59 protein-coding genes (1 of these 59 only partly in view) are annotated in these 56,205 nt (G+C 60.7%); 15 read left to right on the forward strand and 44 right to left on the reverse strand.

What is annotated here, in order from left to right; translation table 11 throughout:
* The 8 genes from MRBLMC3_RS07940 to MRBLMC3_RS07975 form a co-directional block, all read right to left on the reverse strand.
* Positions 1–5,550 (reverse strand): calcium-binding protein (locus MRBLMC3_RS07940; RefSeq protein WP_363827395.1); only part of this gene is annotated, 5,550 nt, incomplete at its 3' end.
* On the reverse strand, positions 5,550–6,413 hold the full coding sequence (locus tag MRBLMC3_RS07945; protein WP_363827398.1) for a tetratricopeptide repeat protein: 864 nt from the start codon (positions 6,411–6,413) through the stop codon (positions 5,550–5,552). The genes MRBLMC3_RS07945 and MRBLMC3_RS07940, both read right to left, overlap by 1 nt.
* Positions 6,410–6,934 (reverse strand): toxin-activating lysine-acyltransferase, encoded by a 525-nt coding sequence (locus MRBLMC3_RS07950; protein ID WP_363827400.1) that lies wholly within the window; start codon positions 6,932–6,934, stop codon positions 6,410–6,412. Before MRBLMC3_RS07950 ends, MRBLMC3_RS07945 begins: the two co-directional genes overlap by 4 nt.
* Positions 6,935–7,156: 222 nt before the next feature.
* Entirely contained in the window at positions 7,157–8,431 is a 1,275-nt protein-coding gene (locus tag MRBLMC3_RS07955) for an HlyD family type I secretion periplasmic adaptor subunit (RefSeq protein ID WP_363827402.1), read from the reverse strand.
* Between the two features lie 113 nt (positions 8,432–8,544).
* Positions 8,545–10,698, reverse strand: a complete 2,154-nt coding sequence (locus tag MRBLMC3_RS07960) for a type I secretion system permease/ATPase (RefSeq protein ID WP_363827405.1) — start codon at positions 10,696–10,698, stop codon at positions 8,545–8,547.
* Positions 10,698–12,278, reverse strand: coding sequence for a TolC family outer membrane protein (locus tag MRBLMC3_RS07965; protein WP_363827408.1), 1,581 nt, complete (start codon positions 12,276–12,278; stop codon positions 10,698–10,700). The genes MRBLMC3_RS07960 and MRBLMC3_RS07965 overlap by 1 nt, the downstream gene beginning before the upstream one ends.
* Before the next feature lie 3 nt (positions 12,279–12,281).
* Positions 12,282–12,839 carry a hypothetical protein gene (locus MRBLMC3_RS07970; protein ID WP_363827411.1) on the reverse strand — a complete coding sequence of 186 codons (558 nt, stop codon included), beginning with the start codon at positions 12,837–12,839 and terminating at the stop codon, positions 12,282–12,284.
* Positions 12,840–13,061: 222 nt separating this feature from the next.
* Complete coding sequence (locus MRBLMC3_RS07975; protein WP_363827414.1) at positions 13,062–14,036, reverse strand: tyrosine-type recombinase/integrase; 975 nt, start codon at positions 14,034–14,036, stop codon at positions 13,062–13,064.
* Positions 14,037–14,356: 320 nt separating this feature from the next.
* On the opposite strand from MRBLMC3_RS07975, the gene MRBLMC3_RS07980 reads away from it, so the two are divergent.
* The 3 genes from MRBLMC3_RS07980 (at position 14,357) to MRBLMC3_RS07990 (ending at position 16,249) form a co-directional block, all read left to right on the forward strand.
* Positions 14,357–14,785 (forward strand): hypothetical protein, encoded by a 429-nt coding sequence (locus MRBLMC3_RS07980; protein WP_363827417.1) that lies wholly within the window; start codon positions 14,357–14,359, stop codon positions 14,783–14,785.
* 1,216 nt (positions 14,786–16,001) lie between these two features.
* A complete protein-coding gene (locus MRBLMC3_RS07985) occupies positions 16,002–16,067 on the forward strand; it encodes an excalibur calcium-binding domain-containing protein (RefSeq protein WP_363827559.1) in 66 nt (21 codons plus the stop codon).
* Positions 16,064–16,249, forward strand: coding sequence for a hypothetical protein (locus MRBLMC3_RS07990; protein ID WP_363827420.1), 186 nt, complete (start codon positions 16,064–16,066; stop codon positions 16,247–16,249). Before MRBLMC3_RS07985 ends, MRBLMC3_RS07990 begins: the two co-directional genes overlap by 4 nt.
* A gap of 106 nt (positions 16,250–16,355) precedes the next feature.
* Here MRBLMC3_RS07990 and MRBLMC3_RS07995 read toward each other — a convergent pair whose 3' ends face one another.
* The 21 genes from MRBLMC3_RS07995 to MRBLMC3_RS08095 form a co-directional block, all read right to left on the reverse strand.
* Positions 16,356–16,796 carry a MarR family transcriptional regulator gene (locus tag MRBLMC3_RS07995; RefSeq protein WP_363827423.1) on the reverse strand — a complete coding sequence of 147 codons (441 nt, stop codon included), beginning with the start codon at positions 16,794–16,796 and terminating at the stop codon, positions 16,356–16,358.
* Between the two features lie 39 nt (positions 16,797–16,835).
* Complete coding sequence (locus MRBLMC3_RS08000; protein WP_363827425.1) at positions 16,836–17,765, reverse strand: phytanoyl-CoA dioxygenase family protein; 930 nt, start codon at positions 17,763–17,765, stop codon at positions 16,836–16,838.
* 21 nt (positions 17,766–17,786) lie between these two features.
* Positions 17,787–18,407, reverse strand: coding sequence for an acyl-homoserine-lactone synthase (locus MRBLMC3_RS08005; protein ID WP_363827428.1), 621 nt, complete (start codon positions 18,405–18,407; stop codon positions 17,787–17,789).
* 72 nt (positions 18,408–18,479) lie between these two features.
* Positions 18,480–19,181, reverse strand: coding sequence for a helix-turn-helix transcriptional regulator (locus MRBLMC3_RS08010; RefSeq protein ID WP_363827431.1), 702 nt, complete (start codon positions 19,179–19,181; stop codon positions 18,480–18,482).
* 215 nt (positions 19,182–19,396) lie between these two features.
* Entirely contained in the window at positions 19,397–20,056 is a 660-nt protein-coding gene (locus MRBLMC3_RS08015; RefSeq protein WP_363827434.1) for a S24 family peptidase, read from the reverse strand.
* A 190-nt stretch (positions 20,057–20,246) separates the two neighbouring features.
* Positions 20,247–20,750 carry a hypothetical protein gene (locus tag MRBLMC3_RS08020; RefSeq protein ID WP_363827437.1) on the reverse strand — a complete coding sequence of 168 codons (504 nt, stop codon included), beginning with the start codon at positions 20,748–20,750 and terminating at the stop codon, positions 20,247–20,249.
* Positions 20,751–20,800: 50 nt separating this feature from the next.
* Complete coding sequence (locus MRBLMC3_RS08025) at positions 20,801–21,193, reverse strand: hypothetical protein (RefSeq protein ID WP_363827439.1); 393 nt, start codon at positions 21,191–21,193, stop codon at positions 20,801–20,803.
* A gap of 28 nt (positions 21,194–21,221) precedes the next feature.
* The gene (locus MRBLMC3_RS08030) at positions 21,222–21,866 is read right to left on the reverse strand and encodes a hypothetical protein (protein WP_363827442.1); all 645 of its coding nucleotides are present in this window, start codon (positions 21,864–21,866) and stop codon (positions 21,222–21,224) included.
* A gap of 351 nt (positions 21,867–22,217) precedes the next feature.
* Complete coding sequence (locus tag MRBLMC3_RS08035) at positions 22,218–22,445, reverse strand: DUF2274 domain-containing protein (RefSeq protein ID WP_363827445.1); 228 nt, start codon at positions 22,443–22,445, stop codon at positions 22,218–22,220.
* A 9-nt stretch (positions 22,446–22,454) separates the two neighbouring features.
* A complete protein-coding gene (locus MRBLMC3_RS08040) occupies positions 22,455–23,723 on the reverse strand; it encodes a TrbI/VirB10 family protein (protein ID WP_363827448.1) in 1,269 nt (422 codons plus the stop codon).
* Positions 23,720–24,562 carry a P-type conjugative transfer protein TrbG gene (gene trbG / locus MRBLMC3_RS08045; RefSeq protein ID WP_363827451.1) on the reverse strand — a complete coding sequence of 281 codons (843 nt, stop codon included), beginning with the start codon at positions 24,560–24,562 and terminating at the stop codon, positions 23,720–23,722. Before trbG ends, MRBLMC3_RS08040 begins: the two co-directional genes overlap by 4 nt.
* Positions 24,559–25,338 carry a conjugal transfer protein TrbF gene (gene trbF / locus MRBLMC3_RS08050; RefSeq protein WP_363827453.1) on the reverse strand — a complete coding sequence of 260 codons (780 nt, stop codon included), beginning with the start codon at positions 25,336–25,338 and terminating at the stop codon, positions 24,559–24,561. The genes trbG and trbF overlap by 4 nt, the downstream gene beginning before the upstream one ends.
* Positions 25,339–25,340: 2 nt before the next feature.
* On the reverse strand, positions 25,341–26,639 hold the full coding sequence (gene trbL, locus MRBLMC3_RS08055; RefSeq protein WP_363827455.1) for a P-type conjugative transfer protein TrbL: 1,299 nt from the start codon (positions 26,637–26,639) through the stop codon (positions 25,341–25,343).
* A 125-nt stretch (positions 26,640–26,764) separates the two neighbouring features.
* On the reverse strand, positions 26,765–27,514 hold the full coding sequence (gene trbJ, locus MRBLMC3_RS08060; RefSeq protein WP_363827458.1) for a P-type conjugative transfer protein TrbJ: 750 nt from the start codon (positions 27,512–27,514) through the stop codon (positions 26,765–26,767).
* A 1-nt stretch (position 27,515) separates the two neighbouring features.
* Positions 27,516–29,966: a conjugal transfer protein TrbE gene (gene trbE / locus MRBLMC3_RS08065; protein WP_363827460.1), complete on the reverse strand. Its 2,451-nt coding sequence runs from the start codon at positions 29,964–29,966 to the stop codon at positions 27,516–27,518.
* Positions 29,960–30,220, reverse strand: coding sequence for a VirB3 family type IV secretion system protein (locus MRBLMC3_RS08070; protein ID WP_363827462.1), 261 nt, complete (start codon positions 30,218–30,220; stop codon positions 29,960–29,962). Before MRBLMC3_RS08070 ends, trbE begins: the two co-directional genes overlap by 7 nt.
* Positions 30,217–30,549 carry a TrbC/VirB2 family protein gene (locus tag MRBLMC3_RS08075; protein WP_363827465.1) on the reverse strand — a complete coding sequence of 111 codons (333 nt, stop codon included), beginning with the start codon at positions 30,547–30,549 and terminating at the stop codon, positions 30,217–30,219. The genes MRBLMC3_RS08070 and MRBLMC3_RS08075 overlap by 4 nt, the downstream gene beginning before the upstream one ends.
* The gene (trbB, locus tag MRBLMC3_RS08080; RefSeq protein ID WP_363827467.1) at positions 30,546–31,535 is read right to left on the reverse strand and encodes a P-type conjugative transfer ATPase TrbB; all 990 of its coding nucleotides are present in this window, start codon (positions 31,533–31,535) and stop codon (positions 30,546–30,548) included. Before trbB ends, MRBLMC3_RS08075 begins: the two co-directional genes overlap by 4 nt.
* Positions 31,532–31,948, reverse strand: coding sequence for a CopG family transcriptional regulator (locus MRBLMC3_RS08085; protein WP_363827470.1), 417 nt, complete (start codon positions 31,946–31,948; stop codon positions 31,532–31,534). The genes trbB and MRBLMC3_RS08085 overlap by 4 nt, the downstream gene beginning before the upstream one ends.
* Entirely contained in the window at positions 31,945–33,966 is a 2,022-nt protein-coding gene (locus MRBLMC3_RS08090; protein ID WP_363827472.1) for a conjugal transfer protein TraG, read from the reverse strand. The genes MRBLMC3_RS08085 and MRBLMC3_RS08090 overlap by 4 nt, the downstream gene beginning before the upstream one ends.
* Before the next feature lie 143 nt (positions 33,967–34,109).
* The gene (locus MRBLMC3_RS08095; RefSeq protein WP_363827474.1) at positions 34,110–35,177 is read right to left on the reverse strand and encodes a HEPN domain-containing protein; all 1,068 of its coding nucleotides are present in this window, start codon (positions 35,175–35,177) and stop codon (positions 34,110–34,112) included.
* A gap of 49 nt (positions 35,178–35,226) precedes the next feature.
* Between MRBLMC3_RS08095 and MRBLMC3_RS08100 the strand changes: the two genes are divergently transcribed.
* Complete coding sequence (locus MRBLMC3_RS08100; RefSeq protein ID WP_363827476.1) at positions 35,227–35,496, forward strand: CopG family ribbon-helix-helix protein; 270 nt, start codon at positions 35,227–35,229, stop codon at positions 35,494–35,496.
* On the forward strand, positions 35,493–35,786 hold the full coding sequence (locus tag MRBLMC3_RS08105; RefSeq protein WP_363827562.1) for a type II toxin-antitoxin system RelE/ParE family toxin: 294 nt from the start codon (positions 35,493–35,495) through the stop codon (positions 35,784–35,786). The genes MRBLMC3_RS08100 and MRBLMC3_RS08105 overlap by 4 nt, the downstream gene beginning before the upstream one ends.
* Positions 35,787–35,831: 45 nt before the next feature.
* Here MRBLMC3_RS08105 and rlxS read toward each other — a convergent pair whose 3' ends face one another.
* From rlxS to MRBLMC3_RS08140, 7 genes are all read right to left on the reverse strand, one after another.
* Positions 35,832–37,835 carry a relaxase/mobilization nuclease RlxS gene (gene rlxS, locus MRBLMC3_RS08110; protein WP_363827479.1) on the reverse strand — a complete coding sequence of 668 codons (2,004 nt, stop codon included), beginning with the start codon at positions 37,833–37,835 and terminating at the stop codon, positions 35,832–35,834.
* Positions 37,836–38,213: 378 nt separating this feature from the next.
* Entirely contained in the window at positions 38,214–38,363 is a 150-nt protein-coding gene (locus MRBLMC3_RS08115; protein ID WP_363827481.1) for a hypothetical protein, read from the reverse strand.
* A gap of 266 nt (positions 38,364–38,629) precedes the next feature.
* The gene (locus tag MRBLMC3_RS08120; protein ID WP_363827483.1) at positions 38,630–39,331 is read right to left on the reverse strand and encodes a DNA methyltransferase; all 702 of its coding nucleotides are present in this window, start codon (positions 39,329–39,331) and stop codon (positions 38,630–38,632) included.
* 352 nt (positions 39,332–39,683) lie between these two features.
* The gene (locus tag MRBLMC3_RS08125) at positions 39,684–40,337 is read right to left on the reverse strand and encodes a lytic transglycosylase domain-containing protein (protein WP_363827486.1); all 654 of its coding nucleotides are present in this window, start codon (positions 40,335–40,337) and stop codon (positions 39,684–39,686) included.
* Positions 40,325–40,897, reverse strand: coding sequence for a S26 family signal peptidase (locus tag MRBLMC3_RS08130; protein WP_363827488.1), 573 nt, complete (start codon positions 40,895–40,897; stop codon positions 40,325–40,327). The genes MRBLMC3_RS08125 and MRBLMC3_RS08130 overlap by 13 nt, the downstream gene beginning before the upstream one ends.
* Positions 40,894–41,151 (reverse strand): helix-turn-helix domain-containing protein, encoded by a 258-nt coding sequence (locus tag MRBLMC3_RS08135; RefSeq protein WP_363827490.1) that lies wholly within the window; start codon positions 41,149–41,151, stop codon positions 40,894–40,896. The genes MRBLMC3_RS08130 and MRBLMC3_RS08135 overlap by 4 nt, the downstream gene beginning before the upstream one ends.
* Before the next feature lie 176 nt (positions 41,152–41,327).
* Positions 41,328–41,651, reverse strand: coding sequence for a DUF736 domain-containing protein (locus tag MRBLMC3_RS08140; RefSeq protein WP_363827492.1), 324 nt, complete (start codon positions 41,649–41,651; stop codon positions 41,328–41,330).
* A 490-nt stretch (positions 41,652–42,141) separates the two neighbouring features.
* On the opposite strand from MRBLMC3_RS08140, the gene MRBLMC3_RS08145 reads away from it, so the two are divergent.
* The 3 genes from MRBLMC3_RS08145 to MRBLMC3_RS08155 all read left to right on the forward strand — a co-directional run bounded on the left by MRBLMC3_RS08145 (position 42,142) and on the right by MRBLMC3_RS08155 (position 43,301).
* Positions 42,142–42,420 carry a type II toxin-antitoxin system ParD family antitoxin gene (locus MRBLMC3_RS08145; protein ID WP_363827495.1) on the forward strand — a complete coding sequence of 93 codons (279 nt, stop codon included), beginning with the start codon at positions 42,142–42,144 and terminating at the stop codon, positions 42,418–42,420.
* Positions 42,421–42,422: 2 nt separating this feature from the next.
* Positions 42,423–42,731: a type II toxin-antitoxin system RelE/ParE family toxin gene (locus MRBLMC3_RS08150; protein ID WP_363827497.1), complete on the forward strand. Its 309-nt coding sequence runs from the start codon at positions 42,423–42,425 to the stop codon at positions 42,729–42,731.
* A 363-nt stretch (positions 42,732–43,094) separates the two neighbouring features.
* Positions 43,095–43,301, forward strand: a complete 207-nt coding sequence (locus MRBLMC3_RS08155; protein ID WP_363827499.1) for a YqaE/Pmp3 family membrane protein — start codon at positions 43,095–43,097, stop codon at positions 43,299–43,301.
* A gap of 103 nt (positions 43,302–43,404) precedes the next feature.
* Here the strand turns inward: MRBLMC3_RS08155 and MRBLMC3_RS08160 are convergent, their stop codons facing one another.
* From MRBLMC3_RS08160 to MRBLMC3_RS08180, 5 genes are all read right to left on the reverse strand, one after another.
* Positions 43,405–43,878: a MucR family transcriptional regulator gene (locus tag MRBLMC3_RS08160; RefSeq protein ID WP_363827502.1), complete on the reverse strand. Its 474-nt coding sequence runs from the start codon at positions 43,876–43,878 to the stop codon at positions 43,405–43,407.
* A gap of 148 nt (positions 43,879–44,026) precedes the next feature.
* On the reverse strand, positions 44,027–44,236 hold the full coding sequence (locus MRBLMC3_RS08165) for a hypothetical protein (RefSeq protein ID WP_363827504.1): 210 nt from the start codon (positions 44,234–44,236) through the stop codon (positions 44,027–44,029).
* Between the two features lie 174 nt (positions 44,237–44,410).
* A complete protein-coding gene (locus tag MRBLMC3_RS08170; RefSeq protein ID WP_363827506.1) occupies positions 44,411–46,303 on the reverse strand; it encodes a ParB/RepB/Spo0J family partition protein in 1,893 nt (630 codons plus the stop codon).
* Between the two features lie 117 nt (positions 46,304–46,420).
* Positions 46,421–46,822: a DUF2958 domain-containing protein gene (locus tag MRBLMC3_RS08175; protein ID WP_363827508.1), complete on the reverse strand. Its 402-nt coding sequence runs from the start codon at positions 46,820–46,822 to the stop codon at positions 46,421–46,423.
* Entirely contained in the window at positions 46,819–47,916 is a 1,098-nt protein-coding gene (locus tag MRBLMC3_RS08180; RefSeq protein WP_363827510.1) for an ArdC family protein, read from the reverse strand. Before MRBLMC3_RS08180 ends, MRBLMC3_RS08175 begins: the two co-directional genes overlap by 4 nt.
* 382 nt (positions 47,917–48,298) lie before the next feature.
* Here MRBLMC3_RS08180 and MRBLMC3_RS08185 point away from each other — a divergent pair, with 382 nt between their 5' ends.
* Positions 48,299–49,459 carry an IS110 family transposase gene (locus tag MRBLMC3_RS08185; RefSeq protein ID WP_363827565.1) on the forward strand — a complete coding sequence of 387 codons (1,161 nt, stop codon included), beginning with the start codon at positions 48,299–48,301 and terminating at the stop codon, positions 49,457–49,459.
* A gap of 531 nt (positions 49,460–49,990) precedes the next feature.
* Here the strand turns inward: MRBLMC3_RS08185 and MRBLMC3_RS08190 are convergent.
* Complete coding sequence (locus MRBLMC3_RS08190) at positions 49,991–50,719, reverse strand: dienelactone hydrolase family protein (protein WP_363827512.1); 729 nt, start codon at positions 50,717–50,719, stop codon at positions 49,991–49,993.
* A gap of 58 nt (positions 50,720–50,777) precedes the next feature.
* On the opposite strand from MRBLMC3_RS08190, the gene MRBLMC3_RS08195 reads away from it, so the two are divergent.
* The gene (locus tag MRBLMC3_RS08195; RefSeq protein ID WP_363827515.1) at positions 50,778–51,488 is read left to right on the forward strand and encodes a GNAT family N-acetyltransferase; all 711 of its coding nucleotides are present in this window, start codon (positions 50,778–50,780) and stop codon (positions 51,486–51,488) included.
* 28 nt (positions 51,489–51,516) lie between these two features.
* Positions 51,517–52,053 (forward strand): GNAT family N-acetyltransferase, encoded by a 537-nt coding sequence (locus MRBLMC3_RS08200; protein ID WP_363827517.1) that lies wholly within the window; start codon positions 51,517–51,519, stop codon positions 52,051–52,053.
* Positions 52,054–52,782: 729 nt separating this feature from the next.
* Here the strand turns inward: MRBLMC3_RS08200 and MRBLMC3_RS08205 are convergent.
* Both MRBLMC3_RS08205 and MRBLMC3_RS08210 read right to left on the reverse strand, forming a co-directional pair.
* Positions 52,783–53,421 (reverse strand): DUF2285 domain-containing protein, encoded by a 639-nt coding sequence (locus MRBLMC3_RS08205; protein ID WP_363827519.1) that lies wholly within the window; start codon positions 53,419–53,421, stop codon positions 52,783–52,785.
* Entirely contained in the window at positions 53,369–53,671 is a 303-nt protein-coding gene (locus tag MRBLMC3_RS08210; RefSeq protein WP_363827522.1) for a transcriptional regulator domain-containing protein, read from the reverse strand. The genes MRBLMC3_RS08205 and MRBLMC3_RS08210 overlap by 53 nt, the downstream gene beginning before the upstream one ends.
* Positions 53,672–53,829: 158 nt before the next feature.
* Here MRBLMC3_RS08210 and MRBLMC3_RS08215 point away from each other — a divergent pair, with 158 nt between their 5' ends.
* The 4 genes in view from MRBLMC3_RS08215 to MRBLMC3_RS08230 are tightly spaced (at most 58 nt apart) and all read left to right on the forward strand, a layout consistent with a single transcriptional unit that may run on beyond the window.
* Positions 53,830–54,600, forward strand: coding sequence for a helix-turn-helix transcriptional regulator (locus MRBLMC3_RS08215; protein WP_363827524.1), 771 nt, complete (start codon positions 53,830–53,832; stop codon positions 54,598–54,600).
* Positions 54,601–54,658: 58 nt separating this feature from the next.
* On the forward strand, positions 54,659–55,258 hold the full coding sequence (locus MRBLMC3_RS08220) for an acyl-homoserine-lactone synthase (RefSeq protein ID WP_363827527.1): 600 nt from the start codon (positions 54,659–54,661) through the stop codon (positions 55,256–55,258).
* Between the two features lie 13 nt (positions 55,259–55,271).
* A complete protein-coding gene (locus MRBLMC3_RS08225; protein WP_363827529.1) occupies positions 55,272–56,120 on the forward strand; it encodes a phytanoyl-CoA dioxygenase family protein in 849 nt (282 codons plus the stop codon).
* 5 nt (positions 56,121–56,125) lie between these two features.
* Positions 56,126–56,205: the 5' end (the start) of a GntR family transcriptional regulator gene (locus tag MRBLMC3_RS08230; protein ID WP_363827531.1), read on the forward strand. 526 nt of this gene lie beyond the right edge of the window; the window shows 80 of its 606 coding nt (coding positions 1–80); the start codon lies at positions 56,126–56,128; its stop codon lies beyond the right edge, outside the window.

A 56,205-nucleotide genomic window follows, 5' to 3' on the forward strand; every position in this document is an offset into this window, starting at 1 on the left:
GCCATCGCCAATGTTGTAGATGTAGGTGTTGCCGCCGTCGCCACCGTAAAGGTCGTCATCGCCAGTCCCGCCCGTGATCGTATCGGCGCCACTTCCCGCATAGACCACGTCATTGCCCGCGCCCGCGTCAATCGCGAGACCATAATAGCCATCGCGCACGATGTCGTTGGCCGCCGAAACGGCCTGCGCAACCACCTGCGCGTCGAGCGCCGCACGATCCCAGATCGTACCGTCAGCAAACTGGATCTGCTCGATGCCCGTGGCCCGGCCATCCGATTGTCCCTGCAGCAGGATCGAGCCAGAGTGATCGGTGAAGCTGATCCGCACATTGCTGCCATTGCTGGCCTCCCGCGTCAGCACCAGATCGCCAGGCGTGATCCCGGCACCAAAGCTCAGCGTGTCGACGCCATCTTCCCAAAAGCCCTGGGTAATGCGGTCGTCGCCATCGCCAATGTTGTAGATGTAGGTGTTGCCGCCATCGCCGCCATACAGGTCGTCGTCACCAGTCCCGCCGGTGATGATGTCCGCGCCGCTGCCAGCATAGACCACATCATTGCCCGCGCCTGCGTCAATCGCGAGACCATAATAGCCATCGCGCACGATGTCGTTGCTCGCAGAAACAGCCTGCGCCACAACCTGTGCATCGAGCGCCGCCCGATCCCAGATCGTGCCATCGGCAAACTGGATCTGCTCGATGCCCGTGGCTCGGCCATCCGATTGCCCCTGCAGCAGGATCGAGCCGGGGTGACCGGTGAAGCTGATCCGTACATTGCTGCCGTTGCTGGCATCCCGCGTCAGCATCAGATCCCCGGGCGAGATGCCCGCGCCGAAGCTCAGCCTATCGACGCCGTCTTCCCAATAGCCCTGGGTGATGCGGTCATTGCCGTCGCCAATATTGTAGACATAGGTGTTGCCACCGTCGCCGCCATAAAGATCGTCATCGCCCTGGCCGCCGATGATCGTATCGGCACCGCCGCCCGCATAGACGATATCGTCACCCGCTCCGGCCGAAATCACCGTGCCCGACTGGCCATCGTAAATCACCTCGGCACCGGCGGTGCCTTCCCGGTCTACGATCTTCTGGCTGAGCACCGTCCTGTCCCAGGTCGTACCGTCGGCAAACTGGATATGCTCGATCCCGGTTCCACCTCCCGAATCCTGATCATTGAGCAGAATGGAGCCCGGTTGTCCTTTGAACCGGATCCAGACGTCCCGGCTATCCTGGGAATCCCGTGTGACGATCAGGTCCTCCGGCCGGATACCCACCCCTAGAACCAGCGTGTCGTTACCGCTCCAATAGCTTTCGTTGATGCGGACGTTACCGTCGCCCGCATTATAGCTGAAACTGTCCGGGCCGTCGCCGCCGCCCAACGTCTGATCCCAGACGACGGTTGCGGCATCCTTGACCGTGCCGTTGAAGCTCGGACCTGTACCCAGGCGATAAAGATCGCGAAGCGTCAGGCTCGTCCCGTCCGCAAAGCGCAGTTCCTCGATCGACCGGGAACCGTCGCTCACGTCCTGATGCTTCAGGGTCAGCTTGTCGCCGTTGGAACCGATGGTGAGGATGATGTCGTGGGGATTGGCAGGGTCATAGCTGATGGAAATGTCCGCCAGCGTGATGCCTGCGCCGAACTGAACGGCATCGATATCGACCGCCGAACCAACGTCATCGATTGCGACGTCGCCATCGCCGGGGTTGAATATATAGGTATCCGAACCATCGCCGCCGGAAAGGATATCGTGACCACCGCCACCGCTGAGCGTGTCGTCATATACCGTGCCTGCGAGGGTCTCGTCCGCCGATGTCCCTTGCACATTGCTGCCAGCGTTCTTCGCATAGATGGCGTGCGCCGCAAGATCGCTCTTGCTCCAGCTGCCGCCGGTAAAGCTGACTTCCTCGATCCCTTCAGCGACATTCGTGACCGCGCCATGCAGATCGATGCGATCGCCTGAAGCCGCGCCGTCCACGAGCAAGGAAAGGTCGATACCGGCCGAATGCGCCACAACGGTCACATCGGAGGGTGCGATTCCCTCGCCAAAATCGAGAACGTCATGTTCTGTGGTGGATGTACCGGAATCGCTCAGCTGGTCACGGCCATCGCCTGCACGGAAGATAATGGTGTCATTGCCTGCACCGCCGTCGATGACATCGTTGCCCTCGCCGCCTTCGAGATAGTCATCCCCACCGCGAGCCGTGAGCACGTCATCACCTGACCCTCCCTCCAGCCAATCGGAGCCACTGTTCATAGGATTAGCGGAAACCCCGTCTGCCCCGAGCAGATGGTCATTGCCCGAACCCCCAACGAGAACATTACCGCTCCCGCCTCCTGCATCGAGCACATCGTCCCCTGCCCCACCGAACAGCCAATCGTCCAAGGCTCCGCCAACAAGAATGTCGTTACCATCGTCCCCGAACAGATCGTCACCTGAATCTCCCGCCACGATGAGATCATCACCAGATCCACCATGGAAAACGTTCGAGATGTGATAGGAAGAATCCTGAGCGGCACCGTCCCGCACCCCTCCAGATGAAGCCGTGATTACCTCATCGCCAGCCGATCCCGTAATGACCGTCTTGGACCCGCTATCCACTGTATCCTGCAACACAGCGCCGTTGAACGTCATGACGCGCTCGCCGTTGCCCTCGCGGGATAAAGCTTCAAACTGGAAACCTACCGTTCGTGCGTCGATCTCGCCTTGATTGAGGAGGTAAGAGAAGCCTCCATCCCAATCATGCGTACTACGCTTGAGAAGGCCGATATCGCTCGCTTGTGACAGGGTGAGCAACCATTCTGCGCTGAATACCGAATCAGGCTGCGCCGCGATGAGGGCATTGATGGAAGCAGAGTTATTGAGATAAGTTCTCAATCGTTGCGCAACCGACAAGTTGCCAACCAAGGTATCAAGACCAAAATCAACTTTTGTGGCATCTCCGTCAACGGTACTTGTCTGAATGCCCAGCGCAATCGTGTTATAGAATGCGCGTTTTTCATAAATGTCGCCGCCAAGGAATTGCATCTCCCTGGCCGCGCGCATGACCCCATATTCGACTAGGTCTGACGCGGAAGCGAATTTGAGGCGATTATCGCTCTCGGTGCCGTCTTCCCAGTAGATAAAGGATTTGGCGCGCATGCCATAGGAACCGGCCTCGACCGCCCCGCCGTTGATAAGCTCGCCGCCAATGGCATCGACGATGCCGTTAAGAGAAGTCGCGGCACTGTTGCCAAGCTGCCGGGCCACAGCCTTCTTACCTCCGTCCTTCTTCCAGACGTTTTGTACGGCGAATTGCCCCGTGGAGGCATTATAGCCGACGATTGCACCAGATTCCGGCTTGCCGGTGAAAAGACCGCCAATCAGACCGCCAATCAGATCGCCGAAGAAGGCACCTATAGCCGACCCAATGAAGGGGATTGGGATCGCGCTTCCAACCGCAGCGCCTATGGCGCTGCCGATCTGAGCACCGATCTGCTCACCGACCTCATCCCAATTTGCAATCTCCTCGGCCAGCTTGTTGCCAACGAAACTTCCCGCAGTGTTGGCCAAGCTAGCTGCATTCAGACCCTCAAATGCATAGTTTCCGTCAATGGCATTTTTGAGGATTGTATCGACGACCTGCCCGGCCTCGGTATTGAGAAGTTCTCCAGGCAAACCATTGATGCCGATCGCATCGACGAGCTGGGCGGTGAGATAAGAACTCACCGCTCCAGCCCCTGCCGATTTCAGATTGTTGAGAAACTCCTGACCCAAGCCATCGAAAGCATGGGATAGGTTGTCGGCTGTTGCCGTCCCGCCATCAAATGCGAGTGTGTTGAGAACGTCGCCGAAATTGTCGGCAATCGTTTTCAGTGCAGCAGACGTCACCGTCTGCGTCAGAACGTTGTCGCCGGCGATATAGCGGCCAAACGTATTCGCAAGAATTTCGGCGGCATCGACAAAGTCGATATTGATTGGGGAATCGGTCAGTCGGATGGTCGTTGGGCCATGGGAATCCCGCGTGATCGTTAGATCACCATCTCTTGTCTGTGTAATGCCTGTATAGTTATGAGAGCCGTCCGCAAAATTAATGTCCCATTCCTGAGAAATATCGCGGCCATATGCATCTTGTCCGGCGCTTATTCCAAACCTTCCTACCTTACTGCGTGGATCAAAGGATATAAGGACGCTGGAATGTCCCGATATTACAAGATTTCCCTGTTCATCAAAATGTGCAGAAAGGATCGCGTCATCAATTTCAGACGTTATGCCACCGCCCGTAACATTTGTATCCATACCTATAAGAGAAGATATGTCATCATATGCCAGAAGAGGTGCTGCATTTGTAGACTTCGCGATCATGGCAGCAATCTGTGTCGCTGCACTACCAAGATCGTCACCAGAAAGATGGATTGATACTCCATCTTTAACAATAGTGATACCAATTACATTACCATCGGCATCTACAGTCGCGGTAACTGAATCGGTGCTTACACCATCTGAGGCCGTTTCTCCCCAGATTACCGAGGTGGTGGCTCCTGTGGGATCTAAAGGATCGTGTACAACGACCCGCGGAGTGCCCCTCGCAGAAGTGTTAATCGTGGCTTGCTTTCCGCTGGAAGTATCACGGATAATGCATTGAGTTGCCTGATTGCTTTGGAAGTCACCGATATATGCGGCGAGCGCAGCGCTAAAGGAAACGTTCGAGTTCGAGATACCGATTGCTTGGGCATCTACGGTCAGCACCGCATTGCTGGGCTGGGCACACATGAAGGCAAGAGCTGCAACGCCGTATTGTACCGCGTGGTTGTTAATGGCGTCGGGTTCTCGGCTGCGCATAAGTCCAGCGCCAGCAGCCACACTCGCATCACTCAGGCTGATGAGACCATTCGATTGCACCGGAATATTGGGGTTCAGCGCACCAGTCGCACTATCAATGAAATAACTGGCATAACCGGTAGAAGAAGCTAGTTTTTGTAAATCTGATGCCGTAACGGGTTGTCCGGAGCCAGCAAAGGAAGTTATTAAGTCATTATAAGCACTAAAGCTTGCTCTAGCTTCCTCATTAAATTCCGCAGCGAGAATAGCGCTGACTTGGGCAGTAACATCAACAGGTCGAGACTGGGGCCGAGACGCTATATAAGTAGCTGCTGCATTTAATTGGTTAACATAATTTTGAGATGATGCTTGCGCGTTAATCGCATGAGCAATTTCATGCGCCGCGATAAACGTGCCAGTAAGATCGCGTTGTCCAGTCGGAAGGGTTCCGTTGCCATTCAATGCTGTAGCATCGAAAGTGACTGACCCTGTCCCTGAAACCGGAGTTCCCACATATTTCCGGCTGCGTGGATCCCAGACAACTCCTTTGGAGGAATAATATGAGTTAGTAGATGTAGAATTGTAGATGATAGATTTCAACGTGCCTTGGCTTTGCGCGTCATTAAACCGATCAACCAAGGAGGGAATGCTACTTATAGCGCTATAAAACGAATTATAATTCGACAGCGTACCACCAGAGGCGATATAGGCGTTCTTGAAAGACAAGAACATTGATTCAACTTGTGTGTTGAATGGCATTATTTTTTCTCCTGCCCATCAAGATTTGATAAAATAGCTTGCGTGATGCAGCCTTGTTTAATGTAAGGCCCCAAACTCAGAGTCGCCCCTTTTGGATCGTTGAACACCTGCGAAATGGGAGGTAGAGACATATTTTTTCTCCCGATCACAATCGATGAAGAGACTTCATGTCTTTTCCATCCATATTGCAGAAGATATGTCTCCGCCCGTTCCATACTCACACAGCGACCTACAGGTATGTCAGCTTGGAAAGACACTTCCTGAACGGAACAATTTTCTTTCCCAGTATCACAATGTTCTAATTGAAGTTTCAAATAGCCATCCAAGCCTCCGATTTTAAGATGGATTGGCTTTTCATATGCCTTTAATTCCATGGCGCGATCTATATCGATCTCAGCGACTTCAAGTAAATTTTTAACAGACGGAGTGAATTGATTAATTCTATGAGAAACGTGTACATTTTCTGTATCAGATATGCCGAATTTCTCTTTCGTCCGTCCGTCCTGTAACAATGATTTCAACCGCTCTTGAGCTAACGCGAATCCTGGAATGACCGTAGGTGGCCCTATCTCTATTGCTCGCCCGTGCTCCTCATTACCGACAGGTCCCGAATAGACATATTTAGGAATTACGTCGAAACTCGATGCTCTCTTGTACCATTGAATTGCTTTGGTCAGATTGGGCTTGATACCGTCGCCTGTTTCGTATCGCCGGCCCAATTCGTATTGGGCACGCTTGTCTCTGCGCTTCGCGGCTTTCTTTAAAGCGTCAATTGGCTGCAATCTCAAATCAGTGCCTTGGGTCACAGACTGAGTCACCGGGGCTTGGCCCAGCGAGAGCAAAAGAGCGGCAAAGAGGATCATTTCAACAATCCCAGTTCGTTAAGGCGGAGCTTTGTGTTTTCAATCAAACGATCGCGCGCATCGGCATCTACCTTGATTAGATTCTTATGGTCACTAGCTGGGTCAGTGTGAATCATCGTGAAACTGCGTCCAGCGAAGGGACCTGCGATAAGGTCAGCGACCATCAATTCAGCCTGGCGGTTTTCATTTGTCGAAAATGGCGCCACCAGTTCAATCAGCCACAACCGGTCGCCGCAATTGCAATTGTCCAACCTCAACTCATTGCTGGATTCGGACATTCCTTCGATCAGTTTCTTCTCTCGCTCTTCATCCAGATAAGCCCAAAGAGCTACGCCGAGCGGACGTTCTCCGTCACGGAAGACCGTGAATTGGCGGTTCAATATCAGGGGCATTACGAGCCATCTGAGATCAGCTATCCGGAGGTCACGATGCTGTACGGATTCACTCAACAGCCAAGTGATCTCGCCAAAGACATGGCTCACAGTCATCGGCGGTATCTTCGGCGCATCGGTGACAGTCACTGTTTATCTCCATCGAGATGCAGTTGAGCAGGAATGATCGTTGGTGGATCAGCCCCACTCAGACTTTCATATGTACTGCAAAAAACAATCGAGTATTTTTAAAATTATGGGCCAAATATAAAATTGAATCTTAAAACAAAATTAGGCTCGTTTACTGTTCACGCGAATATACGGATTCGATGCTACAAGGTGTTGACATCGCATTGTCGATTGCCGCAGTCATCATCGCTCCCTTGCTGCTTCAAGCCGAGCCTTATCAATCGGACTCATAAGGTAGCTGATAATGGACCGCCGCCCCGTGCGAATGTCCGCCGTTGCCGTCATACCAGGACCAAGAGGAACCACCCGATCGCCACGGTCGATAGTCGAACGAAGCAGGGCGACGCGCGCCAGGTAAACCGGCCCCATTTTCTTGTCGTCCACGGCATCGGTGCTGATGCTTTCAATCCGCCCCGCTATGGTGCCGTAACGCGTGAAGGGAAAGGCTTCGAGCTTCACCGCCACTTCCTGCCCACGGTGGACGAACCCCGCATCCTTGTTGAGCACCTTCGCTTCTACGGTCAGGGCGCCATAGGGCACTATAACCATCAAAGGGCGCACCGCTTCAACCACCCCGCCAATGGTATGCACGGCTAGTTGCTGCACTGTCCCATCCACCGGCGCAACAAGGCGCTGGAGGTGGCTCCTCCGCTGGGCCTTGGTGAGTTCTTCCTGACGCAGCATCGCTTCGCTCTGCGCCTTGGCGAGATCGGCCAAGGCAGTCTGTCGCGCCTGTTCACGCGTCTGGACCAGTTGCTGCCCGAACTTTCGCGCGTCCGAAAGCCCGCGGGCCTGTTGGGAGACCGCGATGTTACGCTGTCCGACCTCCGAATGCCGTTGCCGCTCCATCTCAAGGAGCTTGAGGCCGGGCGCATAGCCCTTGGCCTCCAGCCCATGCATAGCTTCCAACTCGCGATCGAGCACCGGCACCGTCCTGTCTAGGGTGCGAACCTGATCGGCGGCCGCTTGCGCATCCGACAGGGAAGAAGCGCGGGCGGCCGCCATACCGGCGACAGCGGCGTCATTTTCGGCGACTTGCGCTGCGATCAGTCGGCGCTGTGTATCAGCAACATTTGCGGGCGTGCCGGGGGGAGGCACGAAATGAACCCCCTTCCCGCTCAGAGCATCTGCGATTGCCTGGTTGCGGGCCACGTCGAGCCGGGCCGCGAGCAAAGCCTTTTCCGCCTGCGTCTGTTCGGCCGTCGAAACGGTCGGATCGAGATCGATCAGCGGCTGCCCCTTTTTCACGACATCGCCGTCACGCACATAGATTCGGCGCACCATACCGGTATTGGCCGCCTGGACGAGCTTTACGTCATCCGTTGGCATGATACGCCCCTGAGCAGAAGCAACGACATCGACCTTGCCCAGGACCAGCCAGGCGATGGTTGCAACAAAGCCAATCAGTAACACCCAGGCCGTCGCACGGCCCGTGGGCGATACAGGACGTTCGATCACCTCAAGGGCGGCCGGCAGGAAACGGGGATCGGCGCTACGCTTGTGCTCCTTCGCGCGCGCTTTGTCCTGCACAAGCGCTTCCCGCGCGACCTGCCAATGGCGGGATATGGCGTTCATGCGGCCACCCCTTGGGTAACACCCATCTGGCGACGGTGGAGATCGGCATAGCGGCCATCAAGGTGCAGCAACTCCTCATGACTGCCCGTCTCGACGATTCGCCCTTTTTCCAGCGCAATGATCCGGTCGCACTGCCGGATCGCTGACAAGCGATGCGCGATGATCAACACGGTCCTGCCCTGGGCCATCGCCTTGAGGTTGGTCTGGATGATTTCCTCGCTTTCGGCATCGAGCGCCGAGGTCGCTTCATCGAAAATCAAAATACGTGGCTGGGTCACAAGGGCTCGCGCAATCGCGAGACGTTGGCGCTGACCGCCGGACAGATTGGCGCCGCGTTCCTCGATGATCGTGTCATAGCCCTGCGGCATGCGAACGATGAATTCGTGGGCGCCTGCCAGCGTCGCCGCACCTGTCACCGCTTCCAGCGGCATGGCAGGGTTGGCCAGCGCGATATTGTCGCGAACCGAACGGTTGAACAGTTGATTTTCCTGCAACACCACGCCGATCTGCCGGCGCAACCAAGCCGGATCGATCTGCCCGACATCAATCCCATCGACAAGCACACGGCCGCTGGCGGGCGTATAGAGACGTTGAAGCAATTTGGTCAGCGTCGACTTGCCCGAACCCGACGAGCCGACAATACCGAGCGTCGATCCCGCCGGAATATCGAGATCGATATCCTCGACTGTCCATGGACCATCGAGACCGTAGCGAAATTTCACGGCCTCGAAATTGACCGAACCGGTGATCGAAGGGAGAGCCGTTCGGCTCCCCGAGCCCGGTTCGGTTGGCTGGTTGAGGACATCCCCCAGCCGTTCGATGGCGATCTTGACCTGCTGAAAATCCTGCCAGAGTTGCGCCATGCGGATGACCGGGCCCGACACACGCTGGGCGAACATGTTGAAAGCAATGAGGCCACCAACCGTCATCTTATGCGCAATCACTGCCTGCGCGCCAAAATAGAGGATCGCGGCCATGTTGAGCTTGGAGATATATTGGATCGCCTGGCTACCGGTGTTGCCAAGATCGATGACCTGCTGGCTCGCCTCGCTATAGCCTGCCAACTGACGCTCCCAGCGATCCTGCCATTGCGGCTCGACGGCCGATGCCTTGATCGTCTGAATGCCACCGATGCTCTCGACCAACAGCGCGTTATTGGCTGCGCCCCGTTCGAATTTCTCGTTGATCCGCGTGCGCAACGGCCGGGTGATCAGCGCCGCGACAACCACATAGGCCGGGATCGTCAGCACCGAAATCAGGAAGAGCTTGGGCGAATAAATCCACATCGCAACAAGGAAGACGATGGTGAAGGCGGGATCGACCAGCACCGAGAGCGACGCGTTGGTGAGGAATTCGCGGATCGTCTCCAATTGGCGGACACGCATCGCGGTGTCGCCGACGCGCCGTGCCTCGAAATAGCCGAGCGGCAATCGCAGCAAATGCCTGAACAGCTTCGCCCCAAGCTCGACATCGAGCTTCTGGCTGGTTTCGGAATAAAGCTTGGTACGCAGCCAACCAAAGACCGTTTCCCAGGTCGATACGCCGACGAAACCGATCGCCAGCACGGTCAGTGTCGACATGGTGTCATGGACCAACACCTTATCGACGACGTTCTGGAAGAAGAGTGGGGCGGCCAGCCCCAGCAGATTGAGCGCCAAGGTGATCAGCAGCACCTCGCCGATCAGGCGACGATAGCGGATAATCTGCGGAATGAACCAGCTGATGTCGAAGGACCGGTTGGTAAGACCCACATTCTCGCGCGTGGTGACAAGCACCAGTTCACCGGTCCAAATGGCCTCCAGTTCATCGCGCTTCAGCGTTCCGACTGCTCCGTCGGGGCGCTGGATCAACACCTCATCACCTGCAACACGGCCGATCATGAACCAGCCCAGTTTGCCATTGGCGAGCAGAGGCAAGGGCAAACGTTCCAAATCCTTCCAGCGCGCGTCGCGCGCGCGAGCGCGCACCCCATCCAGACCTTGCGCTATCCGAACCAGGTCACGCGATGTCACGGCCCCGTGATGACCCAGCCCATGACGAAGCTGAGCCGGATCAACCGCAATGCGATGCATGGCCAGCAGAGACGCAAAGGCGAACAGACCGCTTTCGACAGCAGGCTCGAGCGCGGAAATGGGATCGGCCTCGCTCATCAATGCAGCTTTCGATGGAAGCGCGAAACGGAGCGGCCGACGGTTCCGGCTATTGGAACATTAGGACGGGACCGGGAAAGGTTGCGCTGCACTGGCCCGGATTGCGCTGGCGCCAAGGCGGGCGCCTCACCGCTGCTTCCGGGGCGCTGCAATGTCTTTTGCCGGGCTTTCGGCGCACCTGCTTTGTCCAGGATGGCAAGGAGCGAATCCCAGGGAACGGCATTTTTGTGCTCGGTGTCTCGCAGATGCTTTGCTGGATCGTGCAGTTGGACGCCCGTCATGATGGCGCGGACTTCCAGAAGGCCGATCTGGCGCAGGAGAGCGGCCTGGGAAACATAACGGTCCCGCTGCGAACCCAGCAGTGCCACTTCGGCATCGCGGAGCGATTGCTGCGCATAGAGTATGTCGAAGGTGGAGCGCAAACCGACCCGATATTCATTGATCATGCCGTCTAGCTGGATCTCGGCGAAATGGCGCTGGTCGGTCTGCAATTGGGTCTGCTGCTCGGCTGTCGCCATCTGGTTCCACGCAATGGAAACGCTGCGGATGACCTCGCGCCGGACGGCCTCAATCTTGAAGCGATCGCTCCCATTCCGGTCCTCGGCTTGCCTCACACGGGATGCTACAAGCCCTCCTGAAATCAGGGGCACCGTCAGCACGACACTCCCGCTATAGCTCTGATCCTGATCGCGGAGACGATAAGGATCAGCCTCGCCATTAAGTGCCGCGCTTCCGCGCAATCCGAGCGTCGGCCGTCCTTCCGCCTTGGCGCCCACAATGTCGGCACGCGAGGCCTGTTCGGTGAATAGGGCCCGGGCCAATTCCGGACTTTGCCGTTCCGCCAGCGAGAACGCATCCTCCGCGCGGAGAGGCAATTGCGGAAGCGATGCTTCCTCCACCAGGTCGCCGGGATCATGGCCGACCAACGCCGCATAATCGGCTCTCGCCGCCTCCAGCGCCTGATCGGTAGCGACAACCTGTTGCCGTGCGATCGACAGTTGGGCCTGAGCCTGGGCAAAGTCGGTCAAGGTAAGTTCGCCGGCAGTGCGGCGAGCCTCGATCTCCTTCGCGATCTTTTCCAGTTCTTCAACGCTGGCCTGCCAGACCTCCAACGCAGCGCGATAACGTCGAACATCGACATAGGCTGTGATGACCGCGAGAAGCAGGTCTCCCTCCACGCCCCGCAGAACCGCCTGGCTCGAACGGATCGCAGCGATCGCACCGTCTCGCGCCGCCGTTGCCCTTCCTCCTGTATAGATGGGTTGGGCAACAATGAATTCTGCCCGGGCCGTATCCCGGTTAAACACCTCCGGCGCTAACGGGTTGGTGCTTCGCGTTGCCCGCCCCTCAATCGTGCGGGCATAGGTTGCCGTCACATCGACCTCCGCGGTTGGGCGAAGTTGCGATCGGGCCTGTACCAGACTCTCATCCGCTGCGCGCAGATCATAGCGGCTGCTCGCGAGGGTGGGATTGGTGCGATAGGCCAGCGCAATAGCCTCTGCGAGCGTCTCCCCACGGGCTGGCGCCGTTGCACCAACGGCAAGCATCCACACGCCGATTGCGGCATAGCTGCGGTACACCGATCAGCTCCGGAAACTGGCATCGGAAACACAACCTAGCCGACGGGCAGCATCGAACATCGCCTCGAAACCCCGGAGGCGGAACAGTCTGACCTTCGCCTTATCATGCAGGCGAATTGCGACGCGATCGGCATGTTGAAGCTCGCCAGCAGGAATCCAGACCCAGCCGCCGGTCGGATTATTCATGGCCGGTCCATCGATCTCGACACCTGCCGCCGTCAGAACGGTAATCCGGTCCTGCCAGCGCACCGGCTGACCATCGTCGATCCTGTACCAAGCCTCAAGCGTGTCGCGCCGGTGACCGAAGCGAAATCCTATCGCGCCCGGCTGGAAAGTGAGGCGGTGATCGACCGCCCCAAGGGCGCATCTAACCTCTTGCGTGAACGCATCCCGATTGACGCTGAGCGTCCACCCCGCGCTTTGGAAACGCTCTTCATGCGCAGCAACAGCAGAGGCGCAGCAATATGCCAGCATCGCGCATACCGCGATCCCAATTCTTCCCATGGATTTTAGCCCCGACAGACGGCTGTGATTAGAAACATCTTGCAACATTTCAGTCAAGTAGCCGAGTCATCCGATTTGGTATGAATTTACCGAAATATGTTACGGAACTCTTGCAGCGGCCAAATCTCTTCCTTGCCGGCGATTTAACCATTGGATCGCGGACGCCGATTCGTTTTCGGGATTTCATCCGTAATGCTGCGCGATCTCTCCATAGTGGCGGGGCGGTCCGATTGGGCTTAGCGTAGTATTTCGCTCCCTTCCGCAAACACTCCCATTGCGTCAGCGCAGTTTTGAGATGAGCCGGCCTACCGCACCAGCTTCGGCAGCCAGGTTGCGGTTATAGGCGAGAGGCATGCGCGGGCTTTTCCAGCGCAGCGCGTCCATGATGCCGGCGAGATCCTCGCCGCTGGCGAACAAGTCCTGGTTGAGCCCCACCCGCGTCGAATGCGCACTGACCCCCTTGAGCAACCGCGCCAGATCGTCGACCGTCAGATCGCCCAACGCGCCGCGATCAAAAGCCCGCTGAATGATCGCCCGCCAGATCGGTCCGATCGAGCCGGGATGCAGTGCCCCCTCCCCTACATCATACTCCACCCGAGCCGGCACGGCCCGTTTCGGCAGCGTCTTGCGTAGGTCCCATGTCTCGCGGCTCGATATGCTGTCGATCGGTCGCCCTTTCACCGCAGGCCGCGCCTCGTAGCGCCGCACCTGCACCCGCCGGAACAGCGGCCCCGCCTCTATGCCGGCCGCTTCGGTCCAGGCCGCGATCGCCCGCATCGACCGCGGTGACAGGAAGGCGGTAGTCCCCTCCCCTTCCTGGTCACCCTTGCTGCGCGGAATGGACAGCAGCCGTGCTTCGGGATCGAGTGCTTCGAGGATATGCTCGACCTCGATCGACACCAGTTCGGAAGCCCGCAGACCGGTGTCATAGGCAACCGACAGCAGCGCGCGGTCGCTCAGGCCCGTCAGATCGTCGCCGCAAGCTTCCAGCAGTGCCCTCACGTTGATCCCGCGCGGCTTGTCACGCTCGACATCCTTGACCGGCCCCTTGAACCGCAGCGGGCGCGCCTGGGCCTGCGCGGTGCCCTTCGCCCGGCGGATCGCGCGCAGCCGCAGCTTGACCAGCTCAGCCTGCGTCGGATCCTTGAGGTCGAGCAGTTGATGAATCTTGGCGATCGACGCCTTGTAACGACCCAGCGATGCCGGCAGAGCCCCCTGCCCTGCCCGGGCGTCCAGATAGTCGGCGACGATCACATTCCTTCATTTGCAGCGGTTAGAACGCATGTTGAATCGCAAATTGGTCGCCCTCTCACCGCTGCGGAAGCACGGCAATTAAGGAGCGAAACTAGCACCATTATAATCGACACAGATATCCATCAGCAAATTTCCCGAACATATGGCGGGCGAAATTCCAGTACCCAGATAGGCGCTGATGCTTCCGATCTAGGAAGGGCAGCGCGCCTTGACGAAGCGGCCTATCAGCAGGCGTTGCGGGATCGAGGCTATTCACAACGACAGATAAATGATGCATTCGCAAAATTGCACGAGGCCAATCGTGCGAAAGGATATTATCCATGAACCGCTTGGAAGACCTCCTGGGATTGAGCTACGATAAACTCGCTTCTTCGAAGGAGTTTATTGGTACGCCTATTCCCGAGCTTGAGAAGATCGAAGACCAAAGCTACTTGAGCATTTATGATCGGGGGGTGTCTTTCGTTCTTCCTGACAACAAAACAATAGGGGCCGTGCAGCTTCACTCTCACGGCCATGAAGGATTTTCCGGTTACGCGAATGCGCTGCCAGCGGGTTTGTCGTTTAGCATGAATCGGGAGGAGGTTCGAAAATTGCTTGGCGAGCCGGATCGGAGCGGTGAGGAAGGTGAGGTGCTGTTCCTTGGGAAGAAGCCTGCTTGGGATAGCTTTTTCGAAGGAAGCTTTCGGATTCACGTCGAGTACAATTTCGGGCAAAGCGCTCTACAACTTATAACGATCACTGCGATGTAGTTGCCGCAGAACTCGATATTTCTGTAACGCAACGAGTTCATTGAGGATTTATCGCCGCAGAGACAGCAGCGCCGCGAGTGCTTGGGCCCACTGGTGATGTTTATAGCGTCTGACCTGCCCCCCGAAAGTTCCCTCATTCTGATGTAGAGTCTGTCACTGTAAGGAGCAGACGCATGAGGAAGAGCCGTTTCTCGTCCATCAACAGCAGCAGAGTGGCTGGCTCCTTCTGCAGCGCTAGATCCTATAAGCTCCATATTGAGGTGCTGCGGGGCGCATCGGGCCGTTTCCTTGGCCCGGGCGATCTGGGCGGCACAATCAACCTTTCGCAAGCACCCGCTGAAACATTGTCAGCTGAAATTCGAGGTCGCGGTCGGCATGGGAAAATTATCGCACACAGGTCGATCTCACCGGCAAGATCATCGATGACGGCGCCATTTGCGGATGTGTCGAAGGTGAACCATGCGGCCGCGCGGAACGCGTCTTGGCCGACGAGACATCTGTGCGCTTCCCGAAATTGATCCCGTCACCGGTCAGAGAAGCTGAAGAAATTGCCGTCGCTAACCCGGGCGGACGAACACGGTGGCACCTATTGCTCAGAGCCTAACTACGCACACAACCGCTGCTGCAGTTCAACCATCCCGAATCCGGGCGGCGATCCCTGAAGGAGTATGGCCGGACGATTTCATCGGCGGCGAAGAGCAATGGGGATGGCGTATCGTGCGAAAGCATCTGTTGAGCGCGCCGGCGGCAGGGGCGAACGCGATCGCCTGCCTGCGTCCGGATCAGTTTGCAGATATCGCCGCTTATGGCTGGGATGCCGCGCCTGGAGCACGTCAACAGCATAGTGTGGGGGAGTAGCGGATTTTCCCGAGATCAAACCCATCTAGCCATTCATTGCCGCAAATTTAGCCGCCACGACAATGCGAAGCCTCCTGAAGATGTGGCCGGGGGCATCGACACCGCCCAAATACTCACGGCATAAGCTCAATCCGAATCGGGGGAAGGCGATGAATAGGCGATTATTTTCCTGTCGCTCCTGGCGGCAATGAGTGTCGGCAGCGAAAGTGAAGCTGAAGCGCGGCGGCGAGGATCGAGACGGACAGGTACCCGGCGCCATGTCTCTTCGGGATCCAACCGTTCCTATCGATCTTATGGTAGTGGCGGCGAATATTATGCCAATTGCTCCCACGCACGTGCCGCAGGCGCCGCGCCAATCATGGCAGACGAGGCGGGCTATTCACGCCGCCTGGACCGGGATGGCGACGGGGTAGCGTGCGAATGAAACGGCACAATCGGCCCACATGGCGTCTTGTCGTCCTGGTTACGCTGGCAGCGGCAATCATTGCGACAATCAGTGGCGACCATGGTTATGGCTGGCTTTTCGTGGCCGGGCATTTCATGGTCGCCTGGGTCTTTATCGGCGCCTTCGCGATGCTGGGGAAGGCACTGTTCGGGCGGCGATAACCCGTCTTGGGTGTCGCCTGTGTCCGCGAGCCGCAATCGACACCTCCATATATCGAGTACTATGGACTGTGCCACGGCATCCCTTGACGATTGCGGCTCCTCCCGGTCAGGCAGCCTGAACGCCTTCAACCGTCCAAGACGTCAGCAACCGGTCAACCTTCGCATGCCATTCCGGCGTCAGGAAGATGAAGACCCGTCTATTATCGAGCGGATCTTTCCGCCTTGCGACCATGCCTCTTTTTTCCATCATGGTGATGTACCGCAAAGCAGTCGTGGACGGAACCGCGGCCGCGATGCAGAGACTTGACGCACTGATATCGCGCTGTGCATCTGCGTTGACGAAGAGGTCGAGAAGCATGTCCCAGGCCGGATCGGCGAACAGATCGGAACCAAGCTGCCGGTCGCGATGCCTACGCAGGCGGATCAAGGCTCGGGCCAGTTCGGCATTCGAACCGAACGGCGCCGAGGTCGTGGCGGGTGGAACAATAGCGTCCCTCGCCCTCGTCTTGATCCGAGCGATTACCTCGTCGGCCAGCTCTTCGATCATCCCGTCCGGTTTTCCGGAGGAGGGGCTTTCTCTGCCCATCTATGCGCCTCCGGCCAGCAATTCAGGATGCCCCTTTCCCCGCCTCGACACATAGTCGGTGATCAGATCTATCTGATCGGGTCGCAAGCTATCGACAGCATGCAGATTGTCGGGGACTTCATCCTGGAGGAGGATGGACGGACAGCGCCCTTCATAATTGCCCAGATTCGGGCGATGCTGCTGATAGCCGACGAGGGCGGCCAGTTCGGGCGAAAAATGCCTGGCAATCTCGGGCGGATAGGCCAGCCACTGATTTTCATAGGGCTTGAGCCATCCCAGGCAATAGCTGACAATAACGCCGCGTCTGATCAGTTCGCTCCGATTATGGCCCGCGCCGTGCAATGTCGAACCCAGATAGAGAAGCGCCGATCCCGGTCGCATTTCGGCATCCATCGCATCTTGATCCGGCAGGATCATTTCATCCTGCTGCCGATGACTCTCCGGCCAAAAAATGGTCGCTCCGGTTTCTCGGCTATAGTGCGTGGTCGGCCACATGATGTTGACGAGATACTCCACCTCCCCCTTGGGGCCCTGCCACATATCCTGATCGCGATGCGGCACCTGGGCAGGGGAACCGGGATGGACCTCCACCGCCTGGGTCAGATTGAGCTGGATGACATCGCAATATGGCTGCAGAATTTCACGCACGATCCCGAGAATGAGTTCATGCTGAACGAGCGAAGCGGCGTGACGCGAGCGGGCGAGCAGCCGCCCGAAGCGTTTCGTGCGCGACCCGTAGAAGGGACCCTCGCAGAAGGGAGTTGACGAAAAGCGATCGACAAGCTCTCCGTCCAATTCTTCGACGATCCTGGCATCCACGAGGTCGGGAATGATGACATAGCCGTTTGCGCCGAGCTGCGCTGCGTAAACCGACGCGATATCCTGCAGGCGCGCGCCGTCGCTCGCGCCAATGTTGTTTGGCGAGTACATGGAGAATCCTTTTGTAAAAAGTTAGGCCGCTTTGGGCTGAGACCCGAATGTTAATCCGGAGCTGGTATAGGTACCCGCCTGCCGCAGAAGGTTGATCGTCTCGGTGCCGACATGGATCTGGAGCGAACCCAATAATGATTTGCCGACGGGTTTGGGAATGCCCAGCGGATCGCAACGCCACCCAAGGGCCAGGATTTGCGTCAGCCATCCCACTTCCGCCACGCCGGTGTAGCTGCTGATGCCGGTCAGTAGCGCATATTCGACCAGCGCGGTGGCGAGCCTGTTGCGAACCTCAAGTCTTTCCGCCGCCCGCAGTCGCGGAGACAGGCATAGCCGGGTTATCTCTCGGATCGAAGATCCTCTCGGGACCGGAACATCGCAAAGATGAGGAAACAGGTCCCCCAGAATGTGCGGCCGATCCGTTCGCAGCAACCGGACAGACCCCATATGAGCGTCGGTAGCCTTATCCGATATAATCAGATATTCTGAATATTCGTCATCGAACTGATCGCGCTCATAGGTTCCGTCCGAATGGATATCCCATTTGAGAATATCGATGAACACCCTCTTTCTGTCCATGAACATGGATTCGAGAGGTTTCCTATTAACATTTATATTTTGTGAATTGACCAGATGAAGCATGAAACCCTCCGCTATGGAGAGTTCATCTCGTTCATAATGGACCGATCGAGAATTCCCTCTAAAGGGGGATGGTCAGAGCAGATCGCACAGAGCTAACTGCCCGTCATGCACTGCGCGCAGGACAAGTTGCACTCGCCTCGCCACGCCATAGCGCTCGCGGGCTGTATCCAGATGCTGGGTGACGGTGTCCTCCTTGATGCCCAGAATCGTCGCGATTTCCCAGTCGGACTTGCCGCGTCCCGCCAGCAGGACACAATCGAGTTGCCTGGGACTCAAAGCCACCTTTTGCAAATTATTGGCGGCGGCAGCAGCCTCGAGCGCCAGATTCCGGGCGGTCTGAAACGCAAAGGAGCCGATCAGTTGGACCGCGCCCATATGCTCACGTCGAAGGGTTTTCCCGGTACGAACCGCAAAACTACAGGATCCGTTCGCTTCGCCTGGCAGATTGGCGGGAACGGTAACTCCATCGCCAAGACCTTCCATCGCCGCCGTTTCCAGCACTTCCTTATGCTTCTTTGTCAGCTGGATCATGTTCGGGACATCCGACCAGGCAAAGGCGATATTCGTGGCATAGCTGGCCATGTGGATCGGATCCCAGGAATATAATTGCTTCTCGAGAAAGCGCTCGACCCAGGGTTCGGGGTAATTTTCCAGCCTGATCGAGGCCGACTTGGAACCCAGGCGATGGTCCACATGGTGGATCAGGGCATAATGATCAAAGCCCATCTCCGTTGCGACCTGCTCCATCAGCAGTTCCAGGTCGCGAAGGGTCACAACCCCCCTCGCCGCGTCAGTAAAGCGCTGTGCGATCCGGAAGGACTCCATCGCGTCCTCCCGGTCCCTCATACCCAATGATCCCACGGCCCCACCCCATGTCCGTTTCCCCAGAATGATATATGGTTAACCCGTAGGATTTTCCTACGAGATTCTGGCAATCCATATGGGAAATTTACAGGATCTGGAAAAACTGGGGCTGGGATCCAACGAGGTCACGCGCATCGGTGCAGTCGACGACCATACCAGACCACGCGGCCAATCATCGCGATCGCGTTAGAATCGACGTCTTTCCATTGGGGATAAGCAGGATTGTCGCTGCCGACCGAGAGCTGCCCCCGGAGCGGCCCGATAACGACACGCTTGACCATCAGTCCGTCATCCAGACGCAGGACATAGATGCCATCCCGTATCCGCGACGCGCCATCGTCATGATCGATCATGATCTCGTCACCGTCGCACAAGGTAGGCGCCATCGACTCGCCCTGGACGTGAATGATCGAAATGCGATCTGGTTTCACCCCCAGGGCGCGCAACCATCGGGAGTCGAAACACATGCTGGCGCTCGACTGCTCCTGTCCCTCCAAGGACCCGTGACCGGCCGATCCACCGACGGAAAGGATCGGAACAGCGATCGGATGCCCCGCTGGTGCCGGTGCGAGCGGTGGCCCTTCATTGCCTCCAAGCTCTTCCTCGGAGACGCTGAAATAATGGGCGAGAATACGGCGATCCTGCTCGTCCAGCTTGCGCGGCGTTCCCCGTCGAATAAATTGCTGAATATAAGACGAATTCCGTCCTATGAGCGCGGAAATGCGAGCATAGCTATCACGCCGAGCCGCAATGAGGTGCTCCAATTTTGCTCGCACAGCATCCATTTGACGGTCTGTGCCCGCAAGTTGATGTCATTCAGATTAACGGCGTCTCCAGCAATCTGTCGCCGGCGTAGCAAAAAGCTATTGGAAGTCAGGCTTGCAACGGGCTAGCAGTGCCTGTCTGGATAACGCGGCCACGCCCGACAGCGAAATAGGTAACGCTCCGATCGGAAATGCGCACCCCAAATCATGGTCAGTAGGCGATCGAAAGCGGCGCGGCCACGGGAGCCTCGCCTTCGGCGATATAGCCATGAATGATATCGCCGGCCTTGAACGTGGCATTGCCACCCTTGTTGAGCAGCCCCAGAAGTCCAAAACCAAGCACCCCCAGGATGACACCCCCGGTATTGGCGTCGCCTTCCGCGCCCTTCGTTCCGCTCAGCGCGACCGGGCCCCAGCGCGTATCGAGATGAAGCAGGCGCAAGCTGATCTGTCCCCTGCCCCCGGCGGCACTTGTCCCCTGCGCCGAAATTACCTCGCCCCAGGCCATGGTTCCGATGGGGATGATCACCGCTCCGTCCGACATGATCGGAGAATTGACGCGCAGCTTGAACCGGTCCCCAATTTTGGCAGACCGGCTGTTTACCTCCTTGATGACCATGAGTTCAACGTCCGTCCCGCGAATCCAGCGTGGAGGCTGGTCGGAGGAAACCGAACCAGAACCGGCCGTTGCCGGGATCTCCTGCGCGAGCGCCAATCGGCTGGTCAGCAGGAGACCCGAAACAAGCGCGGCCCGCAGCATGAAAATCAATTGCTGCCGGACACGCCAGCAGGCGCGGGGGTGGCACCGGCGGATAAAAACCTCACGGCGACACCGGTCGCATTGGCCTTGCCCCAGCTGAAAGCCGACACATGGGCGTCGCCATATTGTGCCTTGACCACTGCGTCCGCGCCAAGCTTCCGCGCGCGCTCCCAGAGCTCCTTGTAGATCTTTTCCTGCGAGGGCGATTTGCTGAAGACCGTGGCCTTGCGGACACCGGCCTTCACTTCACCCAGGACCTCATAGGGACGATCGGTGATATCATAGGGAAATACCGGCACACCGACATCCTCGTTCACCAGCGGCGCGACCGGAGCCGGCTGGGCAAGGACCGGGGGGGCGACAGCAACGGCCAGCGCCGCGAACCATATTGAACGCATGATCTTCATCCTTACTGATGGAATTGTCTTACTTCGCACCCATTGGCGCGGTCGCAGCCGATGCCGTTTGTCCGGCGACCGGAGCGAAGGCTGCCGTTGCGACAGGAACGGACATCGCCGGCGCGGCAACCGCTTCGGCAAAGACCAGGGGCACATCTTCACCGATAAATCCCTTGACCTGCGACCCGGCCGCGATTTTCGCGCTGGTGCCGGTGGTGAAGAAGCCGACGACCGGCACGAAGGCGACGGCAGCGACGACACCCGCGGTTCCGGTGACGCCCTTGTCGTCAAACGTCCCGCTCAGCCTGATCTGGCGGCCATTGACGCTGACATTGAGCAGCGACGCGGTCAGGTGTCCCGACTTGCCCCACATCCCCTTGTTGCGCACCTCGGTTATCTCGCCCATGGCAGGCGAGCCCACCGGAATGACGACCTGCCCGTCGACGACTACCGGCTCGATCACGGAAAGCCGGAAATGCTGGCCGACGCGCAGATTCTTGCCTTCCGTTGTCAGCGGCTCCTCGAGCTTCAACTGAATTTCCGTGCCGGTGCGCAGCATGTTGCCAGCGGCTGCGCCGACCGCGAGGGTCCCGGGAGCAGGCGTCGTGGGCTGCGCATGGGCCAAGGTCGGCACGGCCATCGCGCATGCCAGTGCAACATAGATCGATCTCATTGATTTTCCCCCGTTTCGACCTTCCCCAAGGTCAATTGAGCTGTTGGATGGTGCCGTTCGGGAAGTCAAGCGGGCATGGGGGCAAGCCTGCGGATAGCCCCCGCTTTCAAACCGCATAGGGCGGCCTGCCAAGGCAGGACCGGGACAGGAGAATTTGGTCCATTTTGGCGGCAACCATCTTTCCGGGGCGCATTCCCTTCCGACGATCTTCTTGAAGGTCGAATGCTCAACATGATGCGCATGCTGGCAACCAAGAACGTACCCTTCCACCCGACACGGGTCCGCCGCTCCTGGCCCTCTCTATCGGGGCGAGACGAGAAGGACGTTGCACGTCAGGCCGTTGGAATTCGATCATGCTCCGCGCTCCAGCGCTGCCCTTCCCTTCAAAAAGACTTTATCGCTCTCCAAAAAGGTAACCAGCATTGCGGGGACCAACTCGACCAGCGGCTCCTCCTTTCCATAGACCTGTCTATACAGCGTCGCATAATCAACCAACGCTTGATGAAGATCCGGCAGAACCAATATCGTCAACTTCACCGGAGTACGATCTGGAATTCGCGGCAACTTTAGTTCCGTCATGATATACTCCTATTCTCTCCACGTTGGCAGGATCAGGTCACGCTGCACCAACAGTCTCACCGGCGTTCCTGGCCGGATCGTGATTGTAGGCTGGACCTGAAGATTGCGCTGCGTGATCTGATCGCCCGCTCGCGCGACATTTTGCTGCGTCGCCTCGCGGATCGCCTGAACAAGATCGCTTTCCCCCGAAAAGCTGAGATTGGCTCCAATCCCAAGCCACGTCGCCATGGCAACGCCTTTCAACAACCGTCTGCTGTGCTGGTCCACCCGGTCGCTGAGCCCGACATAGCCGGCCGGATCGGTGGCAGGTGCATTATCCAAGCGGATGGAACTGCCGTCCGGCATGATGATCCGCTGCCACGCAATCAATGCACGGCTCTGGCCGTAGGCAACGACGCTGTCATATTTCCCGATGAGCCTCGCGCCCTGTGGAATGAGCAAGATGCGGCCAGTCGCACTGTCATAGACCCGCTCCGACACTTGTGCGGTAACCAGACCCGGCAAATCGGAGCGAAGACCGGTTATAAGGCTCCCGGCAATTACGCTGCCCGCCAAGACCATGCTCGCCGAAATTGGCTGCTCGAGAGTGTAAGGATTTGTGGTGCCTCCCCTGTCTGCCGCTGCCATGAAACGCAGCTTGTGCTCCTGGGCGTTTGGATCGCTATCCGGATCGACGGGAGTCTCAGTCACCGATGCCGGAGCAGACTGATCCATGGATGCGGGCATGCCAATTCCATCGCTTGTCGGTTTCGATCTTTGCGCTGAAGTCGTTGCCAGCAAGGCCGATTGCCGGGCTGACCGCAATTCAGCGATCGCTCGCTCCCGCGCTGCGGCTGCGTCCCTTGCGGCTAGAGCGGCTGTGTTATCCCCGGCTGGCGGCTGGTTCGCGAGCTCGCGCCGCCGATTGAGGATAGGCCGTCCCAAATCACCCGGCAACGGTGGCCCTAATTGTGGCACCGCGTCATAGCTTTTCGGCAGACCAGAAAGGGCATCGGCAGGCGATCCCGTCTTTTCCGCACCATCGGCAAACATTGCCTGACCGCCATGCCGATCTGCAGAAAGCGCCCACCACGCCGTCCCTGCCAGTGCGCAGGAGACGACCGCAACCGCACCGATCAAGACCTCTCGCTTGAACCGCAAGGCACGAACCGGCTGACCACGCAATTGCAAGGAAGCAGGATTTTCCTTTCGGGAGGCGTTTGCCGTGGTGGTCGCCATTGCCGCTTCCTCGCCCGGCCCCGCCGCCAAGGCTGGCTCCTCATGTCCGATCTCCGTCATGAGCGCCTCACAGACTTGCCGGGGGCCACGCGGCTGATCCGAACGATCTGCTGTTTCTTCGACCCGAACCGGAGTTCCGCCTGATCGAAAATCCGGTCCACTACGTAAAAGCGGCCCTTGACCCTATAGTTGACCAGTTGCACCTCCCCCTTCTGGTCGACCAGAAAAAGTGGCGGCGCATCACCCACGACAATGGATGCGAGAAACTCGACAAAGGTCTGGCGGCCATCGTCGAACACACGCAGGGGCCGCCAGGCAGGCCTGTCACCGGAAATCTCATAATCGAAATGCAGTTGCTCGACAGCAATCCCGGCCGACACCGGCTCCCGGGCCTTCGCCTCGTCCGTCGCGCGGCGCAGCGCAAGCAACGCATCCTGGGGATAAGACCAGGAAATGCCGGTGAGCGCCGACCGGGCCGTGCTCACCAGTGACAGGTGATAGGCGCGCCGATCGGTCGTGATGAGGAGATTGGTCGAAAGCCCGGCCATGCTCGGCTTGACCAGCACATGGATCTGCTTCGTAGCCCCCTCGCCGCTGCTTGTGTCGCCGATGATCCAGCGCACGGTGTCACCGCTCGCCACCGCGACCAGTACCTCACCTGGTTCGAGCGAAATGTCGGTGACATGTTCGGGCGCGGCAATCAGCTTGTAGATGGTGCCGATGGCATAGGGATAGACCTGCACCGCGTTGAGGAACCTGTCCGCTTTTGGACTCGACGTCGCCGCCTGATTGGCCGCATTGACGATGGTGGATGATCTCGCCCCGGTGGCATCTGCTGCCCTTGCCGGACACGCGATGAGTGGCAGCAGAGCAAGCGGAAGGACATGATAGGGTTTCATCGGGCTACCTCCGGCATATCGGTGGATGGACGAGAAACGACGAACGGTTTCGGCGCCGCAGGTGCGGCCGCCTGCCCGGCACCGGGGGCATCGCCATCCACCTCCCGGCTCCAATCGATGCCATCCACATAGATGCCGAGCGGATTGCGGCGCAGGCCGTCGGCCGTCCGCTGTATTCGGGTGCTGACGGTAAGGATCGCGGTCCAGCGTGAGGTGCCCGCGAGGCTCCCCCGCTCATATTCGCTTTCGATCCATTTGAGCTGGAAGGACCGGCCCGACGCGCGCAGCACGCTGGTCACCTGCACGGAAACCGTGCGCTCCCCGATCCGCGCGAAGGGCTGTCGGACACGCGCATATTCGCCGAGGAACAGCCCGCCCCGCTCCGACACGAAATCATAGGCCTGGAGCCAGTTGCGGCGCATCAGTACCGGATCGAGCGATACCCCGCGGACATTCTCGATGAAGCGGGCAAGCTGCCAGGCGATCTGGGGATCGGTGGGCTGATAATTGCCTTCCGCCTCTGTCACCGCCCTTGCCTCGCCGAATCGGTCGACCTCCACGACATAAGGCACGACCCGGCTCTGCAACGACTGCCAGATAAGCCCAATCGCCATGGCGCTCGACAGGGTCAGGGTTCCAAAGGCCATCAGCCGCCAATTACGGGCCTGCACGCGCGCGCTGCCGATCCGTTCATCCCAGACCTGGCCGGCTCGGCTGTAGGGCGTCTCGGGCTGCGGTGTCTTGCCATATCGCTGGATCGCTCGTCGAAAGATCATGATCAGTCGTCCTTTTCATGGATGTCGGGGGTGGCTGCCGCGCCGCCGCGATCACCTTCTTTCAGGGTCTGCACGGCGAGATGCCGGTGATGCCTGCCGTCCTGCCGCCGCTGCATGGCCTGCGCCCAGTTCGGCACACTACCGGGCGACGATGAGTCGGATGCATCGGCTGCGCCGGTTCCCAGCGCCGACCAGACTGCTTCCCGGCCATGCTCAGCGGCTTCGCCAAGTCCGAGAGCCTGTTCGGCCTTGTTGCGCAGCCCGTGCGCGGCAGCCTTGGCCACGCCACCGAGGCCGGCGGACATACTGTTGGAACCGGATGTTTCCTGCCCCAATTGATAGGCGGCCTGCGCGGTAGTACCCAGACTCGTGCCAGCCCGGATCGCGGCCAGCGCGCCACCGGACAGCGCGCGTCCCGCACCCATCATTGCTGCGCCGCCCAGCATCGCGACACCGGCCGCACCGGCTACCCCCCCCACGGCAGCGCCCGCCCCCAGTTGCGGTGCGCCGGAGGCCAGTCCCGACGCCATGGCCGGCGCGAAGATGCCCAAGCCAAACAAAGCGAGCGCTGCGAGAACCAGGCTCATCGCCGCGCCGATATCGGGCTCCTGCCCGTTCAATGCGCCCACCATCTCGGCAAAGAAGCTGGAACCGATGCCGACGATGACGCCCAGCACCATGACCTTGATCCCGGAACTGACGACATGACCCAGCACGCGCTCGGCCAGAAAGCTGGTGCGGTTCCAGAGCGCAAAGGGAATGAGAATGAAGCCCGCCAGCGACACGAGCTTGAACTCGATCACGGTGACGAACATCTGCACGGCAAGAATGAAAAAGGCGATGATGACGATCGCCCAGGCGAAGAGCAGGACAGCGATCATCAGGAAATTGTCGAAAAAGCTGGTGAAACCCATCAGCTCGGAAGCCTGGTTGAGCAGCGGCCACGCCGCTTCGAATCCCGTTCCGGCGAGCCGTCCGGGTTTGAGCAGATCATCCGCCGTGATGCTGCCCCCGCCCGCGGTCAGGCCCGCCACGGCAAAGGAGCGGAAGATGATCTCCGACAGGGTCGAGAAGCTGTTGATGATATAGGCGAAGGCACCGACAAACAGGATCTTCTTCAAAAACCGGCCGATCACATCCTGCTCGCCACCCATCGCCCAGAAAAGCGCCGCGAGCGTGACGTCGATCCCGATCAGCGTCGCGGTGAGAAACCGAACATCGCCGCCGAGCAGGCCGAAGCCGCTGTCGATATAGGCGATGAAGGTCGCCATGAACCGGTCGATGACGTTGAGGTCAGACATGGTCTGTGATCCCTGGCAATAGGTGTCGCGGAGTCCCGCCATCGAGAGGGGCTGACAGGCAGCGAGGCTCCGCGACGAGGCAGCGTCCGGCCGTGGGGGAGCGGTGGGACCGGCGCTGCCTCATCTCAATGAGGCGTGTAAGCCGAACCCGTGCCCAGGAACTGCCGGGTCGCGGCACGCGCATCGGCATCGGCCTGAACCCGCCGCGCCTGTTCCACCGCTTCGGCGCGGTAATGCGCGGCCATCATATTCTGAATCTGAAGCTGCTGCTTGGTGGCGAGCGCGAGCAGCTGGTTGGTCGCCTGGGTCGCCTGCAACGCGCCTTCCGCATCCTGGCTCCTGGCGGACAGCGCTTCCAGCGTCTGCGCGTCCTGTGTCACATTGCCGACCACCTGGGACTGAACGGCCATGCTCTGCTGGAAGGCCGCCATGGCGGTGTCGAAGCGGTCGCGCGCATTTCCCAAGCGCACGTCCGTCCGCAGCGCGGCATTATAATCGGACGGGAACAGGCGGTGGAACTGCGCGTCGAGATTGCCGATCCTGAAATCGATGCCCTGCGCCTGCCCCATAAGCTGGTCGACCGCGCGCAGCTTGTCGGTCAGCTGCTGAAGTTCGGGGAAGCTGATGCGGCTCAGATTTTTCGCCATGTTGGTCAGCATGGACGCTTCGTTCTGGAGCGACTGGATCTGCTGATTGATCTGCTGGAGCGTGCGCGCAGCAGTGAGCAGGTTCTGCGCATAATTGGCGCTGTCGAACACGGGGATGGCGTGCGCCGGGCGGCTCTGGACCAGGAAGCCCGCGCCCGCCGCACCGGCGGCGCCGAGCGCCAAGGTGGACGCGATCAGATATTTGCGGACGAGCAAACGGGATTTCATCTTAATTCTCCTTGGGCTGACGAAAGGAAGCCATGGGAAAGCGGGCGAGGTCATCGGCGGCAGGGCCGAGGCCGCAGCCCTCCAGCCAATGTTGCGCAAACTGGCCGGGGCCATGCTCGGCAAGAATCGCATCGATCCGGTTCTGGCTGTCCGGGTCCGATGCCCCGCATAGCGCGAGGGCTATCGGGCCCAGCCCGAGTTCAAACAGGCGATTGCCGCGTTGGGATTGCAGATAATAATGCCGCTTGGGCGTCGCCCGGCTGACAAGCTCGATCTGCCGCGCATTGAGGCCGAAACGCTCATAGGCGGTGCGGGATTGCGGTTCGATCGCCCGATCGTTGGGGAGGAGGATACGTTGCGGGCAGCTTTCGATGATGGCGGGCGCGATGCTGCTCTCGCTGATATCGGCCAAGCTCTGGGTGGCTAACAGCACCGACACATTTTTCTTACGCAGCGTCTTTAGCCATTCCCGGATGCGCGCGGCAAAGAGCGGATCATCGAACAGGCTCCAGGCCTCGTCGAGGATCATGAGGGTCGGACGCCCGTCGAAGCGCTGCTCGATCCGGTGGAACAAATAGGTCAGCACCGGGGCAACCAGCCCTTTGCGGCCCATCAGCGCTTCGGTCTCGAAACACTGGACATCGGCAAAGGCCAGTTTTTCGATCGCCGCATCGAGATAGGCGCCATGGCTGCCGTCCAGCAAATAGGGCGCGAGCGCCAGACGCAGGGCATTGGACTGGAAGAGAAGTGAAAGTCCGGTCAGGGTTCGCTGCTCAATGGGCGCGGATGCCAGATTCGAAAGCGCCGACCAGAGCGCGTCCTTGATCTCGGGCGTCACCAGCACCCGTTCCTGCACCAGCAACCCGCTCAACCATTCAGCGGCCCAGCTGCGCTCGCGCTCATCGTCGATGACACGCAGGGGCTGGAAGGAAAGCGGATCGCCCTCTTCCTCTCCGGTGCCGAGCGCATGATGGCTACCGCCCATCGCCAGGATGGCTGCGCGGGCGGATCGGCCCATGTCGAAATAGACGATACGCGACCCGCCATAGCGACGAAATTGCAGCGCGATGAAGGAAAGCAGCACCGACTTGCCCGACCCGGTCGGGCCAACGACCATCATATGCCCGACATCGCCGACATGGGTGGAGAGCCGAAACGGCGTCGATCCGCTTGTCCTGGCCTGGAGCAACACTGGCCCTGCAAGATGGCGATTATCCACCGGCCCGGCCCAGACGGCGGACAGCGGCATCAAATGCGCGAGATTGAGGCTATGAACCAGCGGCTGACGGACATTAGCATAGACCTGCCCGGGCAGGCTCGACAGCCAGGCCTCGATGGCGTTGACCGTTTCCCGGATGCAGCTGAATCCCAAGCCGTTGACGACCCGTTCGACCGCCCGCACCTTGACCTCGACCGCCGCCGCGTCGACATCCGACACGGTGATCGTCGTCGTCAGATAACCGAAGGCGACATGATCGCCGCCCAGCGCCTGCAAGGCGAGATCCGCGTCCACCACCTTGTTATCGGCATCGCTGTCGAGCAGCTGCGTGGGTTGGTTATACATGACCTCGCGCAACAGGGCCGTGATGGACTTGCGCTTGTTGAACCATTGGCGGCGGATCTTGGTGAGCACCCGGGTCGCATCGCTCTTGTCTAGCGCGATGAAGCGGGTGACCCAGCGATAGCCGAAATCCTGGTGGTTGAGCGCATCGAGCAGGCCTGGGTGACTCACATTGGGAAAGCCCAAGACCGTGATGGTGCGCAGATGCTCTTTGCCGAGGCGCGGTTCGAATCCGCCGACCAGCGACGTATCCGCCAACAGGGCATCGAGATAGATCGGCGTCTCGGGCACCACGATCGGATGACGCCGATCCGATATGGCGCTGTGGAGGAAGCTCAGTGTTCGGGCGTCATCGAGCGGAGCCACTTGCGGCATGAAGCCGGCGAAGAGGTCGATGATGCGTCCGGTCTCCGCCGCGAAACTTGTGAGCGCCTGCCGCCAATCCCGCCGCTTTTCCGCATCGGGCCGGTCGATCAGGTGTCGGCCCGCCGCATCGCTGCTGTCGGCGGGCGGGAGCCAGAGCAATGTGGCGTGATAGTGGCTTTCGAAATGCCGCCCCCGGCGTTCGAATTGCGCGCGCCGTTCTTCGTCGACGAGCCAGGATGCGGCATCATCGAAAGCGCCGGTCGGATAGCCGATGGCCTCGCGCCGCTCAGCTTCGAAAAAGAGCGCCCATCCCGATCCCAGGCGCCTCAGCACATTATTGGCACGGGCGCAGGCGGAAACCAGTTCAGCGTCCGTCGCGCTTTCCAGATCGGGACCGCGGAACCGGAATGTGCGCTGGAAGCTCCCATCCTTGTTGAGAATGATGCCGGGCGCGACGAGCGCCGCCCAAGGGAGATGATCGGCCAATCGATCGGCCCGGGATCGATATTCGGCGAGATTCAGCATGCCCAATATCCTTTCTGCCGGAGGTGACGGATGAGGACGGGCGCGAAATCAGGATCGCGCCGGGCGGCGATGACCGCGATGCTGTGACCGATCGCCCAGGCGGCGATCCCGATCAGCCATTGCTGGAGACCAAGACCAATGGCCGCCGCCAAGGTCCCGTTGACGATCGCAAGGCCCCGTGGCGCGCCGCCCAATAATATGGGCGAGGCCAGGCTCGCGTGGATCGGCACCTCGAAGCCTTCGATCGCGCTCATGCGACCAACGCCCCGCCGCCGAAACTGAAGAAGGAGAGGAAGAAGGACGAGGCCGCAAAGGCGATCGACAGGCCGAAGACGATCTGGATGAGCCGGCGGAATCCGCCCGAGGTCTCGCCAAAGGCAAGGGTCAGGCCGGTGGTAATGATGATGATCACCGCGACGATCTTGGCGACCGGCCCCTGGACGGACTCCAGCACCTGTTCCAAAGGCTGTTCCCAGGGCATGCCCGATCCGGCCGCCTGCGCGGTGGCGGCAGCGACGGTCAGACCGAATGCGATAGCGGCAGTTGCAGCATAGGAGCGACGGAATTTGGCGCTGATAATCATGGACATTCTCCTATTAAAGTTGTGGCAGTAAGCAGTTCGGTCAGCCGGTAGGCGCCCTGAGGATCGAGCCCCTCGACGCACGTGAGGCTGGTGAGCCGCCGGGCGGCACCGCGACCGGACAGAAATGCGATGAGGTCAATGCCCTCGGCGATCAGCGCGCGCGGAACGGTGGCAACGGCCTCCTGCACCAGGCTTTCGATCCGGCTGAGCGCGGACACCGCGCTATTGGCATGGACTGTCGCGATCCCGCCCGGATGCCCGGTGTTCCAGGCCTTCAGCATATCAAGGGCTTCCGGTCCCCGGACCTCGCCGACAATGATCCGGTCCGGTCGCAGGCGCAGAGTCGAGCGGACGAGATCCGTCATTGTCACCGAGCCGGCGCGCGTGCGCAGCGCCACGGTGTCGGCGGCCGGACTTTGCAGTTCGCGCGTATCCTCGATCAGGATCAGCCGTTCCTCGGTCGCCCCGATTTCCCCAAGCAGCGCGTTGGCGAGCGTCGTTTTCCCTGAGCTTGTGCCACCGGCCACCAATATATTGCACCGGTTGCGCACGGCCTGGCGCAGCAGGCCGGCGGCCTCTACGCTGATGATGCGGTCGCTGATATAGTCGGCGAGGCTATAGGGCCGCGATGCGGGCTTGCGGATCGAAAAGCAGGGACCCGGCGCGACCGGCGGGAGGATCGCTTCGAACCGCTCCCCTGCCCGTCTTTCGGCATGCGCGGGCAGCTCGGCGGAGAGGATCGGCGCGCCAGCATGGACTTCGGCCCGGACATGCGAAGCGACCAAGCGGATGATCCGCTCGATTTCCGCGGGTGGCAGATAGATATCTGTATCGACCCTGCCTTCACCCAATATATCGAGGCGCAGGGCGCCATCGGGATTGACCATGATCTCGATCACGCGCGGATCGCCCAGCGCGGCGGCAATCGCCGGCCCCATGGCGGTACGGAGCATGATCTTGCGCCGCTCGATGGCCGTGTCGGTCATGCGGCACCTCCATCCACGCCTGTCGGCGCGATTGTCCGCTTGCCGGTCGCGATCTGGCGGCCGACCTGCGCGATGAAGACCTCGAACCGTTCCCGTCCCTGGGCGCGGCCCGCGGCATCATTGTCCGCGAGCGGTGGCGTCACCATCAACTGATAGCGGATGAACAGCGCCAAGCTTTCGAGGAGGATGTCGATGTCCCGTCGCGCACCGGCCAGTTCCTTCGTCAGCTCGTTGAGCCGCATGCGAAGGGCTGCGTCGGCTTCGCTGATACCGCGATTGCGGATCCAGGCGCTGAGCGCATCGTTGACGAGCCGGCTCTTGTTGCCGGCGCGGCCCTTGGCGAGCGCCTCCAGCGCATCGCCGATCTCCCGGTCGATGTAGAGATTCTGGCGGATTTTGGGTGCGCGGTTCATAACCCCAGCACCCTCTCCTGATCGGACGCCACGTCGATGGCATGACCGCGAATGACAGGTGCCAATCGTTGCGCCTGTTCCATCGCGCGCTTGTCGGAAACCACGTCCTCGTCTTCCACGATCGACCGGTCAGGCTCAGCCTCTGAAATTTCCTTTTCCGACCGGCCATCCATCTCGATAGCAGGGTGGCGCTGTTGTTCCCTGCCGCCCTCGTCTGCGGGCACGTCAGTGGCTTCGCTCGCAACCTGGCCGCCTTGGGCGTAGCGTTGCTCCGCCCAGTCGTCCGTCCTTGGTTCCGGGCGGTCGACATAGCCTTTGTCGCTGAGCGCAGGCGGCGGCGCGACGCGCGCGGTAAAATTGCTGTCGGCATAATAACGCAATTTGCGCGCACGGATCGGGGGAAGACCGGCGGCCAGCACCAGTTCCTCATCGGCGGAAAGCTGCATGACCTCGCCGGGCGTCAGGAGCTGGCGCGCCGTTTCCTGGCGGCTGACCATGACATGGGCAAGCCAGGGCGCGAGCCGGTGGCCGGCATAGTTGCGCATGGCACGCTGCTCGGTGGCGGTGCCCAGCGCATCGGAAATCCGCTTGGCGGTCCGTTCGTCATTGGTGGCGAAGGCGATGCGGACATGGCAATTGTCCAGGATCGCATTATGCTCGCCATAGGCCTTCTCGATCTGGTTGAGGCTCTGGGCGATCAGGAAGGCGCGGATGCCGTAGCCTGCCATGAAAGCGAGGCTGGTTTCGAAGAAATCGAGCCGCCCCAGTGCCGGAAACTCGTCGAGCATCATCAGGAGCTGGTGCTGCTTGCCGCTAGCCGACGACTGATCGAGACGCTCGGTCAGTCTGCGGCCGATCTGGTTAAGGATAAGGCGGATCAACGGCTTGGCGCGGCTGATATCCGATGGCGGCACGACCAGATAGAGCGAACAGGGGCGCGCGCCGTCCATCAGGTCGGCTATCCGCCAGTCGCAGCGAGACGTGACCTTGCCCACGGTGGGATCGCGGTAAAGGCCGAGGAACGACATGGCGGTCGAGAGGACGCCCGATCGTTCATTCTCGCTCTTGTTGAGCAGTTCGCGCGCGGCGGATGCGACGACGGGATGGACCTGGGGCGCTTTGTCGGTCCCCAGATGGTTCGCGGTCATCATGCGGTGCAGGGTCGCGGCGAAGCTGCGCCTCGGATCGGACAGGAAGGTCGCGACATGCGCGAGGGTCTTTTCCTCCTCGGCATAGAGGATATGGAGGATCGCGCCGACCAGGAGCGAATGGCTCGTCTTCTCCCAATGGTTGCGGGTCGTGAGCGCCCCTTCCGGGTCAACCAGGATATCGGCGATATTCTGGACGTCGCGAACTTCATCAGCGCCGCGGCGCACTTCAAGCAGGGGATTATAGGCGGCCGAGCGCATATCGGTCGGATTGAACAGCAGGCAATGCGAGAAGCGCGACCGCCAGCCAGCTGTCAGGGTCCAGTTTTCCCCCTTGATGTCATGGATGACCGCGGACCCGGTCCATGAAAGCAGGGTCGGGACAACCAGGCCGACGCCCTTTCCGGACCGGGTCGGTGCAAAGGCCATGACATGTTCCGGGCCGTCATGGCGCACGTAGCGCTTTCCATGCAGGCCAAGCATGAAGCCCGTTTCGCTGTACAGCCCGGCACATTGCATATCTGCATAGGTAGCCCAGCGTGCCGAACCATAGGTGGTGACATGGCGCGATTGGCGTGCGCGCCACAGCGACCCGAAGATCGCAGCGCCGCAGCCCGCAAAGCCGCTGACCGCGGCCAGCGCCCCCGCCTTGTCGAAGACGATCGGCGCATAGGCGTCGAAATGATACCACCAGGCAAACAGCGCCCATGGGCGATAGACCGGGATAGTGCCGATCATGAACCAGGGAGACCCGAGCTGCGGCTGATAGGCCAGCATGGATGCGGCCCATTGCGTGGCGGCCCAGACGCCGGCGATGACAATGGCGAACACGACCAGAACCTGGCCGATCAGCAATTTGGTCGGTGTCACGAAAAGCTCCCGCTCGCCGGACAGGACCGGCTCGAGCGGGATCAGACTCCGTGAAAGCTCGTCAGAAGGACAGGGTGCAAATCGGGGCAGATCGGGGCAATTCGGACCCTATTGCTTTGTTCAATGGACTATCGCGCGCGCAATCAACCCTCGGCATTAACGCGCAGCTGCTCGATCCGTTCGCCTGCCGACAGATTGACGGCATCCCGCAAGGCATGGACGGATGCAGCGATCATTTTAAGGTCTTCAATGGTAATTTCATAACGTGTTGAATACCGCGCTTCAACGTATGCGCGTTTAAGCAGTTCGAAGTAACGCCGTTCAGTTTTCGTTTGACGCGGCCATGCTGGGATCAGCCGCTGATCGATGTCTTCAGAAAGCGATCGAAGGAATTTCACATTATGCGATCTAGGGAAATATAGTCTTCGGGTCAGAAGGAGAGTTATGTACGCTCTCTCAGCCGCTTGATGATATAGAAATGCTGCATCTTTATATTCGTCTTCATCGACTGCGAAAGCTGCAAGCTTTAACGCACTATCCGTCTTCCCCATCCAATCGGTAAAGTATGCAGACGCCATTTCCCAAGCATCAATTGGCGTGAGAGGTTGCGGAAGAGCAAGCGCGTTGCCGGGAAGATCGTACAGAATAATACCGTCCCGCGCGATATCCACCCAGAAATATTCGCCCCTGCGAAGACCCTGGTTCACCTCGTCCAGCGTGTGAACGATGATGTTGACTGGACGACGAACTTCTTCGTCGCGCAGGATCTTGTCCTCGGCGACATACCAATAGTCGGCAATATCGGTGAGATCAGAATGGCTGACGATGATCAGCAGATCGAAATCGGACTGGTATCCATTTTCAGGCTCATCCACCCAATCGGAGCGGGAATAGCTGCCGAACAGGATGATCTTCTGGATCTTGCCATTGCGCTTCCACGATTGGCTGGCCCGCGACGTTGCCTCGGCAAATTCTGCGTGCAGGATTTTCTGGACCCGATCCAGTTCGGTCCGCTGGATATCCGGCAGGTGATCAAGGTCCGTTTTCATGGACCGATTCTCGCGGGATTTTCCTTTCATGGCAAGCCCATATGGACCAGCATGCGCGTATTGGCCGCTTTTCGAATCCCCACCGGTAAACCCAATCAGCCAGGAGCGAAGCGGTAAGACAGAGCCGCCCCGGATAGCAGGTACCGCATTCTTCTTGCCCAATCGACCATTTTCGATTAATTTTTAATCATCTGGATTGGGAGTTATTCACATGGCAGCAGGGACCAGGGTTTTGACGGCCCATGTGCCAGAGGGCCTGGCCGACAAGGTCGATGCCCTGGCCGCACGCATCGAGCGTTCGCGGGGATGGATCATGAAGCAGGCCCTGGCGGCATGGATCGACCAGGAGGAAGAGCGGCATAAGATGACGCTCGAAGCCCTGGCCGATGTCGACGCTAGCCGGGTGATCGACCATCAGAGCATTCAGGCATGGGCGGACAGCCTTTCGACGGACAGCCCGCTACCGCCGCCGTCCGCATGAAGATCCAGTGGACCAGCAAAGCATCGTCGGATCTTTTGCGCCTGCATGAACATCTGCGCCCTGTTGCACCCGAGGCAGCCGCGCGTGTCGTGCAACAGCTTGCGCATGCTCCCAACCGTTTGATCGACTATCCGCGACTTGGCGAGAAGCTGGAGGCCTTTGAACCACGCGAGGTCCGGCGGATCATCGTAGGCCATTATGAGATGCGATATGAGATCGCGAACGGCACCCTCTTCATCCTGCGCCTCTGGCATTGCCGGGAGAACCGAAGCTTCGAAGCGGAGCACTGAACGGAAAGGCCGATGGGGCAACCGAGAAAATACCCATCACCAGTTTCAACTGATGCTCGGGCCGCTCCGCCCCCGCCCTACCGACCAGTTCACACCATCCTCCCGCATCTGCCCCGACACACCCTGGCCGATACGGCGTTCGAGCACCGGTCGCCAGGGTACGAGCGTGAAATCCCGCGAGCGTTCGAGGACGGCGAACCGTCCCGAGATCAGATCCACCCGCCGACGATAGACACCCTCCAGCCTCTCCCCTTCTGCCACCTCGCCAAAGGGAAGGTCAAGTTCGCGCGATAGCTGTCCCGCGACCCGCAGCAATTCCCGGCGCCGCAGTATGGCGAGCATATCCTTGCGATAGCGGATTTCCCTGTCCGTCTGCTCGGCCAAGCCCTCATCCATCAGCCACTGCCGACGTTGCACCAGCGCGGTAGAAGTTTCCCGACCAAATCCCGCCTCCCGCAGGAGCAATGGTTCGCTTGCGACCAGCGTCCGATCGAGCCAGGTCGCGGCATCGGCGGTCGCCAGTTCCCTGGCATGCACCGGCGAGAGCAGACTAATCTCGACCGGCTTGACCATCAGCTGCCGCCGTTCGAAGGCTTCTACCCGCTCCAGATGATCGGGTGCGATCGTCCAGCTGCCGTCGGCATCACGTTCGACCACTCCACCCTTTCTGCGCATGGCTTCCAGCCGGCGGACATGCGCCTCGACGAACGCTTCGCTGGCGGCCGGGTCATGCCGGAAATGAGCGTCGGCATCATAGCGTCCGCCATTGGTCCCAGCCACCGTCGCAATGGTGCGATCAACCTCGCGAACGACAGGTACCGATGGCCTGATTTCGACCACAGCGCCGGAGGCAAGACCGGCATCCTCACCTCTGACCTCCAGCCCCGTTCCATTCGCCGTGCCGATCGGCACATAATGGGTGCGCCCGTCGATCCCATCGATCAGCAGATAATGGCGGTCATCCATCTCGTCGGCGAGACCGCGCGTCAGCACGCGTCCAACGATCGGCTGAGCGCCCGGCGCAGCCGGATCATAAATGACACGATCGGCGCCCGCGCGATCGAGATTCAACCGCGTAAATTCGCGCTGCATGGTGCGGATGATATCGCCCCGCTCTCCCATGGTGCGGAGTACAGTTTCCAGATCGGGATCGAGCCGGTATCGGCCGGTCGGCAGCGGCTGTGCCAATCCCATGCGGGCGAGATGCGCCAGCCGGCCAGCCTGAAGATCATGGTCGAGCGGGTCGGCAGTTGCCGGCTTCACTATGGAATTTTCAGCGCCGTGCAGCAGCGCACGGTCGATGGATGTCAGCCGTTCCTGCGTGATTTCGCTCCGGCGGGAGAGGATGATCTCACGGTCAGTCCTTGGTCCCAAGTCCAGTTCGACCAGCTCGGCCGCGCGTTCGCGCAGACCCTGCCCGATATAGTCGCGGGCAATGATGAGATTATCTCCGCGCTCGTCGACGCCGCGCAACAGGATATGGCTGTGCGGACGCCCCGTGTTGAAATGATCGACCGCCACCCAGTCGAGCCGCGTGTTCAGATCCTCTTCCATCTGTGTCATCAGACGGCGAACCAGCGGCTTCAACTCCTCATAATGCTCGCCATCTTCGGGCGCGACGATGAAGCGGAATTGGTGGCGATCCTCGCTGCCACGGCTGAGAAATTCCTTCCCGTCCGCCCGGTCGTGCTCCGGCCCGTAAAGCGTGCTCCGTTCACCCGCCCGGTCAGTGCCGTCGCGCTGGAGATAACGCAGGTGCGCGGCGGCCCGCCCTGCCCCCTTTCCGGCAAGCCGGACGATGCGCGCTTTGACCACCACGCGGCGCTGCCGAAAAGCGCCATGCTGGTCGCGGCTGGCCAGCAGCCGGCCGACCCCGGCGCCGCGCCCGTTGCGGTGCCCGGAAAAGCCGACTTTGCCTTTGCCGCCTAAGCCAGCGCCACGCGCCAGATTGGCGGCGGCAATGACGCGCCCGGCATAGCGGCGCATCTTCGGCCCGCGCGATGCATGCTGGCGGCCGAGCCTCGGGGTGAATTCATCATCATCGGCCATCGCATTCATCCTGCGCTGGCCCCACTCGCACGCCACTTTGCTGCATCACTCCGCCGAAGGGAAGCGGTGCCACCAAAAAGCGCAGAAATCCGCCATTCCCACGGATAATGGCACTGCCCTGGCGACTCCATGCCCAACTGGCACCAAGAAAAAGGATGTGCAGACAAGAGGTTAAGCGGCCCATGGTGCCGTCACCTTTATCTTGCCTTACGCACCATCCCCCTCATTTCCGCCACCCCCACCAACCCCACATGTCAGCCAGCGCGATGGTGCCCTCTGTCACCATGACAGCCTGAGGCCGCTCCCAGAACTTCCTGCCGCGAACAAAAAAGCGCCCGAAACAGCGCTGCATCGACGCCGTTTCGAGCATGGCCTGTATCACCCGATCGTCTCCGAAAATGCCCTCGCGAGCCGGTCGCTTTCGGCCATCGCAGCCTGCAATTCCGCTTCGATCTGCTTCGCCTCACGGCGGCTCCAGCAGGCGCTGAGTTCAGCGCGCAGTTCCTCGATCTGCTGTTCAACCAACATACCAACCTCCATCATTTCTGCGAAATATGGAAAGCTCGCCCGGGGTGGAGCGGGCCGGGTCAAGGACCGCGAAGCAGCCGCGCCAGCGGCGATGGGGGTCACGATTTTTCGCGGCGGGAGCGCAGGCGGACGCCGCGAAAAATGGTGGGGCCCCGTCGTCCTTGAGGCGGCCCGTTCCGTCCCGGTATCATCGGACGACCTGAGCGGATTACCCTTTCCCCAACGCCCGTCCAGGGGCGCGTCCATGCCGGACGCGACCCTCTTTGCTACCAGGCGGCAAGCCCCATCCGACCGCTCGCGGTGCGAAAATGATCCGGATCCAGTTCGACGCCAAGAAAAGCGCGACCGCACAGGTGCGCCGCTTCCAGTGTCGATCCCGAACCGCAGAAGGGATCGAGCACGATATCGCCAGGATTGCTGAATGCCTCGATCAAGGGCGACAATATCTCGATCGGCTTCTCGGTCGGATGCCTCCGGTTGCCCGTATAGCGCGGCCAGTCGATCATATCGGCTATGGTTTGGGCCGGAAGGTTCGGACGCCCCTTCGCGAGCAGGAAAGCCTGCTCATGCTCGTAGCGCAGAAAGCGGGTCGATGAGGCATAATGTTTGCGGAAAACGATATGGCCGACCGGACGCAACCCGACGGAGCGCCATGCTTCGACGAACTTCTCCACCGCGCTCCAACCATAGAAACTGATGGCAAAGCGGCCCGATTTGAGCACGCGGGCGACCTCGGCAAAGGCCGGAACCAGCCAATCTTCATTATCGTCATTGACGACCCTGCGCCCGTCACGGGACCGATAATGACAGATATAGGGCGGGTCGGTCAGCACCAGATCGACCGCCCCATCGGGCAGCGATTTCAACCGCTGGCTGCAATCGCCATGGGCAATGCGGTTGCGCGGAACAGGCAGCGAATGTTGCCGATAATTGGCCGAACGGTCGCCTTCATCTGGCTTCGTTGACATGCTTTTCACTCCTGATGCGGGGTCGGCACCGCTATCGGCGCCTGACCCCTGCCTCGCGGTGAGCAGCGGGAGTGACGGGGGCAGCGGGAATCTGCCGGGGTGGTGCGGGCGCAGGCACAGCCGAGCCACGGCCCGGCCGATTGCCGTTGCGGGGGAAAGAGGGCAGCGTCCTCTTTCTCCTCCAGAACAAAAATCCTGCACCGACATCGCGGCATCCGGCATGGGAGAATTGAGCGTCAGCAGGCCTGAAAACTCTGCGAATGAAGTGCCAGCGCCCAGGTGAGAATGGGTTGGCGCGAACCGGTCGATGGAGCCGCCCGCTCATCTCCGGGACGCACCAGTGGCAATTGCGTCAAAAGCGCTTGCGCAGCGCGAAGAGCGGATCCAGCGATAATCCGTCACCTTCCGGTCGGTCCTTCGCTGTCCCACCGGTCACGCCATTGGCATGATAGACGAAGAGTGCAGGTGAACTGGACGAGGGTGGATCATTCCTCTTTGGCGGCGGCGTTGCCTGAGCCCACCGAGTTCCCAGTGCCGCCGTAATCGTCGCCATATAGGCGCGGGTTTCAGGCGGCAACGGGCGCCCGACCGACAGATAATCCGCATAGCGCGCGGGACCGGCATGATAGGCACCGAACAATCCCGGATAACCGAAGCGCATGTGCATGGCAGCGAGATAGGCGGTGCCGGCGATGATATTATCATGGGGGTCGTGGGGATCAGGCCCCAGTCCATATTGGCGTCGCATGTCTGCCCAGGTGCCGGGCATCAGCTGCATCAGCCCCATGGCCCCGGCGGAACTGGTGGTCGGCCTGCCACGCCATATCGTGCGGCCTCCGCTCTCGGCGCGCATAACCGCTTCGATCCAGCGCCGATCGATACCAAACCGCGCCGACGCCTCGACAATATCCTCCGCCCAGCGCGCGACGGGATCGGCACGCGACGGCGTCGAACAGGCCAGCAGGCCCAGCGCGAACGCCAGTCGGGCACGACTCAGCGCACCCATAGTGACGTCGCCTTTCCAATGATCTCAGCTTCACCGACCGGCCCGAAATAGCGGCCGTCGAATGACGATGGGACATGGCTCATGAGCAGAAAATAGCGGCCCGGCCGCAGCCCTTCGCAGCCCTCCCACCAGGGCATCGTTCGCCCCAGACTATCATGTGCCAGGCGCCGCGCGATCTCTTTACCGCCGATCGTCACCCGGTCGCCGCGCGCGCAGACGATGTCGCCCGGAACGCCCACGACCCGCTTCACCAGCGGCACGTTCAAGGGAAGATAATGCCGCCGCGCGGCGAGCAGCCGGGCCGGATAAGGCGCCCTCGCCACCACCATGTCGCCCCGGTGAAGCCCCGCGCCGGGCGAGAGCAGATAGAAGCCGACCGGCGCGCTGGCGGTGGCATTCCAGAGCAGACGCGGCGGCGGCGGGAAGACGATGGTCAGGCCGAGCGCAAGGCCACCCAGCCCCAGCCAGAGCGCATGACGACGCAGGCGACGACGGCGCAAGCGCGCAGCGCGCAGCGCGTCGCCCCAGGCGAACAGGGGCATATCGCGCGACCGGTTCATGCGCCCCCTCCCGACTTGCGGGCAACGGACCAGGCATCGAGATCATCGATATGATAGCGCCAGCTCCCGCCATGCAGACGGCCAAGCGGACCGCGCCCTTGCAGCCGCAGGCGCTTGAGCGTGGCGGCACCGATACCGAGATGAAAGGCCGCCTGCTTGGCGGTGAGATAGGGGCAGGTTTCGCGCGCGATCTTCACGCGCGCCGCAAGCGCCTTGGAGGCGTTGTCCTGCCGGTCTGTCGCGTCATCATCCATAGCCGGTTCCTTCGCAGATCCGGCCTTGTCGCCGGGACATAGGGGGTCAGATCGGCTCCTTCTGGGTCGATCCGCACCATCCCGGCAGGGTCGGAAAATGGGGGGCGCTTATTTCGACCCCCCTTAGCCGGCGTCCGCGCACCGGCGGCCATGGCCGCCGGTGCGTTCCCAGCCGCTCAGTCGACCGGGTTCCAGATGATGGCATAGGCGTCGTCATCATCCTGCCCGGCAGCCCGGCCGAGATTGGCGTAGAGCCGGCGAGGCCCGAATTCCGGTGCCGCGAGGCTCAAGGACACATAATCCTTGCCGGACATTTCGCCGCGCCGGATCCAGCCCGCGCCGATCTCGACGCCACCCGATGCGACGACCCGATAGTCGGGCTGGCTGTCGCCATTTTTGCGGTTGTTGGGGATGATCTCGATGCCGACGCGGATCGAGAGGGTGCGCAGCTCGCCCTTATAGCCATTGCCGTTGCGGGCGGCATAACCGATTGCAGCCATTTGCTTTACTCCACTTGCGCGCCCGCGAACCATTTCCGGGCGACAGCAGGCCGCAAAGGCCGGGACGAGCAGGCCTCCCGCACCGCAGGCCGGAGCGATCAGCGAAGGACCGGGCGGCAAGCCTTATTTGAACCGCGAGGAGCCCGTCAGGGCGGGGAAATAAGGCGCAGCCACCCGGTTGCGGGAGGACAGGACCGGCCTAAATGCCTGCTTTCCAAGGCGCCGGAATGATACGCGGGCGAGCATGGCGGAAGGGCAGCCATGCGATCCTCATGCGCCCCAAAACCATTGTCTTAGGGCGGACCACGCCACGCTCCTCCCGCATGGCGCTTCTCCCAAGAACCGCAAAAATGGCGATGATCAGCGCGTTCTTCCGACCAGCGGGTGCACAAGTCTTTTCGAGAGGCCGGGTGGCGGCGATACCGCTCACGCGTGCCTTGAAGTCTCGAGCGAGTAGGATTAAATCATATCCGTAAGGAGCAACCTATCCATGCGCACGACCCAACAGTTCAGCGTAACCCTGCCGAACGACATGGCAGCGCAGGTCCGCGCCAAGGTAGCGTCGGGCGAATATGCGAGCGAAAGCGAAGTGATCCGCGACGGATTGCGCGCGCTCCAGGCGCGCGACCGGGCCGTCGAGCAATGGCTACGCAATGAGGTTGTTCCGGCCTATGATGCCTATCGGGCCGATCCCTCTCGGGGCATATCGCTCGACGATGTGCGCGCCGGTCTCGCCAAGCGTCACGAGCAAGCCGCCAAGCGCGGCTGAAGGTGGGATATTCGATTGTCTTCACGCCGGAAGCGCGTGACCATCTCGATGCCATTTACGACACTATCGCGGCCGCCGCATCCCCGGACATCGCACAGCGCTTCGCCAATGGCATCCTCGATCATATCGGCACGCTGACCGACTATCCTCGTCGCGGAACGATGCGGGACGATCTGCGGCTTGGTCTGCGGACAACCGCTTGGCGTCGTCGGGTGACGATCGCGTTCGCGGTCGATGAAACCGCGGTAATCGTCGTCGGGATTTTCTACGGTGGCCGCGATTTCGAGGCTCTGTTGAGTGAGGATAGCTAGAACCGCGAGGAGGGCGATGCCCGGCCAGCGACGATCATCCCCATGACGGAGCTTCCACGCCCGATACAGGGCCTGGCCGCAAATTGTCTGGCGTTGGGCGGAGGGAAGCCGGAACCGCCAAGGCAGCTGGCTCCTTCTGGCGCGGCCAAGAGCCTCTGATCCTTCGGCCTTCTGCCTTCGAAGCGCTGATCTTCCGCGCGCCGCCGGACGAGTGGATAAGCCCCTGTTTGGATAGGAAATAGTGGCGGACAAGGGGTTTCCAGCCCCCGGTTTCGCAGCTATCCTGCGAGGCGAAAGGGGCAAAATCCATCCTGTCCGGCCAGTTCTGAGCGGCCGGATGGCCGCGACGTGGAGCTATAGACTATGCGCCTTTTGATTGCCCTTATCTTTCCCTGGCTGACCTTCTTCACGATCGGCAGGCCGCTCGCGGGCATCGTCTGCTTTCTGCTCCAGATCACGCTGATCGGATGGCTGCCCGCCACCATCTGGGCCGTCTATGCGCTCAGCCAATATAAGACCGACCGGAAGATCGAGCGCGCACTTGCCCGCAACGCTGGAGCGATCCGCTAGACTTCCTGCCTCTCTCAAACAAAGCAGCGCCAGCCCGTCAGGGCCGGCGCCACATTTTTGATGAAGCTGGCCGGTCTCACCAGACCAGCCATGCCGATCCCCGTTACTCGGCGGGCGCGGATTCCACTTTCTTCCGGCCGCGTGCCTTCGACGGCGCGGGCGCCGCCTCCCCCTTGGGCTTGCGGCCAAGGCCGATCTTGACCGCAAGCGCCTTGCGTTCCTCGGCATAATTGGGCGCGGTCATCGGATAGTCGGCGGGCAGGCTCCATTTGGCGCGATAATCATCGGGCGTCATGCCGTAGCGCGTCATCAAATGGCGCTTCAACATCTTCAATTTTTTGCCGTCCTCCAGGCAGACAATATAATCAGGCTTCACCGAGGCGCGGATCGAAACCGCGGGCTGGAGGGGCTCAGTTGCCGGTGCCGCCGGCGCGGCCAGACCTTTGAGCGCGCCATGCACGCTGCCAATCAGGGCTGACACATCGCCGAGCGCGACACTGTTGTGGCTGACATGCGCGGCGACGATATCGGCGGTCAATGTGATCAGGAGGTCGGTATCGGCGGAAATCTCGGTCATTCAGGCGGCCCTATGTTTCGATGCTATGAGAGCGCCGGATAGTCGGCCCACCGGGCGGTGTCACCCCTCGAAGAAATGAAATGGGCAAGAAGGCGCTGCGCGATCGGCGAGTTTCGAACTCCTGAAAGCGCAGTGATTCGGCCGCCGATCAGCGCCGATGGATCACCATGCCATGTTCTCCGCAGAGGCTGCACACGCCCTTCATCCGTTCATAGCCCTGGCTCCCCGCCAGTTCATGGCTCGCCTGTGCCGCAAGCCCGGCTTCCTCCAGTGCCAGCTTCTGCGCGATGCATAGATCGCACACCGGCTCGGGCGCGAGCCGCGCGACGAAGCGCGCCACATCGTCCAGAATCTTCATTATCTGCCCCTGTTCTTGTCGAGCGGACCCATGCGGGATGACCATGGCTCAAGGCAAGAAAAGATGCACAAATCCGCGCGCCCAAGCCGGAACGGCGCGGGCGCGCGGCGGATTTTTCGGAAAACCGTCCAAGGGAACGGAGGGCGGGACCGGTCTACGGCCCCACCCTTTCCATCATGCAGCCAGCCTCTCCTCTCCATCCCCCGCGCTTTGTTCGGGCCTGTCCGCTTCCCGTCCTTCGGGATGGGGCAGCGCCGCGCCGCCCTGCGGCGGCACCGGATCATCCTCCCTCTCCTCCGCCGCGCTCGCGGCGGCGCAGGCCGCCTCATGCGCCCTCACCGTCCCGACGCCGCCGCGCGCGGTATAGGCCGAGGGCGGGAAGGCCATCCAGCGTGGCACCCATCCGGCGCGGACCTGCCGCCCGCTTGCCCCGCGCAGATGATCGCCCAATATCCGGCGCTGGGTCTTGGCCTTTTCCTTGGCATTGGCGGCGGCGACAGCATCACCCGCCACATCGGCCAGCAAAGCGCTCAGCAGTTCCCGGTCCCGCAGAAGGTCGAGAAAGGCATCGTCACCCGTCCACCATTGGCCCATGTCGACGCCGAGAACGAGACCGACCGCCTCGACGGCCATGCTGCCGCTGGCGAGACATTCCCCCATGGCGACCGCGACGATATCCATGAGCGCGGCATCGGGGAGGTCGAGCATCCGGTGGAACAGCGTCACAAGTTCCGGTGCATCATGCCCCCCGACAAGATGCGGCTCGTCGGCGTCAACCCCCAGAAGCGCCAGCACCGCGCGCCGCCGCTCGTCAAAAACCGCTTCGCCCCGGCACTGGCCAAGGCTCTGCGCCACATCCTCGTTGCGCGCGGTCTGCGGGTCGGGCTGCACCCGCCAGAGCGACGACCCGGCGATGGCATGGGCCAGCATCAGCCGGAGCGCCACGCCGGGCCGGTCGAGCAAGGCCGCGCGTACAGCGGCGTGGCGATGGAGGTCGACATAGCAGTTGAGCGTCGAGGTCAGTTCGGCGCGAGCGATCTTGGGCCTGTCGACTTCGCCCTGCCCGGACGCCCGCCGCTGCGCTTCCTTGCGGCTGAGATAACCTTCATGGATGATCGCCTCGCCATTGGCGCGCAGATCGACATAGACCCGCCCGCCCTTGCGCTTGGGTGCCTTTTCATATTCCCAGGCCGAGAAATGCTCGTTCGGCGGGACAATGACGACATCGCTCCACCCGGCGTCCAGCCACAGGTCGCGGCGGCGCTCTATCTCCGCCTGTTGCGTGTCCCAGAAGGCCGTCGCATCGGAAAAATAGGCATCGTCTCCGAACAGATCAGCGATCACGACCAGCCCGCTGGCCTCGACATCGAACAGGGCATGGCGCAGCGGGATCGACTGGCCGCCAAACAGCCATGCCTTCAACTGATGGCCGGTCGGTGCATATCCATCCTCATCGTCAAACAGGGCCAGCCACGCGCGCTGCTGGCTTTTGGATGCAAGGGTCAGGTGGCGCACGGTCGCACGGTCGATCTCCTCGCGGGCGTAAAGCTGCCGGATTCGCGGCAGGAGGTTGCCGAGCGCAAGCACCCGCCGCACCGCGATTTCAGGGAGACCGAAGGTCGCGGATATATCATCCACCGTGCGGCCCTGCTTGACCAACCGGGTGAAGGCGTCCCATTGCACCACCTCGTCGGGGTCGAGCCGGGCCGCATTTTCAATAAGCGAGGCTTCGATGGCATCGGCATCGTCGCCCTCGTCCAATATGGCGCAGGGCAAAGCCGTGCATTCGGCATCGGCCTCGCCGTCCGCGCGCTGTTCTTCCCGGACGGTGCGCGCGGCATGGAAGCGGCGGCTTCCCGCGATGATCTCATATTCGGGCGCAGAGCCGGGCGTGTTGGCGTTCGTTGCCGTTGCCGCTTGCGTGCAGGGCCGCACGATGATGGGCTGGATGACACCGCGCTTGCGCACGGTCGGCAACATATCGCTGATATCCGGCGCTTTCTTCGCATAACGCATATTGGTCTTGCTGATGCACAGCTTGTCGAGCGCGATAAATTCGAGTTTCATGGGTTTCACTTTCATTTATACGATAAGCCGATCCCGCCGCGAAAGACGGTCAGCGTCGATGCGCTGCGGAGCCGGTTCGGGATGGGCGGCAGGCGGCCGCCCGCGCCTTGCCGCCGATCAGGGCGGCGGAAGCTCGTCAGTCCGCCGCGCCGTCAGGCTGCGGGCGAGTAGGGTCTGGGCTTGCAGGATCGATCCCGCGCGGCGGGCCATCTCCGCCCAGACCGAGAGCGGGTGCATCGTGACAAAGGCACAATCGCGCTCGATGCGCAGGCCATAAGGCAAACGGATGCCCTCGATCTCGCGGAGGGAGAAATATCCGAGTTCCGGGCATCCAAACCCCAGATCGGCAAGGCCGAACAAGCTATCGCCATCCTGCGCCAATTCAGTGACCAACCAAGTCGCCGGGCCAAGCGGATTGAAGAATTTGGCGAGCGGGCAGGGATCATGGCCCGGTTGCTCCGCACTGCGCCGTGCCTCGGCGCGCAGCTTCGCACGCAGTTCGTCGGGAAGAAGGATCATGCCGCCCTCCCCTGTTCTGCGCCGGTGTCACTCGCCGGAGCGTCGCGCTTGGTGCCGCCATCGCAGTCCCGCGAAGCGCGATGCCGTTCGAGCAGCCAGTCGGCGGCAAGGCTGGCGGCGCGGGCGGCACGGAAGATCGCCCGACTATCCTCCCGCAACACGGCGAGCCATCTCCCCAAATAATCGGCATGACGCACGGTCGGCACGATGCCAAGCGATGCGCAGAGGAAAGCCGATCCCATTTCAGCAATCAGTTCCTCGCGGGCATAGCCGGGCGATCCAAAGCCGTTGGCAAGATCACGCGCCAATCGCGAAGCATGACCCGTCGCGTGGGTCAGTTCATGCAGACATGTGCGATAATAGTTGATCTGCTCGAAAAAGGCCGGTTGCGGCGGAACCTGCACGACGTCAAGCGATGGCATATAATAGGCTTTGTCGCCGCCAACACGAAAATCCACGCCGCTTGCCGCGATGACTTCTTCGGCTATCGGCACAATTTCCCATTCAGGCACAGGATCGGGATCGACAACAATCTGTTCATCCAGCCCCTCACACTGCGCGACATTGAACACTGTAAAGCGCTTCAGGAAGGGAACCGCACGCGCTCGGCGGGCATCGGTCCTCCGGACCGATGCTTTATCCGTCTCGCCCTCGCTGCTGTCCTGTGCGCGGGCCTTTTCGGCTTGGGGAATGAAACGATCAGCATAGACGACCATGCAGCCATGTTCGCCTTTGCGGACAGTCCCGCCCGCCTCCAAGGCTTGGCGAAAGGTCAACCAGCGCTGGCTGGGATAGCCCTTGGCGATCACCTCGGCCCAGAGCAGCAATATGTTGATGCCCGAATAATGTCGGCCTGACAGGGCATTGCGGGGGAGCGCAGGCGCGCAGCCCGTCCCTTCGCCCGGCTTGCCCCAAGGCTGCACCCACGGCAGCCGCCCGCCCTCCAGTTCAGAAATGATACGAGCCGTCACCTGCTCATAGAGATTGGTCGCCTGCCCCTCGCGCGGGCTTTGCGCGCTCTTGCGCTTTTGCTCGCCTGAGCGGTCATGGTTCCGACGCCGGACAAGGGCGCGGGATGAAGAATGAGACGTCATGCCTAGCCTCCAAGCGCCACCCTAAAACCCACATTGGTCCCCCGCATAAGACCCCATGGGAGAGGTCCAGACCGGGCCACACACGACACCAAATCGCGCGTTCCTGGCCCCGGTCGGGGGTGGGCGGCAGGTGCGACCGAAAAGGCCCGCTGCGCACGGCGGGCCGCACCCGAAGGGCCGAAACGGAGTGGAGGACATGAGCGAAGCGAATGTTGCGGCACGCCGAAGAGGGCCTAGCAGGAAGCACCGCCCACCCCCGACCAGAGGCCAGGACTCAAACAACGCCATCGCGGCACGCGATGACCGCAGATGCTTGACTATGATGATTTCGAGCCGACGTCCGTCTTGGACGTCGGCGACTATATTGGAGGCCGAGATGGACATGATCGATGCAGTCAGCAACGCACCAATTCAGACGACGATTTCGGCGATCTTCTTCTCGATGGAACTCAGTCGGTCGCAATGGCTGATTACGTCCCTGTCGCCGGGCGGCGGCGAGCGCATGTCCAAGCACGTCATGCCCGCCGGCGATGTCGGCGGTCTCCTCGAGCAACTCGATGCGATCAGATCGAAAGCGGAAGCGAAAACTGGACGGGTATTCCCGTTCGTGTCGATCCAGGAGGCTGGGCTCGACGGGTTCTGGATTCACCGTGTCCTCGATCGGGAAGGGATCGAGAGCCATGTCGTCGATCCCGCATCGATCGCGACATCTCGGCGGCGGCGACGGGCGAAGACTGATCGTCTCGACAGCGAGACGCTTCTGCGAACCCTATTGGCCTTCAAGCGGGGCGATCCCCGCGTCTGTTCGATGGTCGTCGTGCCGACGCCCGAGGAGGAGGATCGACGCCGCAACAGCCGGGAACGCAAGGCCCTCGTCCATGAGCGCGTATCGCTGGTCAATCGCCTGAAGGGCCTGCTCTTTAGCCAAGGCGTGACCGGCTATGAACCGCTCAAGAGCGACCGGAGGGAGCGGTTTGCCGAGCTGGTGACTGGCGATGGTCGGCCGATCGGCGAGCATCTTCGCGCCGCGGCCGAGCGCATCCTTGATCGGATCGAGCTCATTCTCGCCCAGCTGAAGACCATCGAGAGAGTGCGAGACAGCCTCGTTGCGCAGCAGCCGGCAGCTGACCAATCACCGGCATGTCCCGCGCAACTCATGACGTTGCGCGGCGTCGGACCAGACTTTGCCGAGGTGCTTTGGTCGGAAGGCCTCTATCGTCATTTCGACAATCGCCGGCAGCTCGCATCCTATGCGGGGCTATCGCCGTCGCCCTGGCAGAGCGGTTCGATCAACTCCGAGCAAGGCATCTCAAAGGCCGGTAACCCGCGGCTCAGATCGATCATGGTGCAGCTCTCATGGTTCTGGCTACTGCATCAGCCGGACTCGGCGCTGTCGCGCTGGTTTCATGATCGCGTGAAACTGGACGGCGGCCGGCGCAAAAAGCTGACAATCGTGGCGCTGGCGAGAAAGCTGCTCATCGCCCTCTGGAAGTTCGCGCGTCACGGCGTCGTCATCGAGGGCGCCGTCTTCAAGTCCGCATAACCGCTTTTTCGTTTTCAGTTTCGTCGGCGACGTCGCCGGCGGATCCCGGTGAACGAACCGACACCCCCGCTGGCTTAAAATGCCGCCCGCGAAGAATGGTCTCGTTCTCCTGAGCCTGCCCGACGGATTCGGGGAGTTGGTGCAGCTGCCATGAGCGGCGACCGTATGTGAGGTTGGACTGGTGAGCATGCTCGCCTGGCCATCGACGCGGCTCAGACCTGGATTACAGTCTAAGGAGAAGGAGACAGTAGCGCACTGTTACCAAGTGGCGGACATCGTTCCAGCGCATCGAACCGACGATGCGTTTTGGTCGCTTGCGCCCTATCCCAGGCTAATCCATTGTTTGGTGCATGATCCCGAATTTCGCCGCTCGAACTGCCCGAGATTTCCCGTTTCTCCATCTCCAATGAATAGTTTCGGGAAAAGACTTTCGGGAACAGATTCTGGGAAAGTGGGCTGATCCGAAGGGTGCTGCCCACCTTCGCCCGGCGCGCTTTCCCGCTGCGGGTTCGTTTTTGAGAAGGCTCGGGATCAGTCTGTCAACGCCTCGCCGAGCACCATGCGAAGCCGGTTAAGGTGGAGAATGTCAGCCTTCTGCGAGTAAGCGTCGGTATCCAATGTTGTGAAGCCATGGCGATAGCCCCGGTATAGCTCCGTCATAAAGTGTGCGCTGTTCTCGGAAAGAACTCGGTCGAATAATGAGATTTGTTCGGGTGGCAGGTAATCGTCCTTATCCGCGTGGCCGAGATAGATTAGCGCGGTGACTTGGTTCACGACGAGCATGGGGCTGTTGGGATCGTTCGGGTCCGCTAGGTTCGATGAATGGAATCCCGCTGCTGCTGCAACCTTGTCGGGATAAAGTGCGGCAAGACGAATGGCGATACCGCCGCCTCTACAATATCCCACTGTTCCGATCCTACCCTCACGAAATTCCGGCTCACGTTCCACGGCGCTCACCAAGCCCACAAAGTCTCGGCTCAAAGCCTCAGGCGTCAAAAGCCGGCCGCACTCCACCAATTCCGTAAGCATATCCTGATCATCAAAGCGTCTATCCACCGGCACAATTTGCCCTCTACCGGAGCGATAGAGTATGTTTGGGAGAAGAACAGAGTAGCCAAGATCGGCTACGGCTTGCGCTTTCGTCTCTGTTGCGGGCCTCATTCCACCTATGTCGGAGAACATTACCACAGGCGGGTTTTTAGACGGACTTATTGAGGATGACGGCGTTATGATTTGTGCGTCGATGACGCCATCAGCCACCGATATGTTGATACTTCTAGCTGGCATCGCTTATCCTCGGGTTAGCTCGTGAAGCAGCATGAAACAGATTATTTTTGGCAACAATAATATATTAATATTGCATTTTGAATCCAAATGTAAACAATCTGTCTCGTGTGTAGCGAGGTGGTTTATGTCATGGGAATGGCCAGAAAGAATCAACGAACTTGCAGGTGGCGGTATTCGCCTAGAGCCGCTTTCAATCGACCATATCCCAGGCCTTGTAGGGGCGGCCGAGACTGCGACGGCATACGAGCATGACATGGGCTTTGTGCCACGGCCGGAGGATGTCGTCACATATGTCCATCGCGCTCTCGTAGAGAAGCGGGCTGGTCGCAGCTTCCCGTTTGCGGTCTGTCTGGCGAGCGGTGAGCCGATCGGAACAAGCTGGTTCCGTGTGTTCGATACCTGGCGGAAGAAGCTGGAGATCGGATTCACCTGGTATGCAACGCCTTATCGAAAGGGGATCGCGAACCTTCAGACCAAGCTGCTGTTGATGACTTTTGCATTCGAGACACTTGGTTGCATCCTCGTCGAGTTCCTCGTGCATAGCGAGAATGAACCATCGCAGCGTGCTGTCGGGGGCATGGGCGCGCACAGAGATGGCATGCTCAGGCGTGTCATTCCGATGAAGGACGGGGCTTTTGGAGATGTCGTAGTGTTCAGTGTAGCGGACGATGAATGGCCCTCAGTGAAGGAAACCATCTCCTTACGACTTGAACAGCGCAAGCACGCGTCAACCGTGGCTTGATACCTTTTATGAGCGGGGAGCTCTGAAAATGCCGGCTTTCCGTTATTCGATCCGGATCGAGGCCCTGAGATCGTCTTTCCAACGGCAAAAGGCTTTTGCCGTGGCTGTCGTTAAGGAATTTGGGCAGCCGATAGAAGAGCCAATCCCATCGGATGCGGTGCTGAACGGAGCGCTCACCGGGCCGGGGGCGGTAGCACTGCATATTCTGTGCGCGGGGCGAACTGTCGGCGGGGCCGTGTTGAACATCGATCGGACGACCCGTCACAACGAGTTGGCACTGTTTTTCGTAAGGGTCGGCGAAGAAGGGCACGGGATCGGGCTGAAGGCGTGGCACGCCATAGAGCAACGCTATCCTGATACCGTCGTCTGGCGAACGCATACTCCTTATTTCGAACGGCGGAACATCCATTTCTACGTAAACAAATGTGGTTTTCAAATCATCGAGTTCTTCAACGCCCATCATCGTGATCCCAACGATCCGCCGGGGGGCAGCGATCTTCCGGATGGTGACGCCTTTCAGTTCGAAAAGGTGATGAAGCCGACCGGTTCTGCCTCCGTCACCTGATTGATAAGGGTGGGTACTTTCCTAAAACACCATCCCAATCGGGAAAGCTGATGGTGTCTGCCACGGCAGTTATTGCCACCCGCTTGCCCGATACCGGTCCGTCCAAAGTCGGTCAGAACCGATCACAGTCGAACGTCGTACAATAGGCCTTGACCACACCTCTCCCATGTGAGCGGGGGTGGGCGGCAAGGCCCGCGGCAAAGCGCCGAACGCACCCGCAAGGGCCGGAACGCAAGTGGAGGAATGGCGGCATGCCGCCATTTGCGTAAGGGGCGCGCGGGCCTAGCAGGGCGACAGAGCCCATCCCCGCTTGAAGGGAGGACCAAAACCACCAACGCCGCGGCGCCCGCGCCGCGCCCATATCGGGGCGGCAAGGCCGGCCCCCGCGCCAGCGATCGAAACCGGATGGACGAAACCCGCAAGGCGGGGTTCGGCGGCGGAGCCGTGAGAGCGCAGCAGCGCCGCCGCAGGTGGCGCTGGGCGCCCGATAACAGGGAAAACAAGGCAACCGAATGCTCAAGCCACCCAACCGGCCGGGTTGCCAAGCAAACGAAAAGATCAAAGGCGATGCACAGCTTTGAAGCCGCTTTGTCGCCCAGTCGCTCTGTCGACCGAACCCGCCGGGACCGACTCTCGATCGGATCGTCGATAATGACCGATCCACTTTCGCGCCCATAGGCAGGACTATCGGTCGGGCGTAACCTCCTCCACCGAAATCACAGCCCACCATCAGCGCGATTGCATGAGCAGTCGATAGCCTCCTTCCGCCATGTCGCGTGCCGACTTCACCAACCGCCTGACCCGTTGCCTTATATGGTCGGTCCCCCCGTCCCAGCCCCGCTCCACCGCCTCCGCGCCGAAAAAGACTTTGCCGATATCGCGCTGGGTTGCGCCCGATGCACGGGCATCATGAACGCGCAGCAATTCGACGCCCCGCGCAACCGCGGGATCACCGGGATAGAGCGGCGCGCGGAAGCGGCCGGTGCGCACCAGATCGAGGAAACGCTCCAGCGTCCTCATGCGAAGCGAAGCTGTTCGTGCTCCCCACATATCATAGCGGAGCAGCACCGGCCCGCGCGCGCGCAGGAGACTGCCCGCCATGATGTCGAGCCTGATGTGCCGGCGGCCATCGGTCAAAGCTACATACTCCCTGCCCGCCGGATCGCTCGCCGCGCGCAGCCAGGGCGCGAGCGCCGCGACGTCGATCGCCTCCTCACCTACCGCAGCCCCGGCTTCGATCGACACCGGCAGGATTGCAGGATCGAAATCGGCATGCCAGATGACCCGCGCCTCCGAAACCGGAAGGCCGGGGTCTTCAGCGAAAGTGAACCCCCCATTGCCGGGCGAGCCCCGAGCCGCGCGTCGCATGGCTGGCGGTCGCGTGCCATGCGGTATAGTCCGGGTCGCGACGCAGCCATTCCCACATGATGGCCGCACGATCGGCTTGTCGAAGCGCGTCATAGACGGCGGGATTTCGCCAGTCGACCGAAGCCTGGCGGTCTTGCTCCGCCGCCACGATCAGCCTTGATACGCCGTTGCGCCAAAAGCCGGGATCCACCCGATCCACGCCATAAACGCCCGGCCGATGCGCCGAACCGAACAGCCCCGTCGACGCCAACCCGTTCTTTTTGAAAACGAATCATGATATGGCAATTTCATGACATAGCCAGTCGGCGAGCGGCGTGAGAAACCGCCCATCGGCCACAAATCCGGGGAAAGGACGGCTGCGGGACGACCGGCGGCTCGAGACACCGCTCGCCGTCGTGACATGCGCAAATGAGCGTGCATTATAATGTGCAGGAATTTTTGAACGATATCGAACGCGTCCAAAATCAGGACGATATGGCGATGGCGCTCAGTGACATCGCGGGAACTATGGGATTTCAATATTTCGCCATCACGCAGCATGTCGATGTGCTCGCGGCGAACGGCATGGCGATCCACATCCACAATTATCCAGCCCATTGGGCCGACTTCTATGCCGCCAACGCATTGGGGCTTTCCGACCCGGTTCATCGCGCATGTCATGTGACGGACTGGGGCTTCCGCTGGACAAGCATCCCAAGCCTTATCCCGCTGACCCGCAACGACAAGGATCATCTGGATTGCGGGCGCAAGGAAGGGATTGGCGACGGTTTCACCGTGCCGTCCAATCTCGGCGGCTTTCCGCCCGGCTCCTGCTCTTTCGCCAATGCGGAAGGTGTGCCGATCCCGGACGACAAGCTCTGGCTGGCGCAACTGGTCGGCAGTTGCGCCTTCCATGTCGCCCGCCGCCTGTGGCTGGGCGCAGTCCGCCGAGGGACAAGAAACGCTCCCCTCACCGATCGCCAGCGCGAATGCGTGCAGTGGATGGCGCTGGGCAAGAGCGACGACGAGGCAGGCGAAATCCTGGGCATTCGCAAGGGAACCGTGACAAAGCATATCAAGGACTCCTGCTCGCGCTACGAGGTCAACAAGCGGGTCATGCTCATCGGCCTGGCTCTGGCGGACGGAACCCTTACGATCAGCGACATAGGCGGCTGGCGCCATTCCCATTTCTGGGAATAGCGGCGAATCAGCCCCTGGGCCGACCCTTGGCCGACCACGATCAAGGGAGACCTGCCCCATGTTGCACATCGTCAAAGAACCGTTCCGTCCGGTGCCCGATCATGTCCTGCGCGCCATGTTCGCGGCCCGCAAATCCGTCTTCGTCGACCTCCTCAAATGGCAGGTTCCCGTGCTCGACGGCCGTTTCGAAGTTGACCAGTTCGACGATGAACATGCCCGTTATGTGATCCTGTCCGAACCCGATGGTACCCACCTCGCCTCGACCCGGCTGCTGCCGACCGTGCGGCCACATATCCTGGACAGCTTCTATGCCAGCCTGTGCGCGGGATCCCCGCCCCAGGGCGAGACCATCTTCGAGATCACGCGCTTCTGCCTCGACCGTAATCTTCGCGCGCCGGAACGACGGGAAGCCCGCAACCGCCTCGTGACGGCTCTGGCCGAACATGCTCTGGCAAACGGCATAACGCGCTATGTGGCCATCGCCGAGATGAGCTGGTTCCAGCAGATCCTCGCCTTCGGCTGGACATGCCGGCCGCTTGGAATGCCGCAGCTGTGCGACGGCTCGCTGCTGGCTGCGCTGGAAATCGAGATCAAGGCCGACACGCTCGACCGCCTTGCGCAAGCGGGCGTCTATGAGCCCGTTCCCTTCGCGGCTTGAGGAGGGACACATCATGACCCGATCGACCGATCTCGCCGCAACCCTGCTCCGCCGGGGCTGGTGCACCATATCCGATGCGCTGCCCGCCGCCACCCTCGCCGCATTGAACGCGGACCTGGAAAAGCCCTTTACCCAGACCCCGTTCGGCACCGGCGTCTTCTATGGGGAGACGACCAAGCGTTTCGGGCGCCTTCTCATCCGGTCGCTGCATGCGCACGCGCTTGTGCGCCATCCGCTGATCCTCGATCTCGCGCAGACGATATTGAGCCCATGGTGCGACTGCATCCAGCTTAATGTCACGCAGGCGATCGCCGTGCATCCCGGCGCCCCGGCCCAACCGCCGCACCGCGACCAGGACATGTGGCGTGGCCCGATCGGCGAAATCGAATATCTCATCAACGTGATCTGGCCGCTTACACCCTTCACCACCGAAAATGGCGCCACGCGCCTATGGCCGGGCAGCCATGGCGCCAACGCCCAGGAGCAACCCAGTGGCGACGGCATCGCCATCGAATTGCAGCCGGGGGCTGCGCTGGTCTTCCTCGGCTCGACCTTGCACGGCGCGGGCGCGAACCGCAGCGGAGCCGAGCGGCGCGGGCTGGTGGTCGGCTATTCCCTCGGCTGGCTCAAACCCTATGAGAATCCCTGGCTCGCTTATCCGCCCGATGTCGCCCGCGCTTTCGCGCCCGATCTCGCAGCCCTGGCGGGGTATCGGCAGCACCGGCCCAATCTTGGCAATTTCGAAGGGCAATGTCCCTCCATATTGCTGGGAGACGACCATGATCGGCCGCTCGGCGCGATCGATGCGCTGCGACCGGACCAGGAAAGGATGGTCGCGCAGTTCGCGGCTGAGCAGGGCTGAAGAGGATGAGCGCCGGCCCCACATCCGAACGGGTCCAGCAGAGGCTGAAGCGCCTGATCATGGAACGCCATTATCGGCCCGGCAC

Source organism: Sphingobium sp. LMC3-1-1.1 (genome assembly GCF_040676285.1).
Lineage (GTDB): Bacteria > Pseudomonadota > Alphaproteobacteria > Sphingomonadales > Sphingomonadaceae > Sphingobium.

Coding starts and splice junctions, on each gene's coding strand:
- MRBLMC3_RS07945 (WP_363827398.1), bottom strand. CDS start 6,413: ATGATCCTCTTTGCCGCTCTTTTGCTCTCGCTGGGCCAAGCCCCGGTG.
- MRBLMC3_RS07960 (WP_363827405.1), bottom strand. CDS start 10,698: ATGAGCGAGGCCGATCCCATTTCCGCGCTCGAGCCTGCTGTCGAAAGC.
- MRBLMC3_RS07980 (WP_363827417.1), top strand. CDS start 14,357: ATGAACCGCTTGGAAGACCTCCTGGGATTGAGCTACGATAAACTCGCT.
- MRBLMC3_RS07990 (WP_363827420.1), top strand. CDS start 16,064: ATGAAACGGCACAATCGGCCCACATGGCGTCTTGTCGTCCTGGTTACG.
- MRBLMC3_RS07995 (WP_363827423.1), bottom strand. CDS start 16,796: ATGATCGAAGAGCTGGCCGACGAGGTAATCGCTCGGATCAAGACGAGG.
- MRBLMC3_RS08000 (WP_363827425.1), bottom strand. CDS start 17,765: ATGTACTCGCCAAACAACATTGGCGCGAGCGACGGCGCGCGCCTGCAG.
- MRBLMC3_RS08005 (WP_363827428.1), bottom strand. CDS start 18,407: ATGCTTCATCTGGTCAATTCACAAAATATAAATGTTAATAGGAAACCT.
- MRBLMC3_RS08015 (WP_363827434.1), bottom strand. CDS start 20,056: ATGGATGCTGTGCGAGCAAAATTGGAGCACCTCATTGCGGCTCGGCGT.
- MRBLMC3_RS08025 (WP_363827439.1), bottom strand. CDS start 21,193: ATGCGTTCAATATGGTTCGCGGCGCTGGCCGTTGCTGTCGCCCCCCCG.
- MRBLMC3_RS08030 (WP_363827442.1), bottom strand. CDS start 21,866: ATGAGATCGATCTATGTTGCACTGGCATGCGCGATGGCCGTGCCGACC.
- MRBLMC3_RS08035 (WP_363827445.1), bottom strand. CDS start 22,445: ATGACGGAACTAAAGTTGCCGCGAATTCCAGATCGTACTCCGGTGAAG.
- MRBLMC3_RS08040 (WP_363827448.1), bottom strand. CDS start 23,723: ATGACGGAGATCGGACATGAGGAGCCAGCCTTGGCGGCGGGGCCGGGC.
- trbG (WP_363827451.1), bottom strand. CDS start 24,562: ATGAAACCCTATCATGTCCTTCCGCTTGCTCTGCTGCCACTCATCGCG.
- trbF (WP_363827453.1), bottom strand. CDS start 25,338: ATGATCTTTCGACGAGCGATCCAGCGATATGGCAAGACACCGCAGCCC.
- trbL (WP_363827455.1), bottom strand. CDS start 26,639: ATGTCTGACCTCAACGTCATCGACCGGTTCATGGCGACCTTCATCGCC.
- trbJ (WP_363827458.1), bottom strand. CDS start 27,514: ATGAAATCCCGTTTGCTCGTCCGCAAATATCTGATCGCGTCCACCTTG.
- trbE (WP_363827460.1), bottom strand. CDS start 29,966: ATGCTGAATCTCGCCGAATATCGATCCCGGGCCGATCGATTGGCCGAT.
- MRBLMC3_RS08070 (WP_363827462.1), bottom strand. CDS start 30,220: ATGAGCGCGATCGAAGGCTTCGAGGTGCCGATCCACGCGAGCCTGGCC.
- MRBLMC3_RS08075 (WP_363827465.1), bottom strand. CDS start 30,549: ATGATTATCAGCGCCAAATTCCGTCGCTCCTATGCTGCAACTGCCGCT.
- trbB (WP_363827467.1), bottom strand. CDS start 31,535: ATGACCGACACGGCCATCGAGCGGCGCAAGATCATGCTCCGTACCGCC.
- MRBLMC3_RS08085 (WP_363827470.1), bottom strand. CDS start 31,948: ATGAACCGCGCACCCAAAATCCGCCAGAATCTCTACATCGACCGGGAG.
- MRBLMC3_RS08100 (WP_363827476.1), top strand. CDS start 35,227: ATGGCAGCAGGGACCAGGGTTTTGACGGCCCATGTGCCAGAGGGCCTG.
- MRBLMC3_RS08105 (WP_363827562.1), top strand. CDS start 35,493: ATGAAGATCCAGTGGACCAGCAAAGCATCGTCGGATCTTTTGCGCCTG.
- rlxS (WP_363827479.1), bottom strand. CDS start 37,835: ATGGCCGATGATGATGAATTCACCCCGAGGCTCGGCCGCCAGCATGCA.
- MRBLMC3_RS08115 (WP_363827481.1), bottom strand. CDS start 38,363: ATGTTGGTTGAACAGCAGATCGAGGAACTGCGCGCTGAACTCAGCGCC.
- MRBLMC3_RS08120 (WP_363827483.1), bottom strand. CDS start 39,331: ATGTCAACGAAGCCAGATGAAGGCGACCGTTCGGCCAATTATCGGCAA.
- MRBLMC3_RS08125 (WP_363827486.1), bottom strand. CDS start 40,337: ATGGGTGCGCTGAGTCGTGCCCGACTGGCGTTCGCGCTGGGCCTGCTG.
- MRBLMC3_RS08130 (WP_363827488.1), bottom strand. CDS start 40,897: ATGAACCGGTCGCGCGATATGCCCCTGTTCGCCTGGGGCGACGCGCTG.
- MRBLMC3_RS08135 (WP_363827490.1), bottom strand. CDS start 41,151: ATGGATGATGACGCGACAGACCGGCAGGACAACGCCTCCAAGGCGCTT.
- MRBLMC3_RS08140 (WP_363827492.1), bottom strand. CDS start 41,651: ATGGCTGCAATCGGTTATGCCGCCCGCAACGGCAATGGCTATAAGGGC.
- MRBLMC3_RS08145 (WP_363827495.1), top strand. CDS start 42,142: ATGCGCACGACCCAACAGTTCAGCGTAACCCTGCCGAACGACATGGCA.
- MRBLMC3_RS08155 (WP_363827499.1), top strand. CDS start 43,095: ATGCGCCTTTTGATTGCCCTTATCTTTCCCTGGCTGACCTTCTTCACG.
- MRBLMC3_RS08160 (WP_363827502.1), bottom strand. CDS start 43,878: ATGACCGAGATTTCCGCCGATACCGACCTCCTGATCACATTGACCGCC.
- MRBLMC3_RS08165 (WP_363827504.1), bottom strand. CDS start 44,236: ATGAAGATTCTGGACGATGTGGCGCGCTTCGTCGCGCGGCTCGCGCCC.
- MRBLMC3_RS08170 (WP_363827506.1), bottom strand. CDS start 46,303: ATGAAACTCGAATTTATCGCGCTCGACAAGCTGTGCATCAGCAAGACC.
- MRBLMC3_RS08175 (WP_363827508.1), bottom strand. CDS start 46,822: ATGATCCTTCTTCCCGACGAACTGCGTGCGAAGCTGCGCGCCGAGGCA.
- MRBLMC3_RS08180 (WP_363827510.1), bottom strand. CDS start 47,916: ATGACGTCTCATTCTTCATCCCGCGCCCTTGTCCGGCGTCGGAACCAT.
- MRBLMC3_RS08185 (WP_363827565.1), top strand. CDS start 48,299: ATGATCGATGCAGTCAGCAACGCACCAATTCAGACGACGATTTCGGCG.
- MRBLMC3_RS08195 (WP_363827515.1), top strand. CDS start 50,778: ATGAAACAGATTATTTTTGGCAACAATAATATATTAATATTGCATTTT.
- MRBLMC3_RS08200 (WP_363827517.1), top strand. CDS start 51,517: ATGCCGGCTTTCCGTTATTCGATCCGGATCGAGGCCCTGAGATCGTCT.
- MRBLMC3_RS08205 (WP_363827519.1), bottom strand. CDS start 53,421: ATGCGACGCGCGGCTCGGGGCTCGCCCGGCAATGGGGGGTTCACTTTC.
- MRBLMC3_RS08215 (WP_363827524.1), top strand. CDS start 53,830: ATGAGCGTGCATTATAATGTGCAGGAATTTTTGAACGATATCGAACGC.
- MRBLMC3_RS08220 (WP_363827527.1), top strand. CDS start 54,659: ATGTTGCACATCGTCAAAGAACCGTTCCGTCCGGTGCCCGATCATGTC.
- MRBLMC3_RS08225 (WP_363827529.1), top strand. CDS start 55,272: ATGACCCGATCGACCGATCTCGCCGCAACCCTGCTCCGCCGGGGCTGG.